We start from the raw sequence: 57302 nt of genomic DNA, 5'->3' as shown, positions 1-57302 counted from the left end.
GAATACGGCGCCTCCGACCTCCATATCGGGGTACCTGCCTTGATCGACCGGAGCGGTATCAGTCAAATCATCGAAATCGACTTGACGGCTGAGGAGCAACAACAGTTCGACGCCTCGGTCGGACGGATTCGCCAGGCGATTGACAAAATCGAGACAAGTTCATAACAAAAACCCGGCTGCCGTTGCAGCCGGGTTCGTTGTTACGACGCCTTTTTCTCGGCGACGTCTTTCTTGTAATATTTTTCAGACGAGAAGAATTCAGTCGTCAGTCGCTTCACTTCACCGCTTAGCATCAATACGGCGATCATGTTCGGGATGAGGATCATCGCGAGCATGAAGTCAAGGAAGTTCCAAATCATCTGGGCGCCACCGATCGAACCGATGACGATCGAGGCGATATAGACGACTTTCATCACTTTACCGGCCGTCAAACCGAACAAGTACTCGGCTTGGCGTGAACCATAAAAGATGATGACGATGATCGTCGACAAGACGAAGAAGATGAGTGAGATCGTCACGAGCAGGCTGCCCGTATACCCGAAGTATTCACGGAAAGCGATTGTCGTGAGTGCGGCCGGGTCGCTCATCGCGCCTTCACGCGTCCAAACACCAGACGATAAGACGACGAACGCGGTCGTGCTACAGATGATGAGCGTGTCGATGACGATCCCGATGACGGCCCAGAAACCTTGGCGGACCGGGTGATCGGTCTGGGCGGCTGCGTGCGCAATCGGCGCCGTCCCGAGACCGGCCTCGTTCGAATAGAGTCCGCGGGCGAAACCCCAACGGATTGTCTCAGCAATGGCTGCCCCGGCGAATCCACCGAGCGCGGCCATCGGTTGGAACGCGTACGAGAAGATGAGACCGAGAACGTCAGGGATTTGCGAGAAGTTCATCAAGACGATGATGAAACCGGCTCCGACGTACACGAGTGCCATCGCTGGAACAATGATTTCTGTTACTTTAGCGATCCGTTTCATGCCACCGAAGACGACGAGTGCGACGAGTCCGGCGACGATAATCCCGGTAATGAGCGTGTCGCCGTTGAACGTCTCACGGACGGCCGAGCTGACGGCGTTGCCTTGGACCATGATGCTCGGGATGAGCTCGATCATGAGGGCGAACGCGAACCATGAGGCGAGCCATTTCCACTTCAGCCCTTTGGCCATATAGTAGACTGGGCCGCCGACAAATTCGCCGGCTTCATTTTTCTCGCGGTAACGGACGGCGAGGACACTTTCTGAGAACTTAATGGCCATCCCGACGACGGCGATGACCCACATCCAGAAGATGGCGCCCGGTCCCCCGAACATAATCGCGGCCGGGACACCGATGATGTTGGCGGCACCAATCGTCGACGATAACGCCGACGTCAACGCCTGGCGAGGACTGATGTCGCCTTCGCCTTTCGGTTTTTTAAAGACGCTTCCTAACGTTTGTTGAACTATGTAGAGCGGGTATCGGAATTGGAAGAATCCTAATTTGATGGTCAAGTAAAGACCTGATAACACGAGCAGGGAGATGATTGGGACTCCCCATAGCCAATTCGAAAACGACGTCACGATATTCACAATCTGTTCCACATCACCACTCCTAATCAGTATTTTATTTATATAGTGTTACCTAAGCAGCGTCTCGCTAAACCTGTTATTTCATATGAAGGAGGAGAATACGCATGAAACTGGCTAAACAATTGATCGTCTCAGGACGCGTCCAAGGGGTCGGCTTTCGCTATTTTTGTCAAGCGACCGCAATCGAATCGAATCTAAAGGGATGGGTCCGGAATTTGAGCGATGGTACGGTCGAAATCCACGTCGAAGGGGACGAGGCCGACTATGCATCGTTCAAACGAGCGCTCTATGACGGCAATCGGTTCGTCGGCGTCGAACAGATCGAAGAAACGGATATCGCGGAAGCATCGTACCGTAAATTCGATATCCGCTATTGACTATTTTTTTGAAAAGATGTCATGAATTCGGTTGACAAGTAGGCTCCTGTTGTAAAAAGAGGGAGCTTTTTTTATATGGAAATCTACTTCTCAGAAAAATAAACATCTTTTTTAAAGATAGGGTGGTCAAAAAAAGGATAGTGTGTATAATGGAATAGACCAAGCGCTTTATTGTCAGAAAATTTAGTCATTTAGTCGGAATTTGTTCAACACGGAAGGTACTACAATGTATGTGGAGGTAGTTGTATGAAAAAATCAACATTATTCCCGTTAGCGTTTACGATTTTCGCATTATTCTTCGGAGCCGGGAACTTGCTGTTCCCACCGATGCTAGGAGCGTTGGCAGGTGAGAACCTGTTCCCAGCCCTAGTCGGATTCGTCATTACCGGCGTCGGACTTCCTTTACTCGCCTTGTTCGCGGTCGCGCGGGTCGGTGGAGGGTCTGATCAAATCGCCCAGTATATTCCGAAGCGTCTTGCACTCCTTTTGACGGGATTAATGTACGTGGCCATCGGACCGTTCTTCGGGATTCCTCGGACGGCAGCGGTCACGTATGAGATGGGAGTCGTGCCGTTCCTCGGTGCGCCGTCAACGTTCACACTCGCCATCAGTTCAACTGTCTTTTTCGGCTTGACGTTCCTTTTGACGCTCCGCGCTCAAAAATTGATCGAGATCATCGGACGGATCATTACGCCGATCCTCCTCGTCTTGCTCGCTGGCATCGGGATCACAAACCTTGTGGCTCCGCTCGGCTCACCGGTCGCGCCGGCAGCAGGGTATGAGACGTGGCTCGGGGCACTCGGTGAAGGCTTTAAACAAGGTTACTTGACGATGGACGTATTCGGGGCACTCGTCTTTGGTGCAATCGTTCTCGTCACGCTTAAAGCGAACGGGATGTCGGATCAAAAAGAAGCGTCATCGCTTCTCCGGACATCGGGATTGCTTGCCGTCACGTGTTTGATGCTCGTCTACATCTCGCTCGCATCGATCGGAGCGAACATGACGGGTGTCACGGGAACGACTGACGGAGCAAGCCTCCTTCAAACGTTTGCCGGTACATCGTTCGGTCAAGTCGGCATGCTCGCACTCGGGGCAGCGGTCTTCCTTGCTTGTTTGACGACAGCCGTCGGACTCATCAGTGAGTTTTCACGGTTCATGAGTAACACGTTCGAGTCGCTCAAGTACTACCAAGTCGTCATCGGGACAACGTTATTCGGTTACTTGATTTCACTCGTCGGTCTCGGTACGTTGATTGAAATCGCGATACCGTTACTCACGCTCTTGTATCCGGTCATGATCGCACTCGTGCTCGTTTCGGTCACGGAACGGATTCAACGCAACCCGCAAGTCGCCATGAAGGCGACCGTTTACACGGCGCTCGTGTTCTCGTTGTTCGAGACGGCACAAGGCTTGGCTCCAACAGCCGTGACTGCATGGATCACGAACTTGCCGATGGCTGAGATCGGGCTCGCCTGGGCAGTTCCGACGTTGATCGTTTATGTCGTCACACTGTTCTTACCGAAACAGCGGTCGAGCGGATCACTCGCCGAGTCACGCATCTCATAATCACAACGACACCCATCCTCTGGTCCAGGATGGGTGTTTTGCTGTCTTATCGTTTGCTCATTCCATTCATCAACAAGTAAAATGAATAGATGAAAAGGAAGTGACGTACGTTGACGACAAAACAAAAGAAACAATTGGCGATTCTCATGCTGAACATGTTCATCGCTGTAGCAGGATTCGGGATTATCATTCCAATCATTCCCGACTATTTAAAAATGATAGGTGAAGGCGGTACCGCCGCCGGACTGATGATTTCGGTCTTTGCCGGGGCGCAGTTGCTCATGTCACCGATCGCGGGGAAATGGGCGGACGTCTACGGTCGCCGGCTGATGATCATTTCAGGGCTCATCGGCTTCACCATCTCGATGGCAGTCTTTTACTTATCGGACAATTTGACGGTCTTACTGATCTCGCGCGCCATCGGCGGAGTCGGGGCCGCATTGCTCATTCCAGCCATCTTTGCTTACGTGGCCGACATTACGACGCTCAAACAACGGGCGAAAGGAAATAGCTATATTTCCGCGGCAATGTCGCTCGGGATCGTCATCGGACCAGGGATCGGGGGCTTCGTCGCCGAGTTCGGGCTGAAGGCACCGCTGCTTTTGTCGGCGATCGTCTCATTCGTCGCCGTCATCTCATCGATCATTCTATTGAAAGAACCGGACCGGGAAGCTTACGTCCGGACGAACGAGACCGAATCGCTGCCACGGCAACTCTTGTCGTCGACTCGAAAGCCGTACTTCTTCGTGCTCGTCATCAACTTGGTCATGGCGTTTGGGCTCATGGCATACGAGTCGGTGCTCGGATTGTTCGTCAGTGAGACGTTCAGTGCGACGCCGCAAGAAATTGCCGTCATGATCACAGGTACGGGGATCGTCAGTGTCATCGTTCAGCTGTTTGCCGTCGACCGACTCGTCTCGCTCTTCGGTGAGATCAAAGTCGTGCTCATCTTCATTATGCTCGCGGCACTCGGCTTCTTGTTCTCGCTGTTCGCGGGATCGTATGCGATTTTCTTCGCAATCACGCTCATCATCTTCTTGTCGACCTCGATTCTTCGTCCGGTGTTGAATACGCTTGTGTCGAAGATGGCAGATAAAGAACAAGGCTTCGCGATGGGGATGAACAACGCCTATATGAGTATCGGTAATATCGTCGGGCCGACGCTTGCCGGGATCGCTTTCGATATCGACATGCGCTATCCGTTCATCATGGGACTTGTCTTGTTGCTCGTGACGTTCAGCGGGACACTCAATTGGTCAAAGCGAAACGCGGAGACATCGTTCGAACAATAATGTGAGGAGGAAACACGATGATTTATGTCGGTGTGACCGGTTGGGGAGACCACGACCTGCTCTATACGACCCCGGAAGAGCGGAAGCACAAACTGTCGACATACGCCGGGCACTTTCCGACGGTGGAGGTCGACTCGTCGTTCTATGCGATCCAACCTGTGAAAAACTATGAGAAATGGAATCGTGAGACGCCGGACGGCTTTCAGTTCGTCGTCAAAGTTTCCAGGGAAATGAGCGGTCACGACCGTGAACCAAAGCTGCCGCTCGCCGAACTGTTCGAGCGCTACCGGACATCGGTCGAGCCGCTCAAACAGGCGGGTAAACTTCGGGCCGTCCTCGTCCAACTCCCGCCGTGGTTCGACGTCTCGAAGCCGCATCTCGACTATTTGCGGACGATTCGAGCGGAGCTGATCGACTATGACATCGCCGTCGAGTTTCGGAACCCGACGTGGTTCTCGGAAGCATTTCGCGACCGGACGCTCGCGTTCTTGACCGAGCAACGCTTCATCAACACGGTGTGCGACGAACCTCAGACGAAAGAGAGCAGCATCCCGTTCGTCCCGGTCGTCACGAACCCGGAAGTCGCAGTCGTCCGACTGCACGGCCGCAATACGGCAGGGTGGCTCCGCAAACCCGGGATGACGAGCCAAGAGTGGCGTCACGTCCGCTGCTTGTATCGATACAGTGAGGATGAACTGCAAGAACTTGCGACGGCGTGCCGGGCACTCGAACGAGATGCCAAGTCGGTCTACGTCTATTTCAACAACAACTCGGCCGGGGATGCGGCACCGAACGCGAAACGTTTGATTGAGATTCTCGGTGCCGAGTATGAGCTCGCCCCGAGCCAAATCAGCCTGTTTTAGGAAGAGGGGATGGCCGTGCGTACGATTAAAATCTTTCACTACAATGACTTGCATTCAAAATTTCATAATTGGCCCCAACTTGTCTCCTTTTTGAACGAACACCGACATGAGGACACGCTCGTCTTCGACCTCGGCGATCATGCCGATCGAACACACCCGGCGACGGAAGTGACGAAAGGGCAAGTGAACGTCCGCTTGCTCAATCGGCTCAATCCGACGGCCGTGACGATTGGCAACAACGAAGGCATCACGTTTCCGCACGACTGGCTCGATTCGCTCTATGTGGATGCGACGTTCCCCGTCTTGCTCGCGAACGTCTATCAAGCGGACGGGACGCGACCGGACTGGGCGACGGAGACGCTCGTCCTCGAGCGGTCCGGTGTGCGTGTCGGTCTGTTCGGCGTGACCGCACCGTATGAAGAGCTGTATCCTGAACTCGGTTGGCAAATTGAATCACCGCTGACGGCGACTGCTCGGGCACTCGAGGAACTCAAAGGATGTGACGTCATCATCGCGCTCAGTCACCTCGGTTTCTACGCCGACGAGCGACTCGCCGAAGCGTTCCCGGCCATCGATGTCATCCTCGGGGCGCATACGCATCACGTGTTAGACGACGGTGTCATGAAAAACGGGGTATTGATCGCCCAGGCCGGGAAGTACGGGCAATACGTCGGAGAAGTCGAGTTGACGCTTCGGGACGGCCAAGTCGTAGAGAAGAAGGCGTGTCTCCATGACTTGACAGATCACGTTCAGGACGACGACACGCTACGGGCGTTGCGGTTCGAGTATGAACAAGCTGAGAGTTTGCTTGACGTGACGATTGCCGCCACGCCAGGCTATGTGAGCGATTGGTTCGGACCATCTCCGATTGCGGAGTTGTTGGCGGACGGATTAATGGACTGGTGTGATGCCGAAGTAAGCATCCTTCCATCGGGGATCCTGCTTGAAGGGTTGGCACCCGGACAAGTCACGCTCAATATGCTCCATCGCATCTGTCCGCACCCGATCAACCCATGTCTGTTGACACTCGACGGCGCAACGTTGCTTCGTTTCTTGAGCGATGTTCATGATGAGCCGTTCACGACGATGCACGTGCGTGGGCTCGGCTTTCGCGGGACGGTGCTCGGACAACCGATCGTCCACGGTCTTGAATTGAAACAAGGCCGCTACTTGCTTCGCGGTAACGAGATTGGTCTTGAACAGACGTATCGTGTCGCCACGGTCGACATGTTCACGTTCGGTCCGCTCCTGCCGTATTTGGCGGACCAGCCGAAGCGTTACTACATGCCGGAACTTCTGCGTGACGTGCTGCGTGAAACGATCATGGCGCGTCATGATGTGATCCGAAAACGATAGGGGAACTGTCGACGGGCGTGATATGATAGGAAAGTGGAGGTGTGAAAATGATTAGAGTGAATCACCATGGATATACCGTCATCGAAGAGAAACGCGACGGGTTTGACGAAGAGGCATTCATCGCTCGTTATAGTGATGTGCTCGATAAATATGATTACATCGTCGGAGATTGGGGACATGGTCAACTTCGTCTCAAAGGATTTTATGAAGTGAAGTCGAAGTTTGCCACGTACGATAATCGAATCGATCATGTGATGGACTATGTGTATGAGTATTGTAACTTTGGTTGTCCGTTCTTCGTCCTGAAGAAAGAGACAGAGATTGATGAAAGTGAAGACGGTCCTGTGTTCGGCGGAACGAAACAACCGCTCAAACTAAAACGAAAATTCAATAAAGCGGAAGAAGCTGAAACTTCGACCGGTTCATGACGCGCTGATGACATCAGCGCTTTTTTTATTACATATATTTCCTAGATGTTTCGTTTAGGTGAAAAGATGGTGTGACAGGTTTAGGGATAAGAAAATTGTGATAATTTATATATAAGATAACTTTTTCTGTTCGGGTTTTGGAAGTGAGGTGGAAGGATGCAACACGTACAAACGACGACCGTCGGGGATCGCGATGACGTCCATAACCGAATCCATAACTTAGGATTAGGCTTACTGACGATGCTGTTCTTCGGGTTAGGTAGTATCATGACATTCTATTTCACAGCCGCGGTCCTTTTGTTTGAGTTGGTCCATGTCTTGCTCGTTCGCCGGTTCGAGTATCGGAATGCATTTCTAAAAAGCCGGTTGTTTAAAGCGATCTCACTGACTGTTGTCGCTACAGGTGTGCTCTTATTTATTCTATCGATGTCGCAGTTTTTTATGGGCAATATCTTATATTAACAGGGAAAAGGAGAAACCTTTCCCCTGTTTTCGTGTTTTTTGAAACCTTCTGCCGGCCAATGACGTACACTAAGGAAAGAACACAAACAAAGGATGGATACTATGACAGCACAATGGAAACAACACGCACAAAAAATGTTGACAGGTAATCGCTGGCTGCTCGCCGGGATTTTGATTTTGTTCGTTATATTGAACGGGATTCCCCAATCGTTCGCACCGACGATTGACGCAGAGTCAATGGAGCCATTGACGTCTATCGAGATGACGTTATCGTTCTTATCGTTCCTTCTGACGTTGTTGATCGCACCGCTCACGGTCGGATGGTCATGGCTCGTCCTCTCCGTGTCACGCGGCGACAAGCCGGCCGTCTCGAAATTATTTGAACCGTTCCAAACCGGCTATGTGAAGCACGTGCTCGCTCCGTTCTTCGTAGGGTTGTTCATCTTCTTATGGGCATTGTTACTCGTGATCCCAGGAATCGTCAAAGCGTTCTCGTACTCGCTCACGAACTATATTTTACGTGATCAGCCGGAACTGTCGGCTCTCGAGGCAATTACCGAGTCGCGCCGGATGATGGACGGTCACAAGATGGACGCGTTCAAACTCGTCCTCTCGTTCATCGGTTGGTTCTTCGTCGGCGTGTTCACGCTCGGAATCGGGTTCTTGTACGTATATCCGTACTTCTCGACGACGTACGCCGCGTTCTATGATTCGCTCCGAGGAGCAGATCAGCCGCGCACGAACCACGTCGGTACGCCTGATATGGAACAAGGGTTCTAAAGAAAAACCTCCGCTCAAATTTTGAGCGGAGGTTTTGTCATGCTTCGACTTGTTGTTTGTTCAGGTACGGCTTCAACGACAACGTGTGTTCAGCGACGACTTTGCGGATCGTCTTCGTCTTCGAACGCATGACGAGCGACGTCGTCTCGACGATATCGTCCGTCAAGAACTTGACGCCGTCGAGCAGTTCACCTGTCGTGACACCGGTCGCGGCAAAGATGCAATCGTCACTCTTGACGAGATCGTCGATCGTGAGGAGTTGGAGCGGGTCCTCGATGCCCATCGAGATGACGCGGGCCGTCTCTTCTTCGTTCATCGGGTGAAGGCGGGCTTGCATATCGCCGCCGAGCGCCTTGACTGCTGCTGCCGTGATGACGCCTTCTGGTGCGCCGCCTGTCGAGATGAAGATGTCGATCGGGTTCGATTTGATGGCTGCGGCGATCCCGGCCGAGACATCGCCGTCATCGAACAGTTTGACGCGTGCGCCCATACGCATCGCCGCTTGACGGAGATGTTCGTGGCGATCGCGGTCTTGCATGATGACGGTCACTTCTTCGATCCGTTTGCCGTTATAGAGCGCGGCTTTCTCGATGATCGACTCGAGCGGTTCGTCGAGCGAGACTTTCCCTTTCAGGTTCGGTCCGACAACAAGTTTATCCATATACATATCAGGTGCGTGGAGGAGAGCGCCTTTATCGGCGACTGCGATGACGACCATGGCGTCGCCGAGTCCTTTGGCGACGATCGATGTCCCTTCGAGCGGATCGACCGCGATATCGACTTCCGGCCCGAACGTCGTACCGAGGCGTTCGCCGATGTAAAGCATCGGCGCCTCATCTAATTCGCCTTCACCAATCACGACAGTCGCATCCATATTGACCGTACCGAGCACTTCGCGCATCGCTGACGTCGCCGCGTCATCGGCCTCGTTCTTTTGGCCGCGACCAATCCATTTTGATGATGCCAGTGCCGCTGCCTCGGTTGCTCGTACGATCTCTAACGCTAATTCTCGTTCCATAGTGTTGAACCCTCCACGTGATTTCTATTTAATGTGACATACTAATTAAAGTGTTAATCCGTGGATTAGTGTATCACAATCGGATAAATGATGTAAATAGGGGAGATTCTTTTCTCGAGTCGGAAAAAAGATTATGATAAGGGGCAGGGGGGATGACGATGTATTTTGTGAATAGAGAAAAAATCAATGAGACGCTGGCCCATATGGAAACGATGTTGCATCGGATCGATCAGCTCGAAGGGGACGCGTTCACACTTGAACTTGCGAAAGAGCGTTTGGCCGTGCATTTGATGGAAGGCGTCATCGATGTCGGCAACTCGATGATCGACGGCTTCATTATGCGCGATCCGGGGAGTTATGAAGATATCGTCGACATTTTATTGGACGAGCGCGTGCTCGACGCCCAGACGGCTCAAGCGGCGAAAGAGCTCGTCATGATGCGTGCCTATTACGTCCGGGAGTTCGTCACGTCGGATTCGGCTCGCTTTGACGCCTGGACGGAGCGTCAAAAAGAGACGTTCGCAGCATTTCCCGAGCAAGTCCGCCGCTATTTAGAAGTGGAACTTGGACCAGTATCAGCATTTTTACCGGAAAGCGAGTGATTAGATGAATTTAATTAAAGGATACTTATTTGATTTAGATGGAACGATCTATGCGGGCACCGAGCCGATCAAAGCAGCGGTCGACTTCGTGAACCGGCTCGAGGCGACGGGCTTCCCGTACTTGTTCGTCACGAACAACGCCTCGATGACGCCGAAACAAGTCGCGGATAAGCTCGTGTCGATGGGTGTCCATGTGACGCCCGAGCACGTCTTGACGAGTGCGATGGCAACGGCCCGTTATATCGAGAAGATGACACCAGGGGCGACCGTTTATATGATCGGGGAAGACGGTCTCCGGATCGCGCTTGAAGAGCGTGGCTTCCATGTGACGGACGAACCGAAAGCCGACTACGTCGTCATCGGGCTCGACCGCCACATCACGTACGAGAAATTGGCGAAAGGTGCGCTCGCGATTCGGTCCGGCGCCCGCTTCATCTCGACGAACGGAGATATCGCCATCCCGACCGAGCGCGGCTTTTTACCGGGCAACGGGGCGCTGACGTCCGTGCTCACGGTGACAACGGAGAAAGACCCGTTCTTCATCGGCAAGCCGGAGCCGGTCATGATCGACATCGCCCTCGAGATGATCGGTCTGACGAAAGACGAGGTCGTCATGGTCGGGGACAACTACCATACGGACATCTTGTTTGGGATCAACGGAGGGCTACGGACGCTGCACGTCAATTCAGGCGTTCACGGGCCGGCGTTCATCCAAGAACAAGAAAAGCTCCCGACCTATATGGTCGAGAGCTTGGACGAATGGACACATGCATGAAAAAAAGGGATGACTCACGTCTCCCTTTTTGTTTAGAATACTTGTTCGACTTCGACGATGCCAGGTACTTCTTCAATGAGCGCGCGCTCAATTCCGGCTTTCAAAGTGATTGTTGAAGACGGGCAGCTGCCGCATGCACCCATCAAACGAAGTTTGACGATGCCTTCATCTACATCAACGAGTTCGACGTCACCGCCGTCGCGAAGCAAGAACGGGCGTAATTTATCGAGTACTTCTTGGACTTGATCAAACATTTCCATGGTATCTACCCCTTTCTGGTTCTATTCCATTCTAGCAAGTTTGAGATTGTTTCTCAATCTTTAACGCTGAGCGTTTTGTGACAAGGGCGCTGCGTGATTTTTGTATAATAGAAATAAATAGGGGGAATGACGATGAAAATCACGGTATACGGGGCAGAAGTACAGTGTGCGAGCTGTGTCGGGGCACCGAGCTCGGTCGAGACATATGAATGGTTACAAAGTGCGCTCGCTCGGAAATATCCGGAGCGCAAGTTCGAGTTCGAATACATCGACTTCGAGCAAGCGGACGATGAGATCGCCGAGGCGATCAAGCAAGACGAATGGTTTTACCCGCTCGTCCTCTTGAACGGGGAAGTCGTCGACGAAGGAGTCGTCCAGTTGCGTAAAGTGTATACGGCGATTGACGAGAATTAAACGACATCATAAAACAAGGTTGAGCGAATACACATTCGTTCAACCTTGTTTTCGATTTAGCGAAGTTGGAACGACGACGTCGCTGAACTTGCCGTGTATCCTGAGAGCGTCGCATCCGCTTTCACTTGGTACGTCCCTCGTTGTGAAGAAGAACCAGTCGAGAGCGTGAACGTGATTGCTCCGCTTGAGTTCGTTTTACCTGTCCCTGTGAGCGTCGAGCCGTAAGGTTGTGTCACCGTCACACGAACGTCCGCGTTCGCGACCGCTTGACCGTTCGCATCACGTACCGTCGATGAGATTGATACAACTTCACCAGCGTAGTATGTCGACTTAGACGTCGATACAGTCGCCGCGAGCGCTTGAACCGGTTGTGACGTGCCGCCTGACGTTGGCGCTTGAACGAGTCCGTTGCCGAATAGTGTATCGCGACCTGCCGTGCCGAGGTCGATCGTATCTTGTGACAGACGCGTCCGGAGCTGTGAAGATGAGAGCGTCGGGTACGCTTGTTTCATGAGCGCCAAGTTCCCGGCGACGTATGGTGTCGCCATCGACGTCCCGCTCAATTGACCGTAGCCGCCGCTTGAGAGTGTCGAGTTGATGTTCACACCAGGAGCCGCGACTTCGACTGTACTGCCAGTAGCGGAGAACGAAGCGCGATTGTTGTTGATGTCCGTCGCCGCGACCGCGATGGCCGAGCTGTAGCGCGCCGGGTAGTTGACGAGGTCGCCGCTGCCGTCGGCTCGGCCGTTGTTACCAGCCGCTGCGACGACGAGAATGCCTGAATTGTTCGCCCGATCGACGACTTGTTGGAGCGTCGTCGAAGGACTCGTCGTTCCGAGGCTCAAGTTGATGATATCCATTTGATTCGAAATCGACCAGTCGATACCGGCGATGATGCTCGACAGGCTACCGCTGCCGTTCGCCTCGAGCGCTTTGACGGCGTAAATACTTGCCTCGTGGGCGATCCCGACCGTTCCGATGCCGTTGTCACGTGCCGCGATGATCCCGGCGACGTGCGTGCCGTGTCCGTTGTCATCGGCATATGAACTCGTCACACTGCTAAATGACGCTCCACCTGCAATCGTCAAGTCCGGATGCGCTGAGATTCCGGTATCGACGACGGATACTTTAATACCTTTTCCGGTGAAGCCGTTCTGCCAAGCCGAGGGTGCTTTCAGTTTTGGAATTCCCCAGTCTTGGGTTTGATTCTCAATTTGTACCGTCTGATCGACTTCGATGTGGGCGACGTTCGGATTGTTTTTCAATCCGTTCAGCGCTGCTTTCGGCACTTCGATGGCAGCAGCTGGGATGTTGGCGTATTGCTGATTGACTTCCATGCCTTCAATCGAGAGCGGGATTTTCTTCGCCGACTGTTTGAACACGACGATGACACGTTCTTTTTCCTTGTCAGGACTGGCGTCTACTGCTTGTGGGACGGTTGACAAGACGAGAAGCGAGGCGAGGACGGTGCTACAGATCTTCTTCAATGGATTTCCCCCTTTAGATTATGTAGGCGAGATGACATGATGTCGAACTGCCGTGCTCATAGAGTAACAAGTTTTTCCATCGGATAGAATATGTCAATCGAATCAATAATCTGAAAATTTAGACAAGTATATCAGGGACAGAGATACAAGACTTTTGGCGCAAGGCAAAGAAGGATGAACGGGTAAGCGGCTGTCATCACATAAAAAAATCGCGAGATGGCAAGGCAGCCATTTCGCGATTCGGTCGTATTATTTGATGACTTTATGTTTCCACAGGATACCGGACTTGAGAAGTCGGGCCACTTTCCCGGTCAGCGACTGTTTCCCCATGAAGACGCCGAAGCCGGCCTTCTTCCCGAGCGACCCGAGCGTGCCTCGGAGTTTAATATCCGGCAACTCAGGATAAGCCACGCCTTTCCACTTGCAGAGCAGCACTTGGACGATTTGTTCCGCTTGTGCCTCGGCGAGTTGACCTGAAGGTGCGTACGGGAGGCTGGCGTTGTCACCGACAACGAAGACGTCAGGCAAATCGGGGACGTAGTGGTGCGGTGTCAGTTTCACACGGCCGCCCCCATCGAGCTCCCACCCTTGGTTCCGGACGACGGCGACCGGTTGGATCCCGGCCGTCCAGACCGTCAAGTCAGCGGCAAAGTGTTGTTCGTGGTTCCATAGACCGTCTGGGTCGACCCGGACGATGTTGGCATTGTTGATGACTTCAACGCCATGCTCTTCAAACCATGATTGAACGTACATCGAGACACGGCTCGATAAAAAGGACAGGACGGAAGGGCCACGGTCGAACAGTCGGACGGTCAGATCGGGACGGCTCTCGCGAAGTTCGCTCGCGAGCTCGACACCGGATAGCCCGGCCCCGACGATCGAGACGATCGAACCGGGCGACAAGCCGTTGATCGCTTGTTGCGTCTTGCGTGACTCTTCTAACGTTTGGATACTATACGTGAACTCGGCGGCGCCGGGCACGTTATGGTATTTGTCCTCGCAGCCTAAGCCGATGACGAGGTCGTCGTACGGCACTTTTTCCCCGCTTGCGAGCAACACCATCTTGTCGGTCGTATCGATGTCGGTGACTTGCCCGTATATGTAGTCGACTTCTTCCGGGAAATCGACACGGATGTCACGATCGGATACCGTTCCTGCGGCTAGTGCATAATACTCTGTTTTTAATCCGTGATAAGGTAGACGGTCGATTAATGTGATCGATACGTCCTTCAGCTGATGGCCGAGGACGCGTTCGATTACACGCATACCCCCGTAACCGCCTCCTAAGACGACTAATTTGCGCATAAAAATCCCCCTTTGTTACTCTCTAACTGTACCATGATATAATACCTCGTAGAAGAACCATTTTCCCGCAATAGGGGAAGAAAGACGGTGAAAAAAATGATGAATCCGATCATCGAGTTTTGTGCCTCGAACTTAGCGATGGGTTCACAGATCGCCCGGGCAAAACTAGAGTCCGATCCTGACCTAGACGTCGTCGAATATGGCTGTACCGGCTACTGTGGGGTCTGCTCGCTCGACTTGTTCTGTCTCGTCGACGGAGAAGTCGTGATCGGGGAGACGCCGGAACAACTCGTCACGAACGTGTATGAAAAAATCGAAGAGATGGCCTGGTAAAAAAGTTTGAGATTTCTCAAACTTTTTTCTTTTTGACCCGTTGCTTTTTTTAAAACGGTTTGGTATATTCTAAGAGGTTCGAATGTAGGTTGTCTGACGTTTAACAACATAAAAAGAAAGCGTTTCAAACGGTAGGGCACATCTCGATTCGGGTATAACACAATCATCGGGTTTTCAATATGAAAGGAGCACAACACCAATGAACATCATGAGCGTGGTTGGTATTTTGGCACTAATTGGAATCGCTTACATCTTCTCGACCAACCGTAAAGCCATCAAATGGCGTACAGTTCTTGCCGCTTTCGCGATCCAGTTTACGTTCGCATTCCTCGTCCTCTTCACATCGGTAGGGCGTTCGGCGTTAGAATTTATCTCAGGAGGCGTCCAAAACGTCTTGAACACGGCGAACGCCGGAATCGGCTTCGTCTTCGGTACGGCAGTCGGGGGAGACAACTTCGTCTTCGCGTTCCAAGTATTACCGATCATCATCTTTATGTCTTCGTTAATTGCATTTCTTTACTACATTGGCGTCATGCAATGGGTCATCCGTATCCTCGGTACGGCACTTGCAAAAGCACTCGGTACGTCACGTAAAGAATCGCTTTCAGCGACGGCGAACATCTTCGTCGGTCAGACGGAAGCACCGCTCGTCATCAAGCCTTACCTTCCAACAATGACACAATCAGAATTGTTTGCCGTCATGGTTGGTGGTCTCGCATCAGTTGCCGGTTCGGTACTTGCTGGATACGCCGCACTCGGTGTTCCGCTTGAGTACTTGCTCGCCGCGAGCTTCATGGCAGCGCCTGCTGGTTTGATGTTTGCGAAAATCATCGTCCCGGAAACAGAAACTCCGGATGATGATATCGAGATTGCAGAAGATGAAGAGAACAAAGCAGCAAACTTCGTCGATGCGGCCGCTCGCGGTGCGTCAGACGGGTTGTTCCTCGCGTTGAACGTCGGTGCGATGCTTCTTGCCTTCGTTTCATTGATCGCACTCGTCAACTTGCTTCTCGGTGGAATCGGTGGCTGGTTCGGTCTAGAAGGTCTCTCACTTCAGTTGATCCTTGGTTACGTGTTTGCACCGCTCGCGTTCGTCATCGGTGTACCATGGGCAGATGCCGTACAATTCGGTAGCTTCCTTGGACAAAAACTCGTCTTGAACGAATTCGTTGCCTTCTCTGAGTTCGCACCGATCATCGGTTCAGGTGAGTTGTCAGCTCGTACAGAAGCGATGATCGCGTTCGCACTCTGTGGATTCGCCAACATCTCATCACTCGCCATCCTTCTCGGTGGTCTTGGTGGTATGGCTCCGAACCGTCGTAACGACATCGCACGTATGGGTGTCCTCGCGATTCTCGCAGGTACGCTTGCGAACTTGATGTCAGCGACTCTCGCTGGTCTTCTTCTCTAATCGTTATTCACAAACAAGAGCGCTCACTCCGGTGGGCGCTCTTGTTCGTTCATGTAACTATCCGCATCGAAAAAAGCACCCAAGGGAGAAGTTCCTTTGGGTGCTTGTGTATTAAGCTTGCAGTTGCATTTGTTGACGTTCGATCCACGGCTTCAACTTCAGGAAGAGCGGGACGAACAAGGCGGTGATCAATAATGCCTTAATCAAGTTGAACGGTAAGATACCGTACAGGACGAGGTTCGTCTTGACTGCTGGATCGGCCATCTCGGCCATTCCGAAGAAGAACGCGTAAGCTGGTAAGATGAGTAGGTAGTTCAAAATCGCCAAGCTGATCGCCATCGTGATCGTACCTGCCACGAGGCCTGAAGCGAGCGCTTTATTCGTTTTACGTTTATGGTAGAACCAAGCGACCGGATACATGAATGCGACACCTGCAAAGAAGTTCGCGACTTCACCGACCGGGACGCCGCCACCGTTAAAGACATAGTAGAGGACGTTTTTTAGAGCGACGACCACGACACCTGCGAGTGGTGAGAAGACGATACCGGCGACGAGCGCTGGGATGTCACTGAAGTCCACTTTCAGGAAGGGTGGCAGGAAGGGCAGCGGGAAGTTAAAGAGCATGAGGACGAATGAAATCGCCCCGAGCATCGATAGCGTCACCAGTGTTGTCAATCGTTTGTTGCGCGTTGTTTTCATCAAAATCTCTCCTTTTGTCGCTCCTTGATGAATGGCACCCGTCGCATAGAAAAACCCGATTGTGTGAACAATCGGGAGAGTTTACGCGCATACGAAATAGATGTTCTCATCAACGTTTAAACCACGCCAAAGAAAACATCCGGATATCGGTCGGATGCCGCCATCTTCTCCCATCCAGACTTTACTGTCGGCTTTCGAATCTCACGAAATCAGCAAGCAACGCCTTGCTCGCTCACGGGCTGAGAAGAACTTGTCTTCAATACCGCCGGTCGGGAATTTCACCCTGCCCCGAAGATGGAACGATTTAATTTTTTTTGTTACAGTTTAGTTATACAAGATATTTCACAAAATCACAAGTCAGTTGACTTGAAGTGAAGATAAATGAGGAGGAGTTCAGATGATTCATTTAACAGAGCCAGCCGCACTACAAGTCATCGATATGATGAAACAGACCGAACGCCCTGAAGCCCAATTCTTACGCATTAAAGTCCAAGGCGGTGGGTGTACCGGCCTATCCTACGGGATGGGGTTCGATGAAGACAAGACGGACAAGGATGTCCAGTTCGACCATCATGGCGTCCGCGTCATCGTCGCCGAAGCTGACCACGGTGTCGTCGACGGGCTCGAAATCGACTATAAGCAGTCGATGCTCGGCGGTGGCTTCACGATCAAAAATCCGAACGCGATCGCGACGTGCGGTTGCGGCTCGAGTTTCCGGACGGCGGCGAACGCCGGCACGCCCGGGGATTGCTAAACGATAGACGGGTTGCCGACATGTTCGGCAACCTTTTTTGGTGAGTATGTTAATGAGAGGAAATGAACGGGAATATTGGTGGAAGAAGGATGAGAAGGGGGTAGGAGTGATGAGAAAAGTGTTGATTTTTGGTGGCTCACGTTACTTTGGGAAACGGCTCGCACTGCGGCTCGCTGAAGCCGGGGACGACGTGACGATTGTCACGCGCGGACAGCTGCAAGTGCCGGAAGCGGAAGGGATCCGCTCCATTAAAGGCGACCGTCAGTCGGTCGCGACGATGAAAGACCTCGCACGTAACGAGTATGACCTCGTCTACGACAATATTTGTTTCAATCCGTATCAGGCGAAGATTGCGACAGACGCCTTCATGGACCGGGTCGGGAAATATGTGCTCACGTCTACGATGTCCGTCTATGCGCCAGAGGCAGCTTTAAAAGAGAGCGACTTCAATCCGCTCCATCATGAATATCACCTTGACGCGGAACACGATTACGGACAAGGGAAACGAGAGGCCGAATCGTACTTCTTCCATCGGGCCTCGTTCCCGGTCACGACGGTGCGGTTGCCGATCGTCCTAGGGCCGGATGATTACACCGACCGGTTAAAATTTTATGTCGACGCGGTTCGGAACGAAGAACCGATCGTATTACATCATCCGGAGGCGTTGATGGGATTCATCTCGAGTTTCGAGGCGGCAGCTTTCTTGGAATGGGTCGGCCGTGCCGACGTGAGGGGGCCGTTCAACGCCGCGAGCGACGGCCTCATCTCGCTAGGTGCGCTCATGGAACGAATTGGACAGCATATCGGTAAACCGGTCCAAATCATTAAGGATGGGGAGTCGTCCCCGTACGATACGGACGTCGACTACTACATGTCGAACGCCGAGGCGAAAAAAGCTGGCTTCGTGTTCACGCAACTCGATGATTGGATTGACCGTGTCATCATTCAAACGATCCGCAAATGAAAAAATGGCCTCTCATCGTTCGCAGATGAGAGGCCAGTCTTTATTTCCCGGCAAATACCGAGGTTGAATGTTGTGGGTGACGCGCTGTCGGGTCGACGAGCTGTTTCACTTGGTTGACGGCGATCGGTGCTTCACCGAAGCCGGTCGCGATCAATTTCACTTTGCCTTCGTACGTGGCGATGTCACCGCAAGCGAAGATGCCTGCGACTGTTGTCTCCATTCGTGAGTCGACACGGATCGTGTTTTTCTCAAACTCCATGCCCCAGTTTTTGATCGGGCCGAGCGATGAGACGAACCCATAGTTACAAATCAAGTCGTCGATGTCGACGAACTTCGATTCGCCATCTTTGTCCGTCAGTTCGACCGACTCGATATGCGTCGCGCCTGAGAGTGATTCGATATTATAAGGCGTCCAGACGCTGATCGTCGAGGCCTTCATTTGTTCGACCGTATGCTCGTGAGCCCGGAAGCGGTCACGACGGTGGACGATATGGACTTCTTTGGCGATACCTTCGAGCATGAGTGCCCAGTCAACGGCCGAGTCGCCGCCGCCGGCAATCATGACGCGACGGTCGCGGAATTTCTCCATGCTGTCGACGAAGTAATGAAGGTTCGCATAATCTTCACAACCGTCCAGTCCGAGCGGACGTGCGGCGAACGCGCCGTTGCCGGCTGTGATGATGATCGCTTTCGTATGGTACTCGTCCTTGTTCGTCGAGATGTGGAACGTACCGTCTTCGAGTCGCTCGACCGTTTCGACCGTCTCGCCAAGGCGATAATCTTGTTCGAACTGATCGGCTTGCGCTTTCAGTTGGTCGACTAGATCTTGGGCCTTCACTTTCGGGAAGCCGGCGATGTCATAAATATATTTCTCTGGATAGAGCGTCGATAATTGTCCGCCTAGTTGCGGCAAGCTTTCGATCAACGTCGCATCGAGTTGGCGCATACCTGCATAAAATGCGGTGAACAGTCCGATTGGACCACCACCGATAATGACTACATCTTTCGTCGATTTCATCGAATTCCTCCTCATGAAGCGTGTACTTCTATTATATGGTCTAACGTGAACTAAATCCATTCAGTACAAAGATGCAATACTTTCGAAAAAAATTCAAGAAGATAAGCTTTTTCATTGAGAAAACGGATTAAACGTCGTACAATGAACGGGAAGCAATTGTGAACATTGGTTGAACAAGAATTAGGCTTTATTGTGAACGTCTATGTGAAAAAACACACAACATAGTTGTTCAGGAAAACAAAACTTTTAAAATAAGGTGGAAATGAACATGAAACGACCTAACATTGTTATCCTCGGCGCAGGTTTCGGTGGACTCATCACGGCAGTAAACCTTCAGAAGACGCTTGCAGCTGGAGATGCAAACATCACGTTGATCAACAAACACGATTACCATTACCAAACGACTTGGCTTCATGAGCCGGCGGCCGGAACGATGAAGCCTGAGCAGGCTCGTGTCTACATTAACGACGTCGTCAATGCGTCACGCGTTAAATTTGTCAAAGGGATCGTCGATCGCGTCGATACTACAGCTAAACAAGTGATGCTCGAAGACGGATCGACTGTCGAGTACGATTACGTCGTCTTCGCCCTCGGTGGCGTACCGGAAACATTCGGTATCCCGGGCCTTAAAGAGAACGCGATGACGATCAACTCGCTCAACAGCGTTCGTAAAATTAAAGAACATATCGAGTACTCGTTCGCACAATACAAGACGAACGGATCATCTGACCGTTCATTCGTCACGATCGTCGTCGGTGGTGCTGGATTCACAGGTATCGAGTTCCTCGGTGAGCTTGTCAACCGTGTCCCTGAACTTTGCAAACAGTACGATGTTCCCCGTGAAGCGGTCCGCATCGTTAACATCGAGGCAGCGCCAACGGTTCTTCCAGGGTTCGACCCGGAACTCACGACGTATGCGCAAAAATGGCTCGAGCGTAACGGCGTCGAGATGAAACTCGGCAACGGCATCAAAGGTGTAGAGCCAGGTGTCGTCACGTTCGGTCCACTCAAAGGTGAGACGACAGAGACGATCGCAGCGAACACGATCCTTTGGACAGGCGGCGTCAGCGGTAGCCCGATCGTTGAGAAGTCTGGCTTCGAAGCGGTCCGTAACCGTGTCATGGTCGAGGCGGACAACCGTGCCCCTGGCCACGATAACGTCTTCATCATCGGTGACTGCTCAGCTGTCATGGATCCTGTCTCGAACCGTCCGTACCCGCCGACGGCGCAAATCGCGACGCAACAAGCGCACAACGTGGCGAAAAACATCGCTGCGCTCATCAACGGAAAGTCGACTTCGAAGTTCACGTATGAGAGCAAAGGGACGGTCGCGTCACTTGGTCATAACGATGGAATCGGAATCGTCATGGGCAAAAAAATCTTCGGTCGCAACGCTTCATTCATGAAGAAAGTCATCGACAACAAACACTTTATCGAGCTCAAAAAATACGGTCTCGTCCTTAAAAAAGGTAAATTCTGATTCGTTTGAGCCAACGAGCAGCCTGTTCATTTGAACGGGCTGCTTTTTCATGTCAACGATTCAGTGAACTTCTTTGACCAAGCGGATTTCTTTTCGGTATAATAGACAACGGGAAAAGGGGGCAATCACATGCACATCATCCAAGCCGTCATCGGCGCGATTTTATATTTAGTCATCTTCTTCAGCATCGGTTTCATCTTGAACATGCTGCTCAAAAAGACGTGGACGCTCGTGTTCATCTATCCGATTTTCGTCATCATGATGATCGACAACGTCAAGCTGTCAAGCTACGTCACGGAAACATCGACCGCGCTCGCGAACGTCTATGAGCGTCTGCTCGGTCTGCAGTTTCTCGACATTTTTATGCTCGGATTCGGATTGCTCGGTGCCATCTTGGCAGGGGTCACCATCCGGTACTTGCGTAAGAGCGGTTACTCGATGTTTTAAAGACGACAGAAATGTTCGTCTTTTTTTGGTTTCTGCCTACTTTTTTAGAAGCTGAACCGATATACTAGATGAGATAACGATTTAATTAGTAAGGGATGCGATACGAATGACATTACCGATGTATACGATCAAAAAAGTGTTGAATAATAGCGTTGTCATTTGTCAACATGATACGGATCCGGAAGTCATTCTGCTTGGGAAGGGGATTGGCTTCGGCAAGAAAGCGGGCGATCTCGTCGACCCGGCCAGCGTCCCGGAGAAAGTGTATCAATTGACGGATAAGGAAGAGCAATCTCAATATCGTGAGCTCGTGAAGCACGTCGATGAAGACTTCATCGCCTTCATGCAAGACATCGTCGGCTTCATCGAGAGCAACACAGGAAAAAAAGTCGACCAACATATCCATATCGGCCTGACCGATCACTTGTTCTTTACGATGAAACGGATCGAGCAAGGGATGGAAGTGACGAATCCGTTCTTACTCGAGACTGAATCGCTCTATCCGAACGAGTACGCGCTCGCTGAACGGATCGTCGACATGATCCACGAGCGCCTCGATGTGTTGCTTCCTGATGCCGAGGTCGGATTTATCGCCCTTCATATCCATTCGGCGACGACGTTTAAAAACGTCCTCGAAGTCAATCGTCATAATCAAATCATCGGCCAGATCGTTCAGACGATTGAGAGTCGTTTGAACGTCAAAATGGACCGGACTTCGCTCGATTATAAGCGCTTACTTCGGCACTTAAGGTACGCCGTTGAGCGGGTTGCGACAGGTGAGACGGTCGAGGCTCCACAAAAAATAGAAAAGGTGTTGCGTGAAGAATATCCGCTATGCTATAGTACTGCTTGGGAGCTGATGGGCATCATGGAACGCGAATTAAAGCGTCCTGTGCCACGAGGTGAAGCGACATATTTGACGATGCATCTCCAGCGACTGACTACAAGTAGATAACTGATACCACGTATCTTACGTGTTACTGATTCGATCAGGCATGAGTAAGGAGTGGAACGGCTACGATTTCTCTATTGAGGAGAAGTCTACGTTCTATACCTTATTCATGCCTGTTTCTGTTTTTATAAACGTTCATTATGAAAACGTTTAGATACGTCGGTTGTCTGACATCTACGTTCGGTTTCAGAATAAACAATTACAAAAGGAGGATTTATCATGTTTAAGCAGATTTTTGGTGTTCTTCAAAAAGTCGGTAAAGCGCTTATGCTTCCTGTTGCGATCTTGCCGGCAGCCGGTCTTCTTCTCGCATTCGGTAACGCGATGCAAAACCCGGCCCTTACGTCACGCGCTGGTTGGTTGACTAACGCAGGCGTTGTCAAGTTTGCTCAGCTCATGGAGCAAGCAGGCGGAATTATCTTCTCGAACTTAGCACTCTTATTCGCAGTCGGTGTCGCGATCGGTTTAGCAGGGGACGGCGTTGCCGGACTCGCAGCCATCGTCGGGTTCCTCATCATGAACAAAGTCATGGGTGTTTGGCTCGAACTCACACCTGAGATCATCGCACAAGGTGACCCGGCTTACGCGTCAGTCCTTGGTATCCCAACACTTCAAACAGGTGTCTTCGGTGGTATCATCGTCGGTCTGATAGCGGCCTGGGCATACAATAAGTACTTCAACATCGAATTGCCACAATTCCTTGGCTTCTTCGCTGGTAAGCGTTTCGTCCCAATCGTCACAGCTGTATTGGCTGTCGTCGCTGGTTTCGTCATGCTTCTCATCTGGCCACCAGTTCAGCACGGTTTGAACACGTTCTCAAACTTCATGTTGGAAGAAAACCGTACGCTCGCAGCGTTCGTCTTCGGTTTGATTGAACGTTCGTTGATCCCGTTCGGTTTGCACCATATCTTCTACTCACCGTTCTGGTTCGAATTCGGATCATACACGGATGCAGCTGGCAACATCGTCCGCGGTGACCAAGCGATCTTCTTCGCTCAAATCCGTGACGGTGCCGAGCTTACAGCCGGTACGTTCATGACTGGTAAATACCCGTTCATGATGTTCGGTCTTCCTGCAGCAGCACTTGCGATGTACCATGAAGCACGTCCTGAGCGTAAAGCGGTCGTCGGCGGTCTCTTGGCTTCGGCAGCACTCACATCGTTCTTGACAGGTATCACAGAGCCGATCGAGTTCTCATTCTTGTTCGTAGCTCCACTCTTGTTCGCAGTACACGCAGTTTTCGCTGGTCTTTCATTCATGGTCATGCACATCTTGAACGTCAAAATCGGGATGACGTTCTCGGGCGGTTTGATCGACTACCTTCTCTTCGGTGTACTTCCTAACCAAACAGCATGGTGGCTCGTCATTCCAGTCGGACTCGCGTTCGCAGTCATTTACTACTTCGGATTCCGTTTCGTTATCCGTAAGTTCAACCTTAAAACACCGGGCCGTGAAGATGAAGTCGTTGAGCAATCAACAGCTACTGGTTCGGAACTTGCACAAGATATCCTCGTTGGTTTCGGTGGTTCACAAAACATCAAACACCTTGACGCATGTATCACACGTCTTCGCGTCGAAGTTAAAGATAAGAGCCAAGTGAACAAAGAAGAGTTGAAACGTCTCGGGGCAGCTGGTGTCCTTGAAGTCGGTAACAACATTCAAGCCATCTTTGGACCGCGTTCGGATGCATTGAAATCAGAGATGCAAGCGGTCATCGCTTCAGGTAACGAAAAGAAAGCAAACTAAGTATTAAGCCAATCCATTAAGGGTTGGCTTTTTTTGTATGGGGAAACGGTTTCAGCCTGGTATCAGATGGGGAAAAGTAAGTATTCTGACAAAAGGAGGAACCATGATGTGGAAGAAAGTGTTTGGCGTATTGCAGCGGATCGGGAAGGCGCTCATGCTTCCGGTTGCGATTTTGCCGGCAGCCGGTCTATTACTTGCATTTGGTACTGCGTTCCAAAATCCTGATCTCGTTTCGCTGTTACCTTTCTTGGCAAACGATGCACTCGTCCTCATTTGGCAAGTCATGACCGATGCCGGGGATATCGTGTTCGCCAATTTAGGTCTGTTGTTCGCCGTCGGGGTCGCCATTGGGCTGGCCAACGGAGACGGTGTTGCCGGGTTAGCAGCTATCGTTGGTTATTTGATCATGAACAAAGTTATCAGCACGTGGAACGGGATTACTGCAGAAATTGTCCAGGGGGATCCTGCCTATGCATCGGTACTTGGTATCCCGACGCTCCAAATGGGGGTATTCGGTGGTATCATCGCCGGTTTGATTGCCGCGTTCGCGTATAACAAGTACTTTAACATCAAGTTGCCGGACTTCTTAGGATTCTTTGCTGGGAAACGTTTCGTTCCGATTGCGACCGCCGCGTTCAGTTTAGTGATCGGGATCGCGCTCGCCTACATTTGGCCGCCGATCGGTACTGCCATCAATACGTTCTCGAGCACGATCATTGAGGCGAACGTGGCGGTTTCCGCATTCGTCTTCGGTTTGGTCGAACGGTCATTGATTCCTTTCGGTCTTCACCACATTTGGTACTCGCCGTTTTGGTTCCAGTTCGGGGAATATACGAACCAAGCCGGGGATCTCGTTCAGGGGGACCAACGGATCTTCTTCGCCCAGCTTCGTGACGGCGTCGAATTCACAGCCGGGACGTACATGACTGGGAAGTTCCCGTTCATGATGTTCGGGTTACCGGCCGCCTGTCTCGCCATGTACCACACGGTCCCGAAAGAGCGTCGTAAAGACGTGGAAGGACTTTACTTCTCAGCAGCCCTCACTTCATTCTTGACTGGTATCACTGAACCGGTCGAATTCTCATTTGTCTTCGTCGCACCACTTCTTTTCGGTATTCACGCCGTGTTCGCTGGACTATCGTTTATGACGATGCATTTGCTCAACGTTAAAATTGGGATGACGTTCTCGGGCGGACTCATCGACTACCTGCTGTTCGGGGTATTACCGAACCGGACCGCTTGGTGGCTCGTCGTTCCAGTCGGTCTCGTCTTCGCGGTCGTCTATTACTTTGGATTCCGTTTCGCGATCACGAAGTTCGATTTGAAAGTTCCAGGTCGTGACGTCGTCGCCGAAGGGCGTGGCGCCCGAACGGTTGTCGACGATGACCTTCCGTACGAAGTGCTCGTTGGCCTCGGTGGCCCTGAGAATATCAAGCATCTTGATGCTTGTATCACACGACTCCGTGTCACCGTGAACGATGTCAAACAAGTCGATAAAGACTTGCTGAAAGATCTTGGTGCCGCCGGTGTGCTTGAAGTCGGGGATAACATTCAAGCCATCTTCGGACCGAAGTCCGATACACTCAAATCGCAAATCGCCGCCATCATCGAAGGTGGCGAGTACAAACCGAAAGAAAAAGCGGTCATCACGCCGGAAGCGGCCGAGCATGCCGACCATCGCTTCCTCGCACCGATGTCGGGTGTCATCTTGTCGCTTGACGATGTACCGGACCAAGTCTTCTCGGGCCGGATGATGGGTGAAGGGTTCGCGATCGAGCCGAGTTCCGGCCAAGTCGTGGCACCGGTCACCGGTCAGATCACGACGTTCTTCCCGACGAAACACGCGATCGGGCTGCTCGCGGACGACGGACGCGAGATTCTCATCCACGTCGGTCTTGATACGGTCAATCTGAAAGGGGAAGGGTTCGTCGCCAAAGTGAAAGAAGGCGACCGCGTCGAAGCGGGAGATATTCTGCTCGATGTCGACCTCAACTTGATCCGTGACAAAGTCCCGTCGCTCATCACGCCGATCATTTGGACGAACGGGGACGGCAAAGTCGTCGTCGTACCGTTCGGAGAGACGGTCGTCGCCGGGGAAGCGCTCGATTTTAGAACGGATGACAAAGGCGCGGAATAAGCGCAAAAAAAAGTGGCTCTCGCAAATTGCGAGAGCCACTTTTGATTATGCTTTAATATCGAATTTTTGGCTGATGAAGTTGACGACTTCTTCGGCTGTATCCATGTTGAGGACGTCGTTGACGATCGCTTCTGTTTCAGCTTTCGTCAAACGTTTCACGAGGCTACGTGCGCGAAGGACGCTTGAAGCCGACATCGAGAACTCGTCGAGGCCAAGTCCTAGCAGGATTGGAATCGCAAGCTCTTCTCCAGCCATCTCGCCACACATGCCGACCCATTTGCCTGCTTTGTGTGCTTCTGTGATGACGTTGTGGAGAAGGTTCAAGATGGCCGGGTTGAACGGCTGGTACAAGTACGAGACTTTCTCGTTCATGCGGTCAGCTGCCATCGTGTATTGAATCAAGTCGTTCGTGCCGACAGAGAAGAAGTCGACTTCTTTCGCGAATTGTTTCGCCATGACGGCTGTCGAAGGAATTTCGACCATCATTCCTGTCTCGTAGTTACCGACAGCGACGCCTTCTGCTTTCAACTTCGCTTCTTCTTCGAGAAGAAGGGCTTTCGCTGCGCGGAACTCTTCAAGTGTCGCAATCATTGGGAACATGATAGCGAGGTCACCGTGAGCCGAGGCGCGGAGAAGGGCGCGAAGCTGTGTGCGGAACAAGTCCGTTTCTTCGAGGCAAAGGCGGATGGCGCGATAGCCGAGGAACGGGTTCATCTCTTTCGGGAGGTCGAGGTAAGACAATTCTTTATCTCCACCGATGTCGAGCGTACGGATGACGACTTGTTTGCCTTCCATGCCTTCGATTACTGTTTTGTATGCCGTGTACTGCTCTTCTTCAGTCGGGAATGTTTCTGAATCCATGTAAAGGAACTCTGTCCGGTAAAGACCGATCGCATCAGAACCGTTTTTAAGAACGCCTTCAAGGTCGTTCGGTGTCCCGATGTTCGCCGCGAGTTTCACTTTATGACCGTCTGCCGTGACAGACTCTTCGTTGACGAGTTGCTTCAACTCTTCTTTGTAGGCTTCGAATGACGCACGTTTAGCGACGTATTCATTGACGAGTTCTTCAGACGGATTGACGAAAACGTCTCCTTCTGTCCCGTCGATGACGACGAGGTCGCCGTTCTTGATTTCTTCGAGTGCGACTTTCGTTCCGACGACTGCCGGGATTTCAAGTGAGCGCGACATGATGGCCGAGTGTGATGTACGACCGCCGATGTTTGTCGCGAACCCTTTGACGTATTTGCGGTTGAGCTGAGCCGTGTCAGACGGTGTCAAATCTTCAGCGATGATGATGACTTCTTCAGAAATTGAAGCAGGTGTCATGAACGTGACGCCGAGGATGTGGGCCATGACGCGTTTTGTGACGTCGCGGACATCAGCCGCGCGCTCGCGCATGTACTCGTTGTCCATCGATTCAAAGATCATGATCATCGTTTGAGCGACTTCATCGAGCGCTTTCGCAGCGTTCATGTGTTCGCTTTCAATTTTTTCGTTCACTTGCGAGACGATCTCTGGGTCTTCCACGATGAGCAAGTGAGCCGAGAAGATCTCAGCCTTGTCTTCTCCGAGTTCACGCAGTGTGATCTGGCGGATTTCTTCGAGTTCTGTTTTCGACTGAGCGATGGCTGCTTGGAAGCGTGCCTTCTCAGCGGCTACGTCCTCGATTTTGTTCGTCGGGATGTCAAATGAAGGTGTCTCCATGACGAATGCTTTCGCAACTGCGATTCCTGCAGATGCGCCAATACCTTTAATGTGTGACATAAGCGTAATCCCTCTCTTCAAAGAAATAGTGTTTTTTCCAACGTTACCTCGTTAGTTCTTACCCGAAATGAAAAAGGAACTAACGAAAACCCGGAAGATTAAAGTAGCAACGGTCTACTACTAGGGGAAGCCTCGACCGAACAAAATGGCCTCGCCTCGAGCACGAGGGATGCCTGATTGCGTACTTTCCTATCCTATCATAAAATAAAACATCGTCACAACGAGGAGATAGCCTTTGAATTTGAAGAATTAGCGACGATTGCGCATACTATTTCATTATTTCGATGAAGTTCGTTATGCTTACCTTATATAAAGAAGGGAAGTGGCAAATATGTATCAATTCGCTGAATTAGACTGGACCGGTTCACACGACACGGTCGTTGTCGGAATCGGGGCGGCCGACGCCGTCGAAACAGGGCTCGACACGTTGTTCAACGGGCGCGTCAAATCGCTCATCCAGTCAGCTGACATCTCGACGAAGACAGGGGAAGTCTCGATCGTGCCGACGTTTGAGGGGAACATCAAACGCGTGCTGTTCGTGGGTTTAGGACAACGCAACGATTCGTCCGTCGAAAACTTGCGGAATTGGTTCGGGAAAGTCGCGAAAGAAATCAAAGCCCGCGCCTTCACGGACGTCGCGGTCGCGCTCGACACGTTTGAACCAGGCGTGGCGAGCTTGTTCGCAGAAGCGTATGAGATGGCGACGTATGAGCATCCTACATATAAGTCGGCGCCAAAATCGGCGACACCGGACGTGACGATCACCCTTTTAGGAGACGCGAACGAAGCGGACGTCGAAGCGGGTGCCGCTTACGGGCGTGGGGTCAACGTCGCTCGGACGTTGACGATGATGCCGGCTAACATTTTGAACGCAGTGGCACTAGCCGACTACGCCGTCGACCTGGCCGAGCGTCATGGTTTCAGCCATCGAATCATTGAAAAAGAAGAGATGGAGGCGCTCGGTATGGGGGCGCTGCTCGCTGTCAATCAAGGTTCGACAATTCCGCCGAAGTTGATCGTGCTCGAGTACAACGGTGCCGGGGACGATGCGCCGATTGCCGTCGTCGGAAAAGGTGTCACGTTCGACACGGGCGGTTACTCGATCAAGCCGAAAGACGGGATCGTCGGGATGAAAGGCGATATGGGTGGTGCCGCCACCGTGCTCGGTCTGTTTGAGACGCTCGCGACGACGAAACCGGCTGTCAACGTGCTCGGCGTCATTCCGGCAACGGACAACATGATTTCAGGAGACGCGTTCAAACCGGACGACGTCATTACGGCGATGAACGGGAAAACGATCGAAGTGCTCAATACCGATGCGGAAGGACGACTCGTTCTTGCCGATGCGGTGACGTTCGCGAAGACGTATGAGCCGAAAGCCATCATCGACGTAGCGACGCTGACAGGCGGTGTACTCGTCGCGCTCGGTACTGAGGTAACTGGTTGCCTGACGAACGACGACTCGCTCTATGAGGCACTAGAGACGGCGAGCCGAGCAACGAATGAGCTCGTTTGGCAAATGCCTTACTTTGATGTGTTCATCAAGCAAGTTCGGAAATCTGAAGTCGCCGACTTGAACAACTCACCGGGCCGTTTCGGTCATATGATTTTCGGTGGCGCGTTCGTCGGCGAGTTCGTCGGTGACACGCCGTGGCTCCACCTCGATATCGCTGGAACGAGCGAGCGTTCTGCGGCGAACGATCTCGGTCCGAAAGGCCCGACCGGTGTTATGGTACGTACACTTGCGTCAATGCTCGAAGGGTGGAAGCGTTGAAATTCGGATTAATGTTGATCGGTTTGGCCATCGTCGCAGGTCTCGGCTATGCGGCTTGGCCGAGCCAGTTGTTGTTAGGGGTATCCGTCTTTAGTGCGGTGCTCGGAGTTTTGTTTTTGATTCAGGAGGGACGCCGTGGTCGGAGTAGGAATTGATGGGGCACGCGGAGGCTGGGTGCGAATCACGTACGATAGCATCTCGCTGTGCTTGACCATCTCAGAACAGTTGGAAGATTTATTGATTGACGGGGCAATGCACTTCGTCGACATGCCGAACGATCTCGGGACGATCTCAAACCCGGACCGGACGTGCGATGCGTGGATGCGGGCCCAGTTGAAGCAACGGAAGTCGTCGATCTTCACGCCGCCGATTCAAGACGTCGTGATGGAACAGACGTATGAAGCCGCCAATGTGAGAAGTCGCGAACTGATTGGAAAAGGAATCAGCAAGCAAGCATGGAACCTCGTGCCGCGTATTCGTGAGTTTCAAACGATCACGGCTGAAGACGTGTATGAGTCGCATCCGGAAGTCTGTTTCGCCGTCATGACCGGACACGAGGCCGATTTCAGCAAAAAGACTGAGGCCGGCGAAGCCGAACGGATCGAGCTGTTGCGGCGCTATTCGAAAAGTTCGCCGTGGAAGTGGAAGATGTCGAACGTCAAAGTCGACGATATCATCGACGCATGTATCCTTGCCGTCGCCGCCTATGAGGCCGGGACGACAGGCTTAGAGACGCATCCGCATCAAACAGAGGGATTACCGTTCGTAGCGGTACCGAAGACAAAAGAGCGATGACCGCGTCATCGCTCTTTTGGTGTCTGGATTGGTCCGAGGACGAACTTCCATATGTAATGAAATACTTGGGCGTTGTAAAGTGCTTTCAGCAATACCGCGAGGACTGGTCCTAAAATGAAACCGAGGACACCGAACAGTTGCAGACCGACAAAGATCGAGATCAAAGCCGCGAGCGGATCGAGGCCGATATGAGAGCCGACGATCTTCGGCTCGGCCAAGTTGCGTTGGACGATGACGAGGATGTAGAGCACGAGAAGCCCGATCGCGCTGAACCAGTCGCCTGAGATGGCCGCGTAGGCTGCCCATGGCACTAAGAGTGTTCCGACACCCAGGTAAGGCAACAGATCAAAGAACGCGGCTAACAAGGCGAATGAGAACGGATTGTCGACACGTAGAATGAACATCCCGACCAAGACGATTCCGAACGTGATGGAAATGAGGGTCAATTGGGCCCGGACATAGCCGAACAAAGCCGAGCGTAAATTGAGCATGACGAGTTCGAACTCTTTAAAGCCTTTTCGTTTGTTCAACCGCTCGATCGAACGCATGTAAGACGGCCAGTCTTTCGTGATGAAGAACCAGGCTAGGACGATGACGACGAACAAGAGCAGGACGAGCGGGAGTGCGCTCAGGATGTCTTGCAGGAGCCCGGCGACACCTCGAGACAGGACGCCGATCGCGGCACCGAGTTGGACGCCGATTTCAGTGATGCCACCTTCGAGCGATGTCGTTTGACCAGGGTTTAACCGTTGGATGCTGTCGTAGGCGTCGTTGACGAACGGGGCGATTTTTTGATTGAACATACGCTGCACGTAGGCAGTGAACGTCTCGATCTGGTCTGGAAGTTTTTCGGCCGCAATCGTCAAGTAACGAATCAATTGGGTGACGACGATGGCGATGACGCCGCTGACAAGACTCATAACGATTAGCAGTGAAACGAGGGTGCCAAGGGCACGCGGCATCTTCGTCTGACGCTCGAACAAGTTGACGAGGGGGACTGTCAACAAGGATAACAAGAAAGCGAACACGAAAGGATACGTGTACGTAAAGAGGACGCTCAGTCCCCAAATAACGAGCACGAGTCCGATGCCGACAAGGAGAAATCGAAGTAATTGCCAAAGTCTTACAGGAGACATGAGGGGTTGCCCCTTTCCTAACAATTGGATTGAGCATAGTATACCACGCAACTGGTAAATGAAGAGGATGGATAGGTGATTAAATATGAAGGAGATTCAACAGAAAATCGATCGGATGATTATCCACTTAGGAGGGTATTGGCGGCCGCTATCAGGCTTGGCCAGATTATTAGAAGAAGTGGGAGAAGTGGGTGGTGCCTTGCATGACCAGGACGAGGCAGCGCTCGTGGAAGAGCTGTTAGATGTATTCGTCATTTCAACTTGTCTCGCCAATCAGTATGCGATCGAACTTGACGATCAATCGAACGGACGAGGCGAGCGCCTCGTTCATCGCGCTTACTATTCGCTCGTTCGTGAAGCGGGGGAGGTGGCCCGGACCTTGAACGCCTACGAAGGGGATAAAAAATTGAAAGCATCATCGACGCCGGGTTCGTTACAGTATCGAATCGAGAGCGTCCAAGCAGCGGTGTTCGATATCGCACGCGAGATTGAGCTTGATTTGTATGCGGAAATCGGTTCGCTGATCGATGAGAAATCCGCGCGCGATTTCGGGCGGTTCGACCATACGCCTGACCCGATCACCGAATCGGCGGTGCGATTGTACACGCGTTTTAAATCTGGTCGATATTGGGGAGGAATTGAGGCTAAACCTTCGGAGGAAGCGAGCCGATATAGAGAACGAGAATATAACATGGAACGATTCTTTAAGATTGCCCATGTCGAAGGGCTGGATGGGTTCGTCATTCTTCAACCAGACGATCCGTTCATCATGACGTCCTCTCTCGAGCAAGACTGGAAGGTGCCGGAATCGTTCATAATCGACGAAGAATGGCATGGGATAGACAAATTTATTATTATTCGTAAAAACTGGTAGAAAAGTATTCCCCTTTTTATCAAAAATATTCATCTTTTTTTCAAATACTTACTTTTTTTTAAAAAGCGTTATGCTACTATGAAGGTGTTGTTAGTATAAATTAGCGCGAGAAGAAAGGAATATTTTGGATGAAAATGAAGCTATTGAAAGTTGCTCTCATCTTATCGCTGTTGTTGTTCGGTGCTCAAATCCCTGCGGTTGAGGCATCGACATTAGATGGCGAAACGACTGTCAATTTAAACGTTCGATCGACACCAAGCACGACGGGAGCGGTCATCACGACGTTACCGAAAGGCACAAAAGTAAAGTATGGGACTTATAACCAATCATGGCATAAAGTGTATCTAAATAGTCGCACTTACTATGCTTCGGCCCCGTACATTAAACGGATCGCCTCGTCACCGACGACGATCACGACGCAAGCAGCATCATCGACAGGCGTCACGACAGAAAACTTGAACATTCGAGTGACGTCACACCGTGATGCGAAAATCGTTACGACGCTTAAAAAAGGCACTGAAGTGAACTATGCCGTCCATAACTCATCATGGGCCAAAGTGTTCTTGAGTGGAAAGACGTACTATGCGGCGAAAGCTTACCTTGCGCCAAAGTTAGTCGTTTCAGCGCCTAAAAAGCAATCGGGCTACACGAATCGCGACATTCAGCTGTTCAATCGCACGCTACAAACATCACCGGTCGCGAAAACGATCCCGGCCAAGCGCGCTGTCACGTTCAGCATCCACAACTCGAGCTGGTCGGTTATTTATGAAGGCACGAAGACCTACTACACACCGACTCGAGGAATTACAGCCGGAACACTGAAGCCGGCGACGACGACAGAGACTGGCTACGCGAACCGGGACTTGAAATTGTTCGATACGCGCAACCAGGCATCGAAAGTCGTTAAAGTACTCCCGTTGAACACGGTAGTCGCATCGAGTAAGTACAACTCGAGCTGGTCGACTGTCTATATCGGCAGCGACACGTACTATACACCGACGGCATGGATCACACCAGGCGTTGCCCCGGTTCAACCGCCGACAACGACAAAGCCAGTCGAGACGAAAGTTCAAGGATACGCCAACCGCAACATCAACTTGTTCGGTAAAACGCACCAGAGTTCATCGGTATTGCTCGTCTTGCCGCAGTACACGGCTGTCACGTACAGCACATACAACTCAAGCTGGTCAAACGTTTTCGTCGGGACGAAGACCTACTTCACACCGACTTCATGGTTGACTGCTGGTAAGGCGCCATCAGCACCTGCTGCATCGCCACAAGGGAAAGTGTATATTAACACGCCGGGTGATGTCTTGAACGTCAGAGCGACGGCTTCGGCCAGCTCGACGATACTCGGGAAACTTGCACACGGCACGCAAGTCGACCACTACGGTTCATCGAACGGCTTCTACAAGATTAAATACAACAACCGTGATGGTTACATCTCAACGGCGTATGCATCGGCTTCAAAGCCTAGCGTATCAAGTGGTGCGGTCATCGTTCTCGATGCCGGACACGGTGGAACCGATCCGGGTGCAGTGAGAAGTTCGCTTTATGAGAAAACGGTCGTACTCGACGTGACGAAACGTACGGAAGCGTATCTTCGTTCGAAGTATGGTTACGAAGTCCGGTTGACACGTTCGACAGACGTTTACTTGACGCTCAATCAACGTGTCCAAGCGGCCAGAAACTTACGTGGCGATCTCTTCGTCAGCCTGCATACGAACGCGGCGACGACATCCGCGGCGAACGGAGTCGAAACGTTCTACTCGACCTCGTCGGCCCATAGTGCCAAGAGTCGGGTGCTCGCAACGAACATCCAATCGAATTTGATGGGTGAAATGTCAGGGATGAGAAACCGCGGTGTCAAGACGGCGAACTACTACGTCATCACGTATAACACGATGCCGTCAGCACTCGTCGAACTCGGGTTCATCTCGTCTCCGCAAGATATTGTCCACCTTCGCAGTGAAGCATCGCGCCAGCGCATGGCAATCGGTGTTGCTGAAGGTATTGCCCAATACGTGAGAGCGTACCATTAATTCCAACCTGCTCGCGCAGGAGTATACAGAAGGCCCCAGCTCAACACGAGCCGGGGCCTTCCTTTTATGTAGTAAACAAGCCCTCGTCCGAATGGGCGAGGGCTTGGCTTATAAGTCGTCGAAACCGTTGGCGTCAGTCACTTTCGCGTATGAGCGTGATTTTTGTTCGAAGAAATCGGATTTCGTCGCGTTGAGCGAGTCGTCCGAATAGGCACGGATCCACGGCATGACGTCCTCGTTGAAGCCTTCATACAAATCGTTCAACCCGATGACTCGCAGGCGTTTGTTGGCAAGGTATTTGATGTAATCACGCATCTCGCTGACGTCGAGGCCATCGAGGTCACGGAGTACGTATTCGCACCACTCGATCTCGAGGTCGACCGCTTGTCCCATCGTGTCGTAGACGAACTGGCTGAAGCTTCCGTCGGCGTCGATTTCCGGGTTCTCGGTCAAGACGGCGCGAAGCAGCTGGCTGACGAAATGCGAATGTTGCATCTCGTCCCGTTGGATATAGCTGATCATCGTCGACGTCCCGACCATCTTCTGATGACGGGCGAGGTTATAGAAGTAGGCGAATCCGGAATAGAAGTTGATGCCTTCAAGGATGACCGAGGCGACGAGAGACTTCGCGAAGTTCTCCGCGTTCGGCACGGCCCGGAAGTCTTCATACAAGTCTAAGATGAACTGATTACGTTTCATGACCATCTCGTCATCTTTGGCGATATCGAAGATGCGGTTCTGCTCGCTGAGCGGAACGAGACTCGACAGCACGTAGCTGTACGATTGATTATGGACGACTTCTTGCTGGGCGATGATGGCGAGCACCGAGTGGACCGACGAGTCGGAAGAGAACATCGCCGACTCTAGAATGTAGCGCGTCTGCACCGAGTCGAGAATCGACAACAAGCCGATGATGCGCTTGAACGCGTCTTGTTCACGCTCGGTCAGTTGCGGCCATTGTTGCATGTCTTTTGACATCGAGATCTCATCTGGGATCCAAAAGTTAGACAGCAACTGTTTATAAATTGTATAAAATTGTGGATAGGCGATATCGTTCCAGTTGACGATCGAACTCGTCTCGCCACCGATAATGGCTGTCGCCCGGTTAGGATGTTTGGGCGACAGTAGTTTGATCTTTTGAATAGTCATAGACGTGTACTCCTTCTTCGGCGTTTCGTGCCAACCGTTCGGTCCAAGCACGGACGTTGTACGGTTGGTTGCGCGGCGACTGCTCGATTTTCAACAGTTCACCGGCAAGGGGGATTCCAAACTTCGAAAGGTGGTATGCCATCTCGTCGACAGCGCGGCAGAAATGAACGAACATCTTGTCACCCGTCCCGAAGACGGCGGCTTGACGAATCGGTACCGACTGCTCTTTCAAGAGAAGCCGGAACGTATCTTTCATCTCGTCTGGCAAGACGCCATCGGCCCACGTGTACGACCCGAAATAGACGAGGTCGTACGTGGCGAGCGCTTGGGCCTCGCGATGGCCGATGCGGTCCGCTTCGTACAAGACGGCACGGTCGCCCCGATTGACGTGGGTCGCCTGAATCAACTCGGCGACCTCTTCTGTATTCCCGCTCATTGAACTATAGACGATTGCGACGTTCATGGTTAGGTCCCACCTTTCGTTAAACAGATGTTACGACGAACACGATTCGCATTCATCGACTTCGACGGTCGTTGAACGCGTGTAATAGATCGATTTCATACCGAGCGACCATGCCTCGAGGTGCATCGCCAGCATTTCAGTCGCCTTCACGTCGTTCTTGACGTATAAGTTGAAACTGATCGCTTGGTCGATGTGGCGTTGGCGGGCCGCGTTTTGACGGATGCTCCAAAGTTGGTCGACTTCAAACGCTGATTTGTAGAACCAGTTCGTCTCCGAGTTGAGGTCAGGGACGGTCACTGGGATCTTATAATTTTTCTTTTCTTCCGAATATACTTTCTTATAAATCGGGTCGATCGAAGCGGTGCTGCCGGCGATGATCGCTGTCGACGAGTTCGGTGCGACGGCCATCATGTAGGCGTTGCGGACACCGTTTTGGTGAACCTCAGCCGCGAGTCCGTCCCAGTCGAGCTCGTCGTGCGACCGGTAGTTGCGGCGACTGAAGTATTCGCCCGTGTGCCATTCCGAACCTTCGAACACGCCGAACGCGCCTTTTTCTTTCGCAAGTTCCATCGAAGCGTGAATCGTGAGATAGGCGATTTTTTCGTAAAGTTTCTCAGCGTAATGGACGGCGTCGACCGATTCCCAGCGTATGCCTTCGAGGGCGAGCAAATGGTGCCACCCGAACGTGCCGAGACCGACAGAACGATATTTCTGGTTCGTGATCATCGCTTGCGGCACTTCGATCGTGTTGAGGTCGATGACGTTATCGAGCATTCGCATTTGAATCGGGATGAGGCGCTCGAGTACGTCGGATTTGACGGCACGTGCGAGCGCGATCGAGCTCAAGTTACAGACGACAAAGTCGCCCGGAGTCTTCGTGATAACGATTTTCCCGTCTGCTGTGTACTCTTCATCGATTGTCGTCGCCGACATGTTCTGGGCGATTTCTGAACAGAGGTTCGAGCTGTAAATCATACCCGCATGTTTGTTCGGGTTGGCGCGGTTGACCGCATCCCGGAAGAACATGTACGGCGTGCCCGTCTCGAGCTGTGAGCGCATGTAACGTTTGACGAGGTCGATGGCCGGCACGGTTACACGTGTGAGCTCTGGATTATTGACACAAGCCGTATATTTCTCGGTGAACGAACCGCCGTTGTCCGTCTCGTCGTAGAAGTCTTCAAGGCTGAAGCCCATGACCGTGCGGATCTCATGCGGGTCGAACAAATGCCAATCGCCCCGCGCTTCGACGGTACGCATGAACAAGTCCGGTAAACAGACGCCGGTGAACAAGTCATGAGTGCGGAGGCGCTCATCGCCGTTGTTCAACTTGGCATCGAGGAATTCAAAGATATCCTTGTGCCAGATGTCCAAGTAGACGGCGATCGAGCCTTGACGCATGCCGAGTTGATCGACCGAGACGGCCGTGTTGTTCAACTGCTTCATCCAAGGCAACGCACCGCTCGAGACACCTTTGAATCCTTTAATGTCACTTCCGCGTGAACGGATTTTGCCGAGGTAGACCCCGATGCCGCCGCCGCCTTTTGAAAGTGTGGCCACGTCCGTGTTCGAGTCGTAAATACCGCGGAGTGAATCATCGACCGTATCGATGAAGCAAGAGCTAAGCTGCCCGTACGATTTACCGGCATTCGAGAGCGTCGGCGTCGCGACGGTCATGTATAAGTTCGATAGCGCCCAGTAGGCTTCTTCGGCAAGTTGGACCCGTTTAGACGCGGCCTCGTTTTGCATGAGCGTCATGGCGATGACCATAAACCGCTCTTGTGGGAGCTCATATAAGTTTTTAACGTGATCGCGTCCGAGGTAACGGTCCGATAACGTTCGTAGGCCGATGTAAGTGAAGAGGCGATCGCGTGACGGGTCGATCAACGTCTCTAAATAAGCGATATCTTCTTTAGAGTATGTGTCAATTAACGCCGACGTGAAGATGCCTTTGTTCGTCAGCGTCTCGATCATCGAATAGAGTGAGCCGTAACGCATCGAAGCGTCATACCCGCGGTTGCGTGCTGCTTCAAGGTAGAGACGGTTTAAGTACATCTCGGTCGCGACGAACGTCCAGTCCGGCTCTTCAGCCTTCAACATATCGAGGGCGTGCATCGTCATCAAGTCATATACTACATCTTGTGTCAGTGATTTTGAATCGAGTGCTCGAATCAAACGTTCCTCGTAGCGTGCGACGCTGAGCTGCGGGTAGCGTTGTGTTAAGGATTGGATCAATGTTGCTACGTCGGCAAGGGTTGGTGTTGCCGGCAACATCGTCTCGTGGTGGATAGGGGATGTCAAAACGATCACTCCTTCTTCAGGTGTAGAAATTATAAAGGTATAGCGGAACTAGTCCGATACAACGTCAATGGGGATAGAACGTGATAAATATCCGTTAACTATATATTGACGTTTTATTCTCTTTTTAATCATAAATCACCCATATTTAGTTTTGCAATCATTGAAATTTATAAAACTGTGACGATGCGAATTACTTTTACTCTAAAACGGCTCTCTCAACCGTTTTGAGACGTGATATGAGACGAAAAAAAGATTTACTGATTCCCGAGGTCAAAGCTGTCCGCTTTTTTTGTAAGCGTTCAATCCGATTTGTCAATACAGAAATCAAGAAGAATGTCACTGATTCCATAAATTATTAAAAAGGTTATGACCAGGAACCAATACTAGATATAGTGTTGGCTCGATTTGAAAAAGCGGGAAATCCGAGGTAAGGCTAGCGCCATCGTCAAAAGTGCGGTAGATTGAGGAAGTACGATATAATATCAAGGCTAAAAAGAAGGGTTTTAAAAATGCGTTCAGAAGATTTATTATTAGCATGGGACCCGCTCGGTTACGGGCTTGGGTCTTACGGGCCAGAGTTCGATGACATCACAGTGGCGCTCGTGCAGATCGACTCGGAAGCGGAGTTGAATGAAACGATTCGTCGTATTCTGACGGATTCGTTTGGAGAGTGCCCGTCTGAGGACGATACGCGCGCCATGGCCAGACAATTACTTACATCTTTAGAAGCTTGTCAATTATAAGGGGGAACCAACATGTTACGAATCGATCCAACACCTAATCCAAATGCAATGAAAATCACACTTCCTGAAAACGTCTTCGGAGCTAAGAGCCAAAGCGTGAAAGCCGGCGAATCAACAGAGCAACCGCTTCTCGCGAAACTCGTCACGATCGAAGGTGTCGAGAGCGTCTTCGCTTACGGCGATTTTGTCACAGTATCAAAAGAGAACGGCGTCAGCTGGGAAGCAATCTTACCGCACGTCGAAACTGCTTACCGCGGATGAACCCGCTCGTTTCGATCGTCATTCCGGCCTACGCGCGCGAGGCGGAACTGACGGAACTGCTCGAAAGTTTGACGGTACAGACGTTTCAACAGTTCGAAGTGCTTGTAGTAAATAATGATGGGCCGCCAAAGCAACATCTTTTGGCGCCTTTTTTGAATCGATTGTCGGTTCGGTTGATCGAGCTTGAAGAAAATCATCACGTCAAAGCGCGAAACCGAGGCGTGATGGAGGCAAGAGGCGAGTATATTCTCTTATTAGATGACGATGATTTACTCATGCCGACCCATATCGAACGAGCGCTCGATGATTTGACGACGGCAGACCTCGTCTTCACCGATGCGGAACTGTTTCGGTTCACATGGCAAGACGGGCGGCGGGTCGTCACGGAGTGGGAGGCGTTCGCCTACGAGCTCGACTTGGACCGGATTCGGCAAGACTCGACGTTCATTCCGTCCGGCACGCTTTACCGCAAGCGGCTTCACGACGTCATTGGCATGTTCGATGAGACGGTTTATAACTATTGGGACTGGGACTTTATCTTACGTGTGATCGAGCACGGGACGGTCGTTCATCCAGCCCGGGCGACGGTGCTCTACGCTTTTAACGGAACCGACAACTTATCGGCGAAACAAGATGAGGCGCGTCGACGCTACTTTGAGCGGTTTTGTCAAAAACACGGCTTGGTGAATATGGAGATGAAGAATTTTCATATCGTCCAGTCCGAACGGCGGGACTACGTGAGACAGACAGAAAGGTCGTTCGCAGGGACGTTTCCCGGTAGAACGGAAGGAGACAACTAATATGTACACAACAAAAGAGTTAGAACTTTTGGAATTGCTTGAAGAAAAAGGATACCTCGAGACGAAGTTGCTCGCGGACTTGCTCGCGACCGATGAGGCGACCGTCGAAACGATGCTCGAGAAGTTCAAAGCGGACGGCATCTTGCTCGGTTTCCGGGCGATGATCAACTGGCAGAAGATTAACCGTCACGATGTCACGGCGTTCATCGACGTCAAAGTCACACCGAAGCGAGGTCGCGGGTTTGACGAGGTCGCGGAACGGATTTACCGCTTCCCGGAAGTGACGGCTCTCTATTTGATGTCGGGCGCGTACGACCTGCAAGTCGTCATCCGGGCGAATTCGCTCCAAGACGTGGCGTCGTTCGTCTCGGACAAACTGTCACCGCTTGACTCGGTCGTGTCGACGACGACCCACTTCAAGTTGAAGACGTACAAGCATGACGGTATTTTGTTCACCCCACAAGTCGAAGACAAACGGTTGAACATCACGCCATGAAGTCGCTATCGAATCAAGTCGTCTCGATGAAGCCGTCTGGCATTCGCCGTTTCTTCGATTTGGCACAGACGATGGAAAATGTCGTCTCTCTTGGGGTGGGAGAGCCGGACTTCATCACGCCATGGAACGTCCGCGAAGCGAGCTACGCGGCACTCGAGCAAGGCTATACGGCTTATAGTGCCAACGCGGGTCTGCTCGAGCTGCGTGAAGCGATTGCTCGTTACATGACCGACCGTTTTGACGTCACGTATGACCCGGCGACCGAACTGATCGTCACGACAGGGGCGTCTCAGGCGCTCGATATCGCCTTCCGTGCTTTATTGAACCCAGGTGACGAGGTTCTCGTCGTCGAGCCAGCTTTCGTCTCCTACGGGCCGCTCATTGAATTAGCCGGTGGAACCGTCGTCCCGGTCGCTTGTCGTCCGGAATCCGGGTTCCGCTTGAATCGGGAAGACGTCGCAGCAGCAATCACGGAACGGACGAAAGCGATTTTGCTCTGCTTCCCGTCGAACCCGACCGGTGCGACGATGACGGGCGACGAGCTCGCCGAAATCGCGGAACTCGCTACGAAACATGATTTGTGGGTTGTGAGCGATGAGATCTACGCGGAGCTGTCTTACGATGCCCCGTTCACGAGCTTCGCGACGCTCCACGACATGCGCGAGCGGACGATCGTCGTCAACGGTTTCTCAAAAGCGTTTGCGATGACCGGATGGCGGCTCGGGTTCACATGCGCGCCGGAAGTCGTGACGCGTGAGATGCTTAAAGTGCATCAGTACGGCATGATGTGTGCGCCGACGCTCGTCCAATTCGGAGGGCTCGAGGCGCTGCGTAGCCGTGACCAACACGTCCCGAAGATGGTGAAGAGTTATCGCCAGCGTCGTAACTATTTTATCCAGGCGTTAAATGACGCAGGTCTCCCGACCCACGTCCCGGGTGGTGCGTTCTATGCATTCCCGTCCATCCGTCATACTGGGCTTTCGAGCGAGGAGTTCGCCGAACGGTTGCTGCTTGAAGAGCGAGTGGCGGTCGTTCCGGGCAATGCGTTCGGAGCGAGCGGGGAAGGCTTTGTCCGTGCGAGTTATGCGACGTCGATCGAGCAGCTTCAAGAAGCGATCCGCCGTATCGATCGGTTCATGAAACAGTTTGAACTGGCAACGTCAACGACAGACTCTCAGCGATGAGGGTCTGTTGACGTTTTAGCGATAAGGTGAATGGTGATCGCGCCTCGCCCACGACCGAATATCGACCGATTATTCTAAAATGGGTTGAACGATGTAACATAAAATGGGAAGATATACGAAAGTGGCGTGTGAATATAGATTATGGGGTCGAGATTGAGGGCGGATTAGAAGGTAAATGAGTGAAGCACCCGAACCTTGAACATTCGTACGAACCGACCGCGATGAACTTGGGGATATCGGTCGGTCGATTCGCGATGAGTTTGGACGAGATGGCTAGTGGGGATGTCTATGAAATCAGCTAGCAGCGGACGTTTGCGACATCTTAAAACAAAAAAAGGGCTAGGCGTTAGCCTAGCGGAATCAGGGGGGAATACTTGAAGTCTTGCTTGATTTGTATTTACCCTGAGGTGCGACTTTGAAACGTCAAAATAATCCTAAATAATCTTTTTTACTATTTTCTACACTTTATCGAAAAAAGTATGTTATAGTAAGTTGATGAATTTAGCATAGGAGTGTTTGTAATGGCAAAATACGAAAAAGATCAAGTTTTAAAAGGTAAAGTAACAGGAATTCAACCTTTCGGTGCGTTCGTCGCACTCGACGACGAGACACAAGGTCTTGTCCACATCTCTGAAATCTCACACGACTACGTGAAAGACGTGAACGAGTACGTTCAAGTCGGCCAAGAAGTTGAAGTGAAAATTCTTGATGTTGATGAAGCATCTAAGAAAATCAAGCTTTCAATGAAAGCGACACAAGAAGCACCAAAACGCGAGAAGTCGGCTAAGCCAGCTCGTCGTGGCGCACCACGCCGCAACGAAGCTTCAAACTTCAAGCAAGAAGAAGCGCCAGGCTTCACAGTCCTTAAGGACAAGCTCGAAGACTGGATCAAAAACACGAACTTCAAAAAGTAAGTGATGAAAGGCGGCCTATTCCAAATAGGTCGCCTTTTTTTGTACAGGAAATTGAACAGATGTTCCCGAAAGAGATAGAGAAAGGAGTAGATTTACATGAAAATTGGAATCATCGGGACGGGCGGTATCGCCACAAACGCACACATCCCGCATTACATCGCGGCCGGGGCAGATGTCGTCGCGGTCATGAACCGGACACGGGAGCGCGGGGAGGCGGTTGCCCGTCAGTTCGGGATCGAACGGGTTTATGACACGGTAGCGGACATGCTCGCAAACGAGCAGCTTGATGCGGTCAGCGTCTGCACACCGAACGCCCTGCATAAAGACCATGTCATCCAGGCGCTCGATGCCGGTTGTCACGTCCTTTGCGAGAAACCGCCGGCCATCTCGGAGCGTGAGGCGGACGAGATGCTACAAGCGGCCAAGCGGGCCGGCCGGACGCTCCATTACGGCTTCCATTTCCGGCATCGGACGGACACGCAACTGCTGAAACGTTTGATTGACTCAAATGAACTCGGTCACATCTATGCGGCGACCGCGCTCGCCCTAAGGCGCCGTGGCATCCCGGGTTGGGGCGTGTTCACGGACAAAGAACTTCAAGGAGGCGGGGCGCTGCTTGATATCGGCGTCCATATGCTCGACCTCGCCCTCTATTTGATGGATTATCCGAAACCGGTCGACGTGGTCGGTCACGTCGGACAGTATCTTGGGACGCGTCCTGGTGTCGGTCTGATGGGCGACTGGGACGCCGACAACTTCTCGGTTGAAGACACGGCCCGGGCGATGGTCACGTTCGAGAACGGGGCCTCACTCTTTTTAGACGCGAGCTTCATGGCGAACATCGGGCCGAAGGATACGATGAACGTGGAACTGAGAGGGACAGCCGGCGGGGCGTCGTTGTTCCCGCTCACGATCCATACGGAAGAACATGGCGCTCTGTTTGACAAGACGCCGGCTCATTTGACGTTACAAGACCCGTACGCGACACAGATTCGCTCCTTCCTTGAGGCGTGTCGGCATGAGCCGTCATACGAGCAGGCCGAACAGGCGGTCCTGCTTCATCAAATCATCGACCGCATATACAGTCAGGGCTAATCACTTTTCAATCCAGAAAAACAGGGTATATAGTGTAGGTGTTACATATTTTTGAAGGAGGATGACTTATGCACAACTTTGAATACAAAAACCCAACGAAATTAATCTTCGGGACGCATCAGATCGAGAAGCTCACAGGCGAGCTCAAAGCGCTTGACGCGAAGAAAGTGATGCTCGTCTATGGAGGCGGGAGCATCAAGAAGAACGGGACGTATGAGGAAGTCGTTGCTGAATTAAATAAAGCGGACATCGAGTTCGTCGACTTCTCAGGTGTCGAACCGAACCCGCGGATTGAAACGGTGAGACGTGCGGTCACGAAAGCACGCGAAGAAGGCATCGACGCCTTGCTCGCGGTCGGCGGCGGTTCAGTCATCGATTGCACGAAATTGATCTCGGCAGCGATCCCGTATGACGGCGACGCATGGGACATCGTCCTTCGTGACCATATCCCGACTGAAGCGGTACCGTTCGGGACGGTGCTCACACTCGCGGCGACAGGTTCTGAGATGAACTCCGGTTCGGTCATCACGAACTGGGAGACGCAAGAGAAATATGGTTGGGGCCACCCGCTCGTCTATCCGACGTTCTCGATCCTCGACCCGCGCTATACCGTGTCGGTGCCGAAAGACCAAACGATCTATGGCATCGTCGACATGATGAGCCATTGTTTCGAGCAGTACTTCCACCCGAACCACGCTCCGGTCCAAGAGCGGATGACTGAAGGCGTCTTGAAAGCGGTCGTCGAGTCGGCACCGAAGCTCGTCGACGACTTAGAGAACGTCGACTTGCGTGCCATCATCTTGTTCGCAGGCACGATCGCCTTGAACGGGGTCTTGCAGATGGGCGCTTCTGGCGACTGGGCGTCGCACAACATCGAGCACGCCGTTTCGGCTGTCCATGACATCCCGCACGCCGGCGGTCTCGCCATCCTCTTCCCACGCTGGATGGAGCACGTCCTTGAAGAAGACAACGCGGCACGGTTCGCACGACTCGGGACAGAAGTGTTCGACGTTGAACCGGGTGCGACAGACCTCGAGACAGCAAAACGTACGATCACAGCGGTTCGTGCTTTCTTCGACCAACTTGGTGCGCCAAGTTCACTCCGCGACTATGAGATCGACGAATCGACGTTCGAGGCGATCCTTGATTCAGCGATGAAGCGTGGAGCGTTCGGACGTTTCCGTACACTCGAACGCGAAGACGTGGCTGCGATTCTTGAATTGAGCAAATAAGGCGATTTGATGCCTATTTTGCAATAATGATTGAACGAATCCGTCGTTTCCGTTTATGATGGGTCATGTATGGCTCTTAGATGAGCGATTTAAAGGAGGAAATGCCATGTCAACAGTACGTTTCGATTATTCTAACGCCCTGTCTTTCGTCGGGGAACACGAAGTCGATCAAATGCAAGAAACGGTGAAAGCACTCCATTCGGTCATCCACGACCGGAGCGGTGCCGGCAGCGATTTTCTAGGCTGGGTCGACCTTCCAACGAATTTTGATACGGATGAGTTCGCACGCATCAAGGCGGCCGCTGAACGAATCCGTGACAACTCGGACGTCCTCGTCGTCGTCGGAATCGGTGGGTCGTATCTCGGCGCTCGTGCAGCCATCGAGATGCTGCAACATTCATTCTTCAACGTGTTGTCAAAAGAGGAGCGTAACGCCCCGCAAGTCTTCTTCGCGGGCCACAACATCTCGTCAACGTACATGACGGAGTTGCTTCAAGTACTTGAAGGCAAAGAAGTCTCAGTCAACGTCATCTCGAAATCGGGAACGACGACAGAGCCGGCAATTGCTTTCCGTGTCCTCAAGCAGTTCATGGAAGAGAAGTACGGCCAAGACGGCGCCCGCGAGCGCATTTATGCGACGACAGACCGTGCCCGTGGCGCTTTGAAGACGCTCGCTGATGCAGAAGGTTACGAGACGTTCGTCATTCCGGACGATGTCGGTGGACGGTTCTCTGTCCTCACACCAGTCGGTTTGCTTCCAATCGCGGCGGCAGGCATCGATATCGATGCCCTCATGGAAGGTGCGCGTGACGCGGAAAATGCCTACAGTTCACCTGAACTTTCAGAGAACGAGGCGTATCAGTACGCGGTCGTCCGTAACGCCATGTATGCGAAAGGTAAATCGATCGAACTTCTCGTCAACTACGAGCCGGCACTTCACTATGTATCAGAGTGGTGGAAACAGCTTTACGGCGAGTCAGAAGGCAAAGACAACAAAGGGATCTTCCCGGCGGCAGTTGACTTCTCGACTGACCTCCACTCGATGGGACAATACATCCAAGAAGGTCGCCGCGACTTGTTCGAGACGGTCATCCGTGTCACGAACGTCCGTCACGCGTTGAACGTCCCTGAAGACGCACAAGACCTCGACGGCTTGAACTTCCTTGCCGGTGAGACGATCCAATTCGTCAACGACAAGGCGACGGAAGGAACGCTCCTCGCCCACACGGACGGAAACGTGCCGAACCTCGTCGTCGAATTGCCAGAGATGACGCCATATCATCTCGGCTACTTGTTCTACTTCTTCGAGAAGGCGTGCGCGATGAGCGGCTACATTCTCGGAGTCAACCCGTTCAACCAGCCAGGTGTTGAAGCATATAAAGCGAACATGTTCGCGTTGCTTGGAAAACCAGGTTACGAAGAACAAAAAGCTGAGCTTGAAAAGCGCTTAAACCAATGATTTGTTGTAGGTCCGCCTCGGCGGGCCTATTTTTTTGTTTGAAACTAGGGTGAGACAAGGTAAAGTGAGAGTAGACACGGGAAAGAAAGGGATGGACTATGTTGACATTCACGGACTACTATCACAATAAAGTCGAGTTGAGCTTCGAGCACTATCCATTTTCGGATACGCCGCTTCACGTCTGGGTCGTCGCCCGCTATGCGGACAAATGGGTGCTCACGAAGCATAAGCAGCGCGGACTCGAATTTCCGGGAGGGAAAGTCGAACCCGGAGAACACGAGGATGACGCGGCGATTCGGGAAGTGTACGAGGAGACGGGAGGCATCGTCAAGACGCTCCATTATTTAGGGCAGTACCGGGTGCTCGGGCGTGGCGACACCGTCATCAAAAATATTTATTTTGCGGAGATCGAGCGGTTCGAGGATCATCCGGCCGTCGATGAGACCGATGGGGCCGTCTTGTTGGACACGTTACCGACGAACCTGCTCCGTAACGGCCGCTACAGTTTCATGATGAAAGATAAAGTGTTGCCCGAGACGATGAAAGTACTCCATGACAAAAAGTTGGTTTGATCGAGTCGACGTCCTGCCTCCTTATGCGGGATACCCCGTTCATCGAGGTTGGTACGAGACGAGTGACGGGGAAGAAGTCGTCGCCTATACGATCACGCCAAAACGCCCGAACGGCCAGGTGCTGTTTTATTTACGAGGCGGCACCGGAAGGATCGGTGACGTCCGGTTGCCTCGGCTGATGCAATTCGCGGCGAAAGGGTTCCATGTCGTGGCGCCGGTCTATCGCGGAAACCACGGGGGGACCGGGAAAGAGGATTTCGGAGGCGCCGACTTAGAGGACGTCGTGTCTCTGTATGACCGCGTTAGCCGGACGCACCAGACGATCCACGCCCTCGGCTTTTCCCGGGGCGGCATGATGGCGTTGTCGCTCGCATCAAAACGTCCCGTCACGTCGGTCACGTCGTGGGCGGGTGTGACGAATTTGGAGTGGACGTATGAAGAACAGCGTTCGATGCGGAAGATGTTGCGCCGGATGACCGGGGGAGACCCGGAGGCGGTCCATGAGGCGTATGTCGAACGGTCTCCGCTCTTCAAAGACTGGCAGGCGCCGACGCTACTCATTCATGGGACGGACGACGAGCAAGTCCGGCTTCGTCATGCGACCGCCCTCGCCGACAAGATCGGTTCGCAAGCAGAGCTTTGGATCTTGCCGTTCGCCCATCAGCTCCCGTTCTGGGAAAAATGGAAGACGACGGACCGAGCGATGGATTGGATGTTGGCGATTGCAAGAAAAAAATGACTAGTACCCGAGCGGGGTACTAGTCATTTTGAGTTAAAAGACGATTGGGCCGGCCGCGATGACTTTCTCACTCGCTTTCGTGAATCGTTTAAAGTTTTGTTGGAACTTCAAGGCGAGCGCTCGCGCTTCGACATCGTAATGAGCCGTATCTTTCCAAGTGTCACGTGGGTTGAGCACGTCTTGTGGGACGCCATCGATATGGACCGGGATGTCGACGTTGAAGATGTCGTGCTTCACAGTGTCGACGTCACGCAATTGACCGTTGATCGCGGCGTTCACCATGGCCCGTGTGTAGCTGAGCTTCATACGTGACCCTTCACCGTAAGCCCCGCCGGTCCAACCCGTGTTGACGAGGTAGACGTCGACGTTATGCTGCTCGATCAACTTACCGAGCATGTCGGCGTACCGTTCCGGGGCGAGCGGCAAGAACGGTGAGCCGAAGCAAGTCGAGAACGTTGCTTGTGGCTCAGTCACGCCGCGCTCCGTGCCGGCTAGTTTTGACGTGTAGCCGGATAGGAAGTGATACATCGCCTGCTCTTTCGTCAACTTGCTGATCGGCGGGAGCACCCCGTAAGCATCGGCCGTCAAGAAGACGATCGTGTTCGGGTGACCGGCCCGTGAAGGGAGCATCGCGTTATCGATAAATTGAATCGGGTAAGCTGCTCGCGTGTTCTCGGTAAGCGAGATGTTTTTGTAGTCGGCTGAGCGGTCTTCGTTCAAGACGACGTTTTCAATCAACGAGCCGAAACGGATGGCGTCATAAATTTGCGGCTCGTTCTCACGCGACAAGTTGATCGTCTTGGCGTAGCAACCGCCTTCGATGTTGAAGATGCCGTCTGGTGACCAACCGTGCTCATCGTCACCGATGAGATGACGTTCCGTATCGGCCGAGAGCGTCGTCTTGCCCGTGCCCGATAGTCCGAAGAAGAGCGCCGTCTCCCCGGCGTCCGAGACGTTGGCCGAGCAATGCATCGACAAGACGTGCTGTTCAGGTAATAGGAAGTTCATGACCGAGAAAATCGATTTTTTAATTTCGCCGCCGTATTCTGTTCCCCCGATCAGAATGGTACGTTTGGCGAACGAGACGAGGATAAACGTTTCTGAGTTCGTCCCGTCAACTGTTGGGTCGGCCTTGTAGCTCGGTGCATAAATGACCGTGAATGGGTCAAACGCAGCTCTCGTCGGCCACTCTCGCAAGAACAACTGCTTCGCGAACAAGCTGTGCCACGCATACTCGGTGATGGCGCGTACCGGTAGCGTGTAGTGCTCATCTGCTCCAGCCGAAGCTTCGAGATAATACAGCTTCTGTTTCGTCTCGAGATGAGTGAGGACTTTGTCGAGAAGAGCGGTGAACTTGTCTTCTGCGATCGGCTGATTGACCGGACCCCAGTCCACTAACGAGTTGCTGACTTCATCTTGGACGACGAATTTGTCTTTCGGTGACCGCCCTGTGAATTTCCCTGTACTGACCGATAAAGCCCCGTCTTTCGTCAGTACGCCTTCACCGTTACGAATGGCTTCTTCCACCAGTTCTGGAACCGTTAAGTTCCGTAATACATCGGCACCCTTAATTAATTCTTCGATTTTCAGGAGCGTAGTCGCCATCCTGAATCCCACCTTTCCCCTAAATAGATGTGGATGAAATCCGCATACTTCCGCGATTAATTAGTATGACACTTTTTATTATATGTGACACACTAATCAAAAACAAGCATTTCTTTACCCTTTAAAGTAAGCGCTTTCTTACAAAGACATTCTAACATATTCTGTATAAGCGGGGAGTGAAAAAACGGAAACCGTCAAAAAAATGTTTGATATTTCACAAACATAAATGATTTCCGTGATTACGAAGAAATTTACAAATTAAGCGGATACGCTTGACAGAACGGTATGGCATTTATATGATGGTGTTCGTAACGGATACTCTTATTCTGAGCGGTGGAGGGAACAAGGCCCTACGAAGCCCAGCAACCGTCCGATCCTGTAGTCTTTTTCGGAAAAGGTGCTATCCTGAAGCGAAGCGACAGCTTCGAACGATAAGAGGGTAAGGAAGAACGATTCAACCTTTCCCATTGAACGTGGCGAAAGGTTTTTTTCATTACCGTCCCAAAGCAACGCGTAAGGGGAACGAGTACCGTCCACACATCACCCTTATTAATAGGAGGTTTTTCGAAATGTCAAACTTGAACCGTCGACTTTTCACTTCGGAGTCCGTCACTGAAGGACATCCGGATAAAATTTGTGACCAAATCTCAGATGCGATTTTGGATGCAATTTTGGCTGAAGATCCAAACGCCCGCGTTGCGGCTGAGACGTCTGTCACGACAGGTCTCGTGCTCGTAGCTGGTGAAATCACGACATCGACTTACGTGGATATCCCGAAAGTTGTACGTGAAACTGTTCGTGAGATCGGCTACACGCGCGCCAAATATGGTTTTGACGCTGAGACTTGTGCTGTACTCACAGCAATCGACGAGCAGTCGGCAGACATCGCACTCGGTGTCGACCAAGCGCTCGAAGCTCGTGAAGGTCAAATGACTGACGAAGAAATCGATGCGATCGGTGCCGGTGACCAAGGCCTCATGTTCGGTTATGCAACGAACGAGACACCTGAACTCATGCCGCTCCCGATCTCACTCGCTCACAAATTGTCACGTCGCTTGGCAGAAGTCCGCAAAAACGGAACGCTCACTTACCTTCGTCCAGACGGTAAGACGCAAGTAACTGTCGAATACGACCAAGACAACAACCCGGTCCGTATCGATACGATCGTCATCTCGACGCAACACGCAGAAGACATCACGCTCGAGCAGATCCAAGCGGACCTTAAAGAACACGTGATCGAAGCAGTCATCCCGGCTGAACTCATCGACGCCGAGACAAAATACTTCATCAACCCGACTGGCCGTTTCGTCATCGGTGGACCACAAGGTGATGCAGGTCTTACAGGACGTAAAATCATCGTCGACACATACGGTGGATACGCTCGCCACGGCGGTGGTGCGTTCTCAGGTAAAGATCCTACCAAAGTTGACCGTTCGGCAGCATACGCGGCCCGCTACGTGGCGAAAAACCTCGTGGCAGCTGGACTTGCTGACAAAGCGGAAGTTCAACTTGCATACGCGATCGGTGTCGCACACCCGGTTTCAATCGCGGTGGACACGTTCGGCACTGGTAAATTGAGCGAGACTGAGCTCGTTGAACTCATTCGTGAGAACTTCGACCTTCGTCCGGCCGGCATCATCAAGATGCTCGACCTTCGTCGCCCGATCTACAGACAGACAGCAGCTTACGGACACTTTGGTCGCACAGACGTTGAACTCCCATGGGAGCAGACGGACAAAGCGGCAGTGCTTGAAGAAGGCGCAAAACGCTTCGCATAAGCAATAAAAAACGACCTTTCTCGCGAAAGGTCGTTTTTTATTATGCTTGTGGTTTATTTTCGTTTGTTGCGTTCTCGTTGCCGAGTGCCGTATCTTTCGCCTCGACGACTTTCTCACCAATATCTTGCAAATCTGATTTTGTTTCCTGGGCCGTCTCGACGACTTTGTTCACGTCTTCTTTGACCGTGTCGACTTCACCGACAACTTTTTCATAGACGTTTTGCACATCGGTCGACACTTCTTGAATCATACCTGACGCCGATTTCACTTGCTCGATGACTTGAGACGCTTTACCGGCCGGATCTTCTTTGATCGTGTCGACGAGACCGCCGACAGACGACTTCGCATTCGTGAGCGACTGTTTCGTCGTCTCGCGGTTCGACGAGCTAAGTAGGGCGATCAGACCGCCGACGAGCGCACCGAGAAGCATCCCGGTCACGACGTTGATTCTAGGACCACCCGAGTTGGTTTGGTCGAATTGGCGATTCGGGTTGTTAGCGTTAGCTGCGTGCGGATCGTTTTGTAATGTTGGTTCCATGTCTAAACACTCCTTTGTAAGTTGGCATTGGTACTCATATACCCTAGTTAAAATAGAAAATAACGTTCTGCTTGATTTCGACACGAAAAAGTAATAGAAGGGCAGGATATTTTTTACGTGATGGGGAATGATAGTACTAGATTGGCCAAAAGGGGGAAGCTGTTATGAAGATGCGGGAAGCCGTACCAGAAGATGCCGCCACGATTCGAGATATCGCACTTGCGACCATCAGTGTGACAGATGACGTTCGGTCTAAGGTGATGGAGCGCGCCTATCAACAAGAAGAGATCGTCCGGGCCATCGGTTCGAGTGAAGAAGCGAAAGAACAGTTGTTCATCGTCGGTGAGGCCGAAGGAGACGTTATCGGGTTTTACCATGCGATCGACCGCGGTGATACGTGGGAAGTGCTTCGTCTCTATCTTCATCCGGCTCACCATCGCCAAGGACTTGGGGCAGAACTGCTGACACATCTCCAAGAGCGGAAAGCGCAACCGATCGAGCTGTACGTCGAGAGTTCGAACGAGCAGGCGATCGCGTTCTTAAGCCATCAAGCGTTCACCGAACTGAACCGAATTCAAGAAGAAGTGTACGATCAACCGATGGAGCTCATCCATTTGCGTTACGACCCACGCTAAGACTCCAGACGGATTTTCTTTCAAACATCAGTCAGCGGCTGATGTTTTTTGTTAGAATTGATGAGACATACTAATAATGAGGTGACAGCATGACATATGAAGAAGAATCACGAAAAGGGGTCATCGTGATCGTTTACCCGTTGCAGTTCACGTCCCGACTCAGCGAAGCATTTTTGCAGCGACTCAGTGTCGACTATGAGGTGCTCGTCGTGACCGGACAGACGGTCGGACTAACGGCAGAAGACCATAAACAGCTGATCAAGAACACGCTACGGGAAGCGAGTCAGTCCAAACTACCGATTCACGTCATCGCCTTCAGTCTCGGGGCGCTCTTGACGAACCGCCTCCTGCAAGAGTACGACGTGCCGCTCGGGAGTTTGACATACATCTCCCCGCTCTTTGATTGGCATTCGTCCCGCCAAATCGGCGGGCTCAAACAAGTCGTCGCCAGTGCGGTCGACCGGTTCCGCCCCGATTTGCCGCTCAGTATGATGACGTTCACCGGTGGTGGGGAAGAGTCATCTCGTTTCGGCGAGATCACATACGCGCAGTACCGCGAAATCGAAGAAGAGATCGTCGAGCATCAAGAGGAGAAGAAACATTTACCTCGCTTACCGCTCGCTTGCTTCTACGCGCCGGACGATCGTTTCGCCGACGTGAAGCTGACGTTGAACGTCTGCCGCAAAATCGGCGGCGACCAAGTCTACATCCGTCGACTCGAAGGGTTCCCGCACTTTGGCTATGAACGGTTGAACACGAAGTTCGCGGAGACGCTGTTAACGTTTTATGAATTGATTCGGGAATAAATAACAGGCGACTCGCGTGAGTCGCCTGTTTTCATGCCCGTTTTTCGATCGCCACGATGAATGGCGGATGATTGATTTGGTTGACGAAACCGTAACGGAGGACGCCGGCTCGTTTTTGGTCGAGTGACTCGACGTACGTGAGCACCTCGTCCCGCTCGACTTTCCCGCTCTCATGGCCGTGGTAGATGACGACGACGATGACACCGCCGACGGCCATCACGTCGAGCAATTGCTCGAGGGCGTCGATCGTCGTGTTGCCGGTCGTTGTGATCGACTTGTCGCTCCCGGGCAAGTAGCCGAGATTGAAGACGGCCGCCGTGATCGGGCGGGTTTCATCCGCGACGACCGCCTTGACCGTGTCGTGGCTGTCGTGGACGACCGAGACACGATCAAGCAGATCGGCGGCGGTGATGCGGTCTGTCGTCGCCTTGACTGCCGCCTCTTGGACGTCAAACGCGTAGACGTGGCCGCTTCCGACTCGTTCTGCTAAAAACAATGTATCGTGTCCGTTGCCGGCCGTCATATCGATGGCGACGGCACCGTCTGTAACGTGTTCACTTAATAGATGCTTCGCGAACGGTAAAACTCTCATTAATCCCATAGATCTCATCCTTCTTTTTTCCTTGGAAGGAATCACGACGTTCCAACTCGGCGTTGATAGCGTTCAAGACGGCCATTTTGTGCCGGCTCCACGTCGGTCCGATCAATAAGTCGGGTGGACCGTCGCCCGTTAATCGATGAATCACGATTTCAGGCGGTAAGTACTCGAGCTGATCGCAGACGAGCGAGACGTATGTCGTCTCGTCCATGAGTTCGAGCAGCCCCAACTCGTATTGTCTGGCGAGCGGCGTCTGTTTTAAGACGTGGAGCAAATGGATCTTGATTCCTTGTATATCCATTTTAGCAACTTCTCGGGCCGTGTCGAGCATCATGTCTGGCGTTTCACCGGGAAGCCCGTTGATGATATGGACGCAGACGGAAATGTTCCGGCTCCGCAGTTTCGCGAGACCATCGAGGAACGTCTTATAGTCGTGACCCCGGTTGATCTTTTTCGCGGTTGAATCATGGATCGTCTGCAGGCCGAGTTCGACCGTGAGTGACGTCCGCTCGTTCAACTCAGCGAGATAGTCGACGACGTCGTCTGGCAGACAGTCGGGACGTGTCGCGATCGACAGGCCGACGACGCCTTCTTCTGCGAGTGCCGGTTCGAACAGCTCGCGCAAGCGCTCTACAGGTGCGTACGTGTTGCTGAACGCTTGGAAGTAGGCGATATACGACGCCTGCTTCCATTTCCGATGCAGACGGGCCGTGCCCTCGGCGAACTGGACCGGGATCGGATCACAGGCGTTGCCGGCAAAATCGCCGCTGCCGTCATCCGAACAGAACGTGCAGCCGCCTTTTGAGACGAGGCCGTCGCGGTTCGGACACGTGAAGCCGCCATCGAGCGGGACTTTGAACACTTTCTCGCCGAATTCGCGACGATACGCTTCATTTAATTTGTGGAATCTAGCTTGGCCAAACGGATTATTCAATGCTATCCTCTCCTTCCTTGCTCATGCTATCACAAGGTGGAGCTTGCTTTACTTCATAATAAGTAAATTTTCTTGACAGTTATGTAGCGTTCCGTTAGCTTGGAGAAGGACTCATCACAGATTCGGCCGTCGTGCCGGATTTTTTATCGTTTAAAGGAATGAAAGGAGTAACGGGTATGAACAATAAAATGCCGATTTCGGTATGGATTCTAGTCATTGCGATGGCGCTCAACACAACGGCGGCGTCTTTTTTATGGCCATTTAACACACTCTACATTAATGGATATTTAGGCGAGTCGATGACGCTCGCAGGTATTGCGCTGCTCGTCAACTCAGCGCTCGCCATCGCTGGTAACTATATCGGCGGGACGTTGTTCGACCGCATCGGCGGGAAGCGGACGCTTGTCATCTCGGTCGGGCTGTTGCTCGCGAGCTCGCTCGGCTTCTTATTGTTTCATGCCACGTTCTTCGGGTATTTGGCATGGCTCGGTTTGATCGGGTTCTCGGGTGGGCTCGTCTTTCCGACCGTGTACGCGTTTGCCGGTTTGATCTGGCCTGAAGGCGGCCGGCGCTCGTTCAACGCGATCTACGTCGCCCAAAACGTCGGTGTCGCCCTCGGGACGGCGATGAGCGGTCAGATCGCGCGTATCAACATCGAGTGGATCTTCTATGCGAACTTCTTCTTGTCGGTCCTTTTCGTCGTTGTGCTGTTGTTCGGCCTGCGTTACTTGAAAAACCCGGGTCGCCCAATCGTCCAATCTCAGCTCGAGGCCGCGGCGACGACGCTCTCTGGCGCGACGATGAAATCGCTGTGGTTTGTCGCCATCGGTTATGCCGCACTCTGGTTCGTCTACGTCCAGTGGCAAGGAACGATCGCCGTCCATTCGAAAGACCTCGGTGTGACGATTAGCCAATATTCACTGCTGTGGACGGTCAACGGAGCGTTGATCGTGTTCGCCCAACCGCTCCTCAACCGGGCGCTGCGCTACTTTGAAGACGATTTGAAGCGCCAACTCGTCGTCGGTGCCATCATCTTCCTCGCTGCTTTCATCATCGTCCCGTTCGCGGGAGGATTTACGATGTTCATGGTCGCGATGATCGTCATGACGATCGGTGAGATGTTCATCTGGCCGGCCGTTCCGACGATCGCCGCAAAACTTGCACCTCCAGGTAAAGCCGGACAGTTCCAAGGACTCGTCAACATCGCCGCGTCGGTCGGACGGATGATTGGACCGACGCTCTCAGGACTCACGTTCGATTTACTCGGGATGAACGCTGTGTTTGGATTGCTGCTTCTACTCATTATCACAGCGCTGTTCTTCTTTATGAAAATCAGTTCGTTGAATCGTCAAACTTGATTCGAATTGCACATCGACCGCGTATTCAATTCGCATGCGATGTTGCAATCTCATTTAAAATCTAGGTAAAGGATCCTTTCACATAATCGTTCCGTCGTTTCCTGTTTCTAGCCGATGAGGAGATGTACACCATGAACGAAGAAGTCAATTTACTCGTGCTCGCGACCCAATACATGTTTTGGGTCGGATTTGTCGGAATGGCCGCCGCGACACTCTATTTTTTAGTGGAACGAAACAGCCTTGACCCGGAATATCGTTCCGTCGCCACGGTCGCTGCCTTGGTCACGTTTGTCGCTGCCATTCATTACTATTTCATGAAGGACGCCGTTGGTGATTCGGGACTGTTGTCTGAGATCACAGGTTTTCCAACCGAGATTCGTTATATCGATTGGCTCGTGACGACACCGCTCTTGCTCGTGAAGTTCCCGCTTCTCCTCAATTTAAAGGGGAAGATGAAGTCGGGACTGCTGACGAAATTGATCGTCGCCGACATTATTATGATCGTCTCGGGATATCTTGGTGAATCATCGATCAACTTGAACGGCGGCTTCACGCAACTTGGATTGTGGGGCTATCTAGTCGGCTGTTTAGCATGGATCTATATCATCTACTTGCTGTTCACGAGTGTCACGAAAGCGGCGGAATCGTCGCCGGCACCGATCCGGAAAGCGCTGCTCAACATGCGCCTGTTCATCTTGATCGGTTGGGCGATTTACCCGATCGGTTACGCGGTCACGCTGTTCGCGACCGGGGTAGAGGTTCA

The 57302-nt window shown here is 52.2% G+C and carries 57 protein-coding genes, 2 pseudogenes and 2 riboswitches (2 of these 61 only partly in view); of the genes and pseudogenes, 43 read left to right on the top strand and 16 right to left on the bottom strand.

Going from position 1 to position 57302, the window contains the following annotated elements:
* A protein-coding gene (locus EVJ21_RS10380) for an L-lactate dehydrogenase (protein WP_131490440.1) crosses the window boundary here: on the top strand, positions 1-165 show its end. It extends 801 nt beyond the left edge of the window; the window shows 165 of its 966 coding nt (coding positions 802-966); its start codon lies off the left edge, out of view; it ends in the stop codon at positions 163-165.
* Between the two features lie 35 nt (positions 166-200).
* Here the strand turns inward: EVJ21_RS10380 and EVJ21_RS10375 are convergent, their stop codons facing one another.
* Positions 201-1583, bottom strand: coding sequence for an alanine/glycine:cation symporter family protein (locus tag EVJ21_RS10375; protein ID WP_131490439.1), 1383 nt, complete (start codon positions 1581-1583; stop codon positions 201-203).
* A gap of 92 nt (positions 1584-1675) precedes the next feature.
* On the opposite strand from EVJ21_RS10375, the gene EVJ21_RS10370 reads away from it, so the two are divergent.
* The 8 genes from EVJ21_RS10370 to EVJ21_RS10335 all read left to right on the top strand — a co-directional run bounded on the left by EVJ21_RS10370 (position 1676) and on the right by EVJ21_RS10335 (position 8695).
* Positions 1676-1948, top strand: coding sequence for an acylphosphatase (locus tag EVJ21_RS10370; RefSeq protein WP_131490438.1), 273 nt, complete (start codon positions 1676-1678; stop codon positions 1946-1948).
* A 246-nt stretch (positions 1949-2194) separates the two neighbouring features.
* Positions 2195-3514, top strand: a complete 1320-nt coding sequence (gene brnQ, locus EVJ21_RS10365; RefSeq protein WP_131463922.1) for a branched-chain amino acid transport system II carrier protein — start codon at positions 2195-2197, stop codon at positions 3512-3514.
* A gap of 110 nt (positions 3515-3624) precedes the next feature.
* On the top strand, positions 3625-4806 hold the full coding sequence (locus EVJ21_RS10360; protein WP_070328751.1) for an MFS transporter: 1182 nt from the start codon (positions 3625-3627) through the stop codon (positions 4804-4806).
* 17 nt (positions 4807-4823) lie between these two features.
* Entirely contained in the window at positions 4824-5669 is an 846-nt protein-coding gene (locus tag EVJ21_RS10355) for a DUF72 domain-containing protein (RefSeq protein ID WP_131455923.1), read from the top strand.
* A 9-nt stretch (positions 5670-5678) separates the two neighbouring features.
* Positions 5679-7025: a bifunctional metallophosphatase/5'-nucleotidase gene (locus tag EVJ21_RS10350; protein ID WP_131490437.1), complete on the top strand. Its 1347-nt coding sequence runs from the start codon at positions 5679-5681 to the stop codon at positions 7023-7025.
* 47 nt (positions 7026-7072) lie between these two features.
* Positions 7073-7453, top strand: coding sequence for a YutD family protein (locus tag EVJ21_RS10345; RefSeq protein ID WP_035386184.1), 381 nt, complete (start codon positions 7073-7075; stop codon positions 7451-7453).
* Between the two features lie 156 nt (positions 7454-7609).
* Positions 7610-7915: a hypothetical protein gene (locus EVJ21_RS10340; RefSeq protein ID WP_131463916.1), complete on the top strand. Its 306-nt coding sequence runs from the start codon at positions 7610-7612 to the stop codon at positions 7913-7915.
* A 102-nt stretch (positions 7916-8017) separates the two neighbouring features.
* Positions 8018-8695: a DUF975 family protein gene (locus EVJ21_RS10335; protein WP_131490436.1), complete on the top strand. Its 678-nt coding sequence runs from the start codon at positions 8018-8020 to the stop codon at positions 8693-8695.
* Between the two features lie 37 nt (positions 8696-8732).
* On the opposite strand, the gene glpX is transcribed toward EVJ21_RS10335, so the two are convergent.
* Positions 8733-9713, bottom strand: coding sequence for a class II fructose-bisphosphatase (gene glpX / locus EVJ21_RS10330; RefSeq protein ID WP_070328755.1), 981 nt, complete (start codon positions 9711-9713; stop codon positions 8733-8735).
* 158 nt (positions 9714-9871) lie between these two features.
* On the opposite strand from glpX, the gene EVJ21_RS10325 reads away from it, so the two are divergent.
* Together EVJ21_RS10325 and EVJ21_RS10320 are read left to right on the top strand one after the other, a co-directional pair.
* Positions 9872-10315 carry a DUF86 domain-containing protein gene (locus EVJ21_RS10325; RefSeq protein WP_070328796.1) on the top strand — a complete coding sequence of 148 codons (444 nt, stop codon included), beginning with the start codon at positions 9872-9874 and terminating at the stop codon, positions 10313-10315.
* Between the two features lie 4 nt (positions 10316-10319).
* Positions 10320-11090, top strand: a complete 771-nt coding sequence (locus EVJ21_RS10320; RefSeq protein ID WP_070328756.1) for a TIGR01457 family HAD-type hydrolase — start codon at positions 10320-10322, stop codon at positions 11088-11090.
* 32 nt (positions 11091-11122) lie between these two features.
* Here the strand turns inward: EVJ21_RS10320 and EVJ21_RS10315 are convergent, their stop codons facing one another.
* A complete protein-coding gene (locus tag EVJ21_RS10315; protein ID WP_016509169.1) occupies positions 11123-11350 on the bottom strand; it encodes a NifU family protein in 228 nt (75 codons plus the stop codon).
* 126 nt (positions 11351-11476) lie between these two features.
* Here EVJ21_RS10315 and EVJ21_RS10310 point away from each other — a divergent pair, with 126 nt between their 5' ends.
* A complete protein-coding gene (locus tag EVJ21_RS10310) occupies positions 11477-11764 on the top strand; it encodes a DUF1462 family protein (protein WP_071397900.1) in 288 nt (95 codons plus the stop codon).
* 56 nt (positions 11765-11820) lie between these two features.
* Here EVJ21_RS10310 and EVJ21_RS10305 read toward each other — a convergent pair whose 3' ends face one another.
* Positions 11821-13251, bottom strand: a complete 1431-nt coding sequence (locus EVJ21_RS10305; RefSeq protein ID WP_131490435.1) for a S8 family peptidase — start codon at positions 13249-13251, stop codon at positions 11821-11823.
* Between the two features lie 249 nt (positions 13252-13500).
* The gene (locus EVJ21_RS10300; protein ID WP_131455937.1) at positions 13501-14556 is read right to left on the bottom strand and encodes an NAD(P)/FAD-dependent oxidoreductase; all 1056 of its coding nucleotides are present in this window, start codon (positions 14554-14556) and stop codon (positions 13501-13503) included.
* A 96-nt stretch (positions 14557-14652) separates the two neighbouring features.
* Between EVJ21_RS10300 and EVJ21_RS10295 the strand changes: the two genes are divergently transcribed.
* The gene (locus EVJ21_RS10295) at positions 14653-14889 is read left to right on the top strand and encodes a YuzB family protein (RefSeq protein ID WP_035386187.1); all 237 of its coding nucleotides are present in this window, start codon (positions 14653-14655) and stop codon (positions 14887-14889) included.
* 199 nt (positions 14890-15088) lie between these two features.
* Positions 15089-16300, top strand: coding sequence for a NupC/NupG family nucleoside CNT transporter (locus tag EVJ21_RS10290; protein ID WP_131490434.1), 1212 nt, complete (start codon positions 15089-15091; stop codon positions 16298-16300).
* A gap of 111 nt (positions 16301-16411) precedes the next feature.
* On the opposite strand, the gene EVJ21_RS10285 is transcribed toward EVJ21_RS10290, so the two are convergent.
* Entirely contained in the window at positions 16412-16999 is a 588-nt protein-coding gene (locus EVJ21_RS10285; protein ID WP_131463908.1) for an ECF transporter S component, read from the bottom strand.
* Between the two features lie 158 nt (positions 17000-17157).
* Positions 17158-17299, bottom strand: a riboswitch (FMN riboswitch).
* Positions 17300-17396: 97 nt separating this feature from the next.
* Between EVJ21_RS10285 and EVJ21_RS10280 the strand changes: the two genes are divergently transcribed.
* Both EVJ21_RS10280 and EVJ21_RS10275 read left to right on the top strand, forming a co-directional pair.
* On the top strand, positions 17397-17753 hold the full coding sequence (locus EVJ21_RS10280; RefSeq protein ID WP_131441440.1) for a HesB/IscA family protein: 357 nt from the start codon (positions 17397-17399) through the stop codon (positions 17751-17753).
* Positions 17754-17862: 109 nt separating this feature from the next.
* A complete protein-coding gene (locus EVJ21_RS10275; protein WP_070328762.1) occupies positions 17863-18717 on the top strand; it encodes a Rossmann-fold NAD(P)-binding domain-containing protein in 855 nt (284 codons plus the stop codon).
* A gap of 40 nt (positions 18718-18757) precedes the next feature.
* Here the strand turns inward: EVJ21_RS10275 and EVJ21_RS10270 are convergent, their stop codons facing one another.
* A complete protein-coding gene (locus EVJ21_RS10270; protein WP_131490433.1) occupies positions 18758-19735 on the bottom strand; it encodes an NAD(P)/FAD-dependent oxidoreductase in 978 nt (325 codons plus the stop codon).
* A 268-nt stretch (positions 19736-20003) separates the two neighbouring features.
* Between EVJ21_RS10270 and EVJ21_RS10265 the strand changes: the two genes are divergently transcribed.
* The 5 genes and pseudogenes from EVJ21_RS10265 to ptsG (EVJ21_RS10245) form a co-directional block, all read left to right on the top strand.
* The gene (locus EVJ21_RS10265; protein ID WP_071397893.1) at positions 20004-21215 is read left to right on the top strand and encodes an NAD(P)/FAD-dependent oxidoreductase; all 1212 of its coding nucleotides are present in this window, start codon (positions 20004-20006) and stop codon (positions 21213-21215) included.
* Between the two features lie 129 nt (positions 21216-21344).
* Complete coding sequence (locus EVJ21_RS10260; protein WP_070328765.1) at positions 21345-21662, top strand: YuiB family protein; 318 nt, start codon at positions 21345-21347, stop codon at positions 21660-21662.
* Between the two features lie 106 nt (positions 21663-21768).
* Positions 21769-22617 carry a glucose PTS transporter transcription antiterminator GlcT gene (gene glcT, locus EVJ21_RS10255; protein ID WP_131441442.1) on the top strand — a complete coding sequence of 283 codons (849 nt, stop codon included), beginning with the start codon at positions 21769-21771 and terminating at the stop codon, positions 22615-22617.
* 216 nt (positions 22618-22833) lie between these two features.
* A pseudogene (ptsG, locus tag EVJ21_RS10250) lies at positions 22834-24333 on the top strand (glucose-specific PTS transporter subunit IIBC); the annotation flags it as partial.
* Between the two features lie 133 nt (positions 24334-24466).
* Positions 24467-26404 (top strand): annotated as a pseudogene (gene ptsG, locus EVJ21_RS10245) (glucose-specific PTS transporter subunit IIBC); the annotation flags it as partial.
* Between the two features lie 138 nt (positions 26405-26542).
* On the opposite strand, the gene ptsP reads toward ptsG (EVJ21_RS10245), so the two are convergent.
* On the bottom strand, positions 26543-28261 hold the full coding sequence (ptsP, locus tag EVJ21_RS10240; protein ID WP_070328769.1) for a phosphoenolpyruvate--protein phosphotransferase: 1719 nt from the start codon (positions 28259-28261) through the stop codon (positions 26543-26545).
* 331 nt (positions 28262-28592) lie between these two features.
* Between ptsP and EVJ21_RS10235 the strand changes: the two genes are divergently transcribed.
* From EVJ21_RS10235 to EVJ21_RS10230, 3 genes are read left to right on the top strand one after another with little or no spacing between them, the layout of a single operon-like run.
* On the top strand, positions 28593-30035 hold the full coding sequence (locus EVJ21_RS10235; protein ID WP_131490432.1) for a leucyl aminopeptidase: 1443 nt from the start codon (positions 28593-28595) through the stop codon (positions 30033-30035).
* Complete coding sequence (locus EVJ21_RS15380; RefSeq protein ID WP_161567373.1) at positions 30032-30190, top strand: hypothetical protein; 159 nt, start codon at positions 30032-30034, stop codon at positions 30188-30190. The genes EVJ21_RS10235 and EVJ21_RS15380 overlap by 4 nt, the downstream gene beginning before the upstream one ends.
* Positions 30171-30830, top strand: a complete 660-nt coding sequence (locus EVJ21_RS10230) for a DUF429 domain-containing protein (RefSeq protein ID WP_131441446.1) — start codon at positions 30171-30173, stop codon at positions 30828-30830. The genes EVJ21_RS15380 and EVJ21_RS10230 overlap by 20 nt, the downstream gene beginning before the upstream one ends.
* A 5-nt stretch (positions 30831-30835) precedes the next feature.
* On the opposite strand, the gene ytvI is transcribed toward EVJ21_RS10230, so the two are convergent.
* Positions 30836-31966, bottom strand: a complete 1131-nt coding sequence (ytvI, locus tag EVJ21_RS10225; protein WP_131490431.1) for a sporulation integral membrane protein YtvI — start codon at positions 31964-31966, stop codon at positions 30836-30838.
* 85 nt (positions 31967-32051) lie between these two features.
* Between ytvI and EVJ21_RS10220 the strand changes: the two genes are divergently transcribed.
* Positions 32052-32840: a MazG nucleotide pyrophosphohydrolase domain-containing protein gene (locus tag EVJ21_RS10220; RefSeq protein WP_131463896.1), complete on the top strand. Its 789-nt coding sequence runs from the start codon at positions 32052-32054 to the stop codon at positions 32838-32840.
* A gap of 128 nt (positions 32841-32968) precedes the next feature.
* Positions 32969-34882 (top strand): N-acetylmuramoyl-L-alanine amidase, encoded by a 1914-nt coding sequence (locus tag EVJ21_RS10215; protein WP_131490430.1) that lies wholly within the window; start codon positions 32969-32971, stop codon positions 34880-34882.
* 108 nt (positions 34883-34990) lie between these two features.
* Here EVJ21_RS10215 and EVJ21_RS10210 read toward each other — a convergent pair whose 3' ends face one another.
* The 3 genes from EVJ21_RS10210 to EVJ21_RS10200 are packed head-to-tail and all read right to left on the bottom strand — an operon-like array spanning position 34991 to position 38792.
* The gene (locus EVJ21_RS10210; protein ID WP_070328775.1) at positions 34991-36031 is read right to left on the bottom strand and encodes a ribonucleotide-diphosphate reductase subunit beta; all 1041 of its coding nucleotides are present in this window, start codon (positions 36029-36031) and stop codon (positions 34991-34993) included.
* Entirely contained in the window at positions 35988-36494 is a 507-nt protein-coding gene (locus tag EVJ21_RS10205) for a flavodoxin domain-containing protein (RefSeq protein WP_131490429.1), read from the bottom strand. Before EVJ21_RS10205 ends, EVJ21_RS10210 begins: the two co-directional genes overlap by 44 nt.
* 30 nt (positions 36495-36524) lie before the next feature.
* A complete protein-coding gene (locus EVJ21_RS10200; protein ID WP_255570028.1) occupies positions 36525-38792 on the bottom strand; it encodes a ribonucleoside-diphosphate reductase subunit alpha in 2268 nt (755 codons plus the stop codon).
* A gap of 509 nt (positions 38793-39301) precedes the next feature.
* Between EVJ21_RS10200 and EVJ21_RS10195 the strand changes: the two genes are divergently transcribed.
* The 12 genes from EVJ21_RS10195 to EVJ21_RS10145 all read left to right on the top strand — a co-directional run bounded on the left by EVJ21_RS10195 (position 39302) and on the right by EVJ21_RS10145 (position 48287).
* Positions 39302-39535: a DUF1871 family protein gene (locus tag EVJ21_RS10195; RefSeq protein WP_131490427.1), complete on the top strand. Its 234-nt coding sequence runs from the start codon at positions 39302-39304 to the stop codon at positions 39533-39535.
* Between the two features lie 12 nt (positions 39536-39547).
* Positions 39548-39796, top strand: coding sequence for a NifU N-terminal domain-containing protein (locus tag EVJ21_RS10190; protein WP_070328777.1), 249 nt, complete (start codon positions 39548-39550; stop codon positions 39794-39796).
* A complete protein-coding gene (locus tag EVJ21_RS10185; RefSeq protein WP_131463887.1) occupies positions 39793-40596 on the top strand; it encodes a glycosyltransferase family 2 protein in 804 nt (267 codons plus the stop codon). The genes EVJ21_RS10190 and EVJ21_RS10185 overlap by 4 nt, the downstream gene beginning before the upstream one ends.
* A gap of 1 nt (position 40597) precedes the next feature.
* A complete protein-coding gene (locus EVJ21_RS10180; protein ID WP_131441455.1) occupies positions 40598-41092 on the top strand; it encodes an Lrp/AsnC family transcriptional regulator in 495 nt (164 codons plus the stop codon).
* Entirely contained in the window at positions 41089-42276 is a 1188-nt protein-coding gene (locus EVJ21_RS10175) for an aminotransferase (protein ID WP_070328780.1), read from the top strand. Before EVJ21_RS10180 ends, EVJ21_RS10175 begins: the two co-directional genes overlap by 4 nt.
* A 179-nt stretch (positions 42277-42455) precedes the next feature.
* On the top strand, positions 42456-42578 hold the full coding sequence (locus EVJ21_RS15550; RefSeq protein WP_255570027.1) for a hypothetical protein: 123 nt from the start codon (positions 42456-42458) through the stop codon (positions 42576-42578).
* Between the two features lie 219 nt (positions 42579-42797).
* Positions 42798-43190, top strand: a complete 393-nt coding sequence (yugI, locus tag EVJ21_RS10170) for a S1 domain-containing post-transcriptional regulator GSP13 (protein WP_016509788.1) — start codon at positions 42798-42800, stop codon at positions 43188-43190.
* Positions 43191-43286: 96 nt separating this feature from the next.
* Positions 43287-44285 (top strand): Gfo/Idh/MocA family protein, encoded by a 999-nt coding sequence (locus EVJ21_RS10165; RefSeq protein WP_131463885.1) that lies wholly within the window; start codon positions 43287-43289, stop codon positions 44283-44285.
* Between the two features lie 68 nt (positions 44286-44353).
* Positions 44354-45517, top strand: a complete 1164-nt coding sequence (locus tag EVJ21_RS10160) for an iron-containing alcohol dehydrogenase (RefSeq protein ID WP_071397876.1) — start codon at positions 44354-44356, stop codon at positions 45515-45517.
* A 106-nt stretch (positions 45518-45623) separates the two neighbouring features.
* Positions 45624-46976 carry a glucose-6-phosphate isomerase gene (locus tag EVJ21_RS10155; RefSeq protein ID WP_131463882.1) on the top strand — a complete coding sequence of 451 codons (1353 nt, stop codon included), beginning with the start codon at positions 45624-45626 and terminating at the stop codon, positions 46974-46976.
* Between the two features lie 98 nt (positions 46977-47074).
* Complete coding sequence (gene ytkD / locus EVJ21_RS10150) at positions 47075-47548, top strand: RNA deprotection pyrophosphohydrolase (protein ID WP_131463880.1); 474 nt, start codon at positions 47075-47077, stop codon at positions 47546-47548.
* Positions 47529-48287: an alpha/beta hydrolase family protein gene (locus EVJ21_RS10145; protein WP_131490426.1), complete on the top strand. Its 759-nt coding sequence runs from the start codon at positions 47529-47531 to the stop codon at positions 48285-48287. Before ytkD ends, EVJ21_RS10145 begins: the two co-directional genes overlap by 20 nt.
* Before the next feature lie 33 nt (positions 48288-48320).
* On the opposite strand, the gene pckA is transcribed toward EVJ21_RS10145, so the two are convergent.
* Complete coding sequence (gene pckA, locus EVJ21_RS10140) at positions 48321-49892, bottom strand: phosphoenolpyruvate carboxykinase (ATP) (protein WP_131490425.1); 1572 nt, start codon at positions 49890-49892, stop codon at positions 48321-48323.
* A gap of 318 nt (positions 49893-50210) precedes the next feature.
* A riboswitch (SAM riboswitch) is annotated at positions 50211-50330 on the top strand.
* 131 nt (positions 50331-50461) lie between these two features.
* Between pckA and metK the strand changes: the two genes are divergently transcribed.
* A complete protein-coding gene (gene metK / locus EVJ21_RS10135; protein WP_070329402.1) occupies positions 50462-51670 on the top strand; it encodes a methionine adenosyltransferase in 1209 nt (402 codons plus the stop codon).
* 40 nt (positions 51671-51710) lie between these two features.
* Here the strand turns inward: metK and EVJ21_RS10130 are convergent, their stop codons facing one another.
* Positions 51711-52208 (bottom strand): YtxH domain-containing protein, encoded by a 498-nt coding sequence (locus EVJ21_RS10130; RefSeq protein ID WP_070329403.1) that lies wholly within the window; start codon positions 52206-52208, stop codon positions 51711-51713.
* A 164-nt stretch (positions 52209-52372) separates the two neighbouring features.
* Here EVJ21_RS10130 and EVJ21_RS10125 point away from each other — a divergent pair, with 164 nt between their 5' ends.
* Complete coding sequence (locus tag EVJ21_RS10125; RefSeq protein ID WP_071397869.1) at positions 52373-52843, top strand: GNAT family N-acetyltransferase; 471 nt, start codon at positions 52373-52375, stop codon at positions 52841-52843.
* Between the two features lie 89 nt (positions 52844-52932).
* Positions 52933-53649 carry an alpha/beta fold hydrolase gene (locus EVJ21_RS10120; RefSeq protein WP_070329405.1) on the top strand — a complete coding sequence of 239 codons (717 nt, stop codon included), beginning with the start codon at positions 52933-52935 and terminating at the stop codon, positions 53647-53649.
* Positions 53650-53680: 31 nt separating this feature from the next.
* Here EVJ21_RS10120 and mnmM read toward each other — a convergent pair whose 3' ends face one another.
* Together mnmM and mnmL are read right to left on the bottom strand one after the other, a co-directional pair.
* A complete protein-coding gene (gene mnmM, locus EVJ21_RS10115; protein ID WP_070329406.1) occupies positions 53681-54250 on the bottom strand; it encodes a tRNA 5-(aminomethyl)-2-thiouridylate-methyltransferase MnmM in 570 nt (189 codons plus the stop codon).
* Complete coding sequence (gene mnmL, locus EVJ21_RS10110; protein WP_131490424.1) at positions 54204-55181, bottom strand: tRNA modification radical SAM protein MnmL/YtqA; 978 nt, start codon at positions 55179-55181, stop codon at positions 54204-54206. Before mnmL ends, mnmM begins: the two co-directional genes overlap by 47 nt.
* Positions 55182-55357: 176 nt before the next feature.
* On the opposite strand from mnmL, the gene EVJ21_RS10105 reads away from it, so the two are divergent.
* Together EVJ21_RS10105 and EVJ21_RS10100 are read left to right on the top strand one after the other, a co-directional pair.
* Positions 55358-56539, top strand: coding sequence for an MDR family MFS transporter (locus EVJ21_RS10105; RefSeq protein ID WP_131490423.1), 1182 nt, complete (start codon positions 55358-55360; stop codon positions 56537-56539).
* 131 nt (positions 56540-56670) lie between these two features.
* Positions 56671-57302, top strand: partial view of a bacteriorhodopsin-like gene (locus tag EVJ21_RS10100; RefSeq protein ID WP_131490422.1) — the 5' portion only. It continues 115 nt past the right edge of the window; the window shows 632 of its 747 coding nt (coding positions 1-632); its start codon is at positions 56671-56673; its stop codon lies off the right edge, out of view.

It is taken from the genome of Exiguobacterium sp. SH0S2 (assembly GCF_004337185.1).
Taxonomy (GTDB): domain Bacteria; phylum Bacillota; class Bacilli; order Exiguobacteriales; family Exiguobacteriaceae; genus Exiguobacterium; species Exiguobacterium aurantiacum_A.
The sequence above is the reverse complement of the archived record's forward strand: the minus strand, read 5'-3'. Positions and strand labels throughout refer to the sequence as shown.

Coding starts and splice junctions, on each gene's coding strand:
- EVJ21_RS10370 (WP_131490438.1), top strand. CDS start 1,676: ATGAAACTGGCTAAACAATTGATCGTCTCAGGACGCGTCCAAGGGGTC.
- brnQ (WP_131463922.1), top strand. CDS start 2,195: ATGAAAAAATCAACATTATTCCCGTTAGCGTTTACGATTTTCGCATTA.
- EVJ21_RS10355 (WP_131455923.1), top strand. CDS start 4,824: ATGATTTATGTCGGTGTGACCGGTTGGGGAGACCACGACCTGCTCTAT.
- EVJ21_RS10350 (WP_131490437.1), top strand. CDS start 5,679: ATGGCCGTGCGTACGATTAAAATCTTTCACTACAATGACTTGCATTCA.
- EVJ21_RS10345 (WP_035386184.1), top strand. CDS start 7,073: ATGATTAGAGTGAATCACCATGGATATACCGTCATCGAAGAGAAACGC.
- EVJ21_RS10340 (WP_131463916.1), top strand. CDS start 7,610: ATGCAACACGTACAAACGACGACCGTCGGGGATCGCGATGACGTCCAT.
- EVJ21_RS10335 (WP_131490436.1), top strand. CDS start 8,018: ATGACAGCACAATGGAAACAACACGCACAAAAAATGTTGACAGGTAAT.
- glpX (WP_070328755.1), bottom strand. CDS start 9,713: ATGGAACGAGAATTAGCGTTAGAGATCGTACGAGCAACCGAGGCAGCG.
- EVJ21_RS10325 (WP_070328796.1), top strand. CDS start 9,872: ATGTATTTTGTGAATAGAGAAAAAATCAATGAGACGCTGGCCCATATG.
- EVJ21_RS10320 (WP_070328756.1), top strand. CDS start 10,320: ATGAATTTAATTAAAGGATACTTATTTGATTTAGATGGAACGATCTAT.
- EVJ21_RS10315 (WP_016509169.1), bottom strand. CDS start 11,350: ATGGAAATGTTTGATCAAGTCCAAGAAGTACTCGATAAATTACGCCCG.
- EVJ21_RS10310 (WP_071397900.1), top strand. CDS start 11,477: ATGACGATGAAAATCACGGTATACGGGGCAGAAGTACAGTGTGCGAGC.
- EVJ21_RS10300 (WP_131455937.1), bottom strand. CDS start 14,556: ATGCGCAAATTAGTCGTCTTAGGAGGCGGTTACGGGGGTATGCGTGTA.
- EVJ21_RS10295 (WP_035386187.1), top strand. CDS start 14,653: ATGATGAATCCGATCATCGAGTTTTGTGCCTCGAACTTAGCGATGGGT.
- EVJ21_RS10290 (WP_131490434.1), top strand. CDS start 15,089: ATGAACATCATGAGCGTGGTTGGTATTTTGGCACTAATTGGAATCGCT.
- EVJ21_RS10285 (WP_131463908.1), bottom strand. CDS start 16,999: ATGAAAACAACGCGCAACAAACGATTGACAACACTGGTGACGCTATCG.
- EVJ21_RS10280 (WP_131441440.1), top strand. CDS start 17,397: ATGATTCATTTAACAGAGCCAGCCGCACTACAAGTCATCGATATGATG.
- EVJ21_RS10275 (WP_070328762.1), top strand. CDS start 17,863: ATGAGAAAAGTGTTGATTTTTGGTGGCTCACGTTACTTTGGGAAACGG.
- EVJ21_RS10270 (WP_131490433.1), bottom strand. CDS start 19,735: ATGAAATCGACGAAAGATGTAGTCATTATCGGTGGTGGTCCAATCGGA.
- EVJ21_RS10265 (WP_071397893.1), top strand. CDS start 20,004: ATGAAACGACCTAACATTGTTATCCTCGGCGCAGGTTTCGGTGGACTC.
- EVJ21_RS10260 (WP_070328765.1), top strand. CDS start 21,345: ATGCACATCATCCAAGCCGTCATCGGCGCGATTTTATATTTAGTCATC.
- glcT (WP_131441442.1), top strand. CDS start 21,769: ATGACATTACCGATGTATACGATCAAAAAAGTGTTGAATAATAGCGTT.
- ptsP (WP_070328769.1), bottom strand. CDS start 28,261: ATGTCACACATTAAAGGTATTGGCGCATCTGCAGGAATCGCAGTTGCG.
- EVJ21_RS10235 (WP_131490432.1), top strand. CDS start 28,593: ATGTATCAATTCGCTGAATTAGACTGGACCGGTTCACACGACACGGTC.
- ytvI (WP_131490431.1), bottom strand. CDS start 31,966: ATGTCTCCTGTAAGACTTTGGCAATTACTTCGATTTCTCCTTGTCGGC.
- EVJ21_RS10220 (WP_131463896.1), top strand. CDS start 32,052: ATGAAGGAGATTCAACAGAAAATCGATCGGATGATTATCCACTTAGGA.
- EVJ21_RS10215 (WP_131490430.1), top strand. CDS start 32,969: ATGAAAATGAAGCTATTGAAAGTTGCTCTCATCTTATCGCTGTTGTTG.
- EVJ21_RS10210 (WP_070328775.1), bottom strand. CDS start 36,031: ATGACTATTCAAAAGATCAAACTACTGTCGCCCAAACATCCTAACCGG.
- EVJ21_RS10205 (WP_131490429.1), bottom strand. CDS start 36,494: ATGAACGTCGCAATCGTCTATAGTTCAATGAGCGGGAATACAGAAGAG.
- EVJ21_RS10195 (WP_131490427.1), top strand. CDS start 39,302: ATGCGTTCAGAAGATTTATTATTAGCATGGGACCCGCTCGGTTACGGG.
- EVJ21_RS10190 (WP_070328777.1), top strand. CDS start 39,548: ATGTTACGAATCGATCCAACACCTAATCCAAATGCAATGAAAATCACA.
- EVJ21_RS10185 (WP_131463887.1), top strand. CDS start 39,793: ATGAACCCGCTCGTTTCGATCGTCATTCCGGCCTACGCGCGCGAGGCG.
- EVJ21_RS10180 (WP_131441455.1), top strand. CDS start 40,598: ATGTACACAACAAAAGAGTTAGAACTTTTGGAATTGCTTGAAGAAAAA.
- EVJ21_RS10175 (WP_070328780.1), top strand. CDS start 41,089: ATGAAGTCGCTATCGAATCAAGTCGTCTCGATGAAGCCGTCTGGCATT.
- yugI (WP_016509788.1), top strand. CDS start 42,798: ATGGCAAAATACGAAAAAGATCAAGTTTTAAAAGGTAAAGTAACAGGA.
- EVJ21_RS10165 (WP_131463885.1), top strand. CDS start 43,287: ATGAAAATTGGAATCATCGGGACGGGCGGTATCGCCACAAACGCACAC.
- EVJ21_RS10160 (WP_071397876.1), top strand. CDS start 44,354: ATGCACAACTTTGAATACAAAAACCCAACGAAATTAATCTTCGGGACG.
- EVJ21_RS10155 (WP_131463882.1), top strand. CDS start 45,624: ATGTCAACAGTACGTTTCGATTATTCTAACGCCCTGTCTTTCGTCGGG.
- ytkD (WP_131463880.1), top strand. CDS start 47,075: ATGTTGACATTCACGGACTACTATCACAATAAAGTCGAGTTGAGCTTC.
- EVJ21_RS10145 (WP_131490426.1), top strand. CDS start 47,529: ATGACAAAAAGTTGGTTTGATCGAGTCGACGTCCTGCCTCCTTATGCG.
- pckA (WP_131490425.1), bottom strand. CDS start 49,892: ATGGCGACTACGCTCCTGAAAATCGAAGAATTAATTAAGGGTGCCGAT.
- metK (WP_070329402.1), top strand. CDS start 50,462: ATGTCAAACTTGAACCGTCGACTTTTCACTTCGGAGTCCGTCACTGAA.
- EVJ21_RS10130 (WP_070329403.1), bottom strand. CDS start 52,208: ATGGAACCAACATTACAAAACGATCCGCACGCAGCTAACGCTAACAAC.
- EVJ21_RS10125 (WP_071397869.1), top strand. CDS start 52,373: ATGAAGATGCGGGAAGCCGTACCAGAAGATGCCGCCACGATTCGAGAT.
- EVJ21_RS10120 (WP_070329405.1), top strand. CDS start 52,933: ATGACATATGAAGAAGAATCACGAAAAGGGGTCATCGTGATCGTTTAC.
- mnmM (WP_070329406.1), bottom strand. CDS start 54,250: ATGGGATTAATGAGAGTTTTACCGTTCGCGAAGCATCTATTAAGTGAA.
- EVJ21_RS10105 (WP_131490423.1), top strand. CDS start 55,358: ATGAACAATAAAATGCCGATTTCGGTATGGATTCTAGTCATTGCGATG.